At 37.3% G+C, this 57671-nt stretch carries 45 protein-coding genes (1 of these 45 running past the window's edge); 22 read left to right on the top strand and 23 right to left on the bottom strand.

Features of this window, described 5'->3' with window-relative positions; genetic code table 11:
• Both gpmI and DEU40_RS04125 read right to left on the bottom strand, forming a co-directional pair.
• On the bottom strand, nucleotides 1–1147 hold the 5' portion of the coding sequence (gpmI, locus tag DEU40_RS04130; RefSeq protein WP_110008662.1) for a 2,3-bisphosphoglycerate-independent phosphoglycerate mutase. The gene continues 395 nt to the left of window position 1, outside the view; 1147 of the gene's 1542 nt are visible here — the first part of the coding sequence; it begins with the start codon at nucleotides 1145–1147; its stop codon lies beyond the left edge, outside the window.
• Between the two features lie 183 nt (nucleotides 1148–1330).
• Nucleotides 1331–2260 (bottom strand): DUF2268 domain-containing putative Zn-dependent protease, encoded by a 930-nt coding sequence (locus tag DEU40_RS04125; RefSeq protein WP_110008661.1) that lies wholly within the window; start codon nucleotides 2258–2260, stop codon nucleotides 1331–1333.
• Between the two features lie 160 nt (nucleotides 2261–2420).
• On the opposite strand from DEU40_RS04125, the gene DEU40_RS04120 reads away from it, so the two are divergent.
• Nucleotides 2421–2744, top strand: a complete 324-nt coding sequence (locus DEU40_RS04120) for a translation initiation factor (protein WP_002979957.1) — start codon at nucleotides 2421–2423, stop codon at nucleotides 2742–2744.
• Nucleotides 2745–2746: 2 nt separating this feature from the next.
• On the opposite strand, the gene DEU40_RS04115 is transcribed toward DEU40_RS04120, so the two are convergent.
• The 3 genes from DEU40_RS04115 to DEU40_RS04105 form a co-directional block, all read right to left on the bottom strand.
• Nucleotides 2747–3646 (bottom strand): leucine-rich repeat domain-containing protein, encoded by a 900-nt coding sequence (locus DEU40_RS04115; protein ID WP_110008660.1) that lies wholly within the window; start codon nucleotides 3644–3646, stop codon nucleotides 2747–2749.
• 57 nt (nucleotides 3647–3703) lie between these two features.
• On the bottom strand, nucleotides 3704–5857 hold the full coding sequence (locus tag DEU40_RS04110) for an alkaline phosphatase PhoX (RefSeq protein ID WP_110008659.1): 2154 nt from the start codon (nucleotides 5855–5857) through the stop codon (nucleotides 3704–3706).
• Between the two features lie 389 nt (nucleotides 5858–6246).
• Nucleotides 6247–8076 (bottom strand): cytochrome-c peroxidase, encoded by a 1830-nt coding sequence (locus DEU40_RS04105; RefSeq protein ID WP_110008658.1) that lies wholly within the window; start codon nucleotides 8074–8076, stop codon nucleotides 6247–6249.
• Nucleotides 8077–8304: 228 nt separating this feature from the next.
• Here DEU40_RS04105 and DEU40_RS04100 point away from each other — a divergent pair, with 228 nt between their 5' ends.
• Nucleotides 8305–8790 (top strand): hypothetical protein, encoded by a 486-nt coding sequence (locus DEU40_RS04100; protein ID WP_110008657.1) that lies wholly within the window; start codon nucleotides 8305–8307, stop codon nucleotides 8788–8790.
• 22 nt (nucleotides 8791–8812) lie between these two features.
• Nucleotides 8813–9667: a nucleoside phosphorylase gene (locus tag DEU40_RS04095; protein ID WP_002979969.1), complete on the top strand. Its 855-nt coding sequence runs from the start codon at nucleotides 8813–8815 to the stop codon at nucleotides 9665–9667.
• Nucleotides 9668–9981: 314 nt separating this feature from the next.
• On the opposite strand, the gene DEU40_RS04090 is transcribed toward DEU40_RS04095, so the two are convergent.
• Nucleotides 9982–10743, bottom strand: a complete 762-nt coding sequence (locus tag DEU40_RS04090) for a hypothetical protein (protein ID WP_110008656.1) — start codon at nucleotides 10741–10743, stop codon at nucleotides 9982–9984.
• 146 nt (nucleotides 10744–10889) lie between these two features.
• Nucleotides 10890–11447 (bottom strand): DNA-3-methyladenine glycosylase I, encoded by a 558-nt coding sequence (locus tag DEU40_RS04085; protein WP_110008655.1) that lies wholly within the window; start codon nucleotides 11445–11447, stop codon nucleotides 10890–10892.
• Between the two features lie 138 nt (nucleotides 11448–11585).
• Here DEU40_RS04085 and DEU40_RS04080 point away from each other — a divergent pair, with 138 nt between their 5' ends.
• Together DEU40_RS04080 and DEU40_RS04075 are read left to right on the top strand one after the other, a co-directional pair.
• Complete coding sequence (locus DEU40_RS04080) at nucleotides 11586–11885, top strand: hypothetical protein (protein WP_110008654.1); 300 nt, start codon at nucleotides 11586–11588, stop codon at nucleotides 11883–11885.
• 120 nt (nucleotides 11886–12005) lie between these two features.
• Complete coding sequence (locus DEU40_RS04075) at nucleotides 12006–12818, top strand: enoyl-ACP reductase (protein ID WP_002979980.1); 813 nt, start codon at nucleotides 12006–12008, stop codon at nucleotides 12816–12818.
• A gap of 143 nt (nucleotides 12819–12961) precedes the next feature.
• Here the strand turns inward: DEU40_RS04075 and DEU40_RS22320 are convergent, their stop codons facing one another.
• From DEU40_RS22320 to DEU40_RS04040, 7 genes are all read right to left on the bottom strand, one after another.
• Nucleotides 12962–14491: a T9SS type A sorting domain-containing protein gene (locus DEU40_RS22320; protein ID WP_171006213.1), complete on the bottom strand. Its 1530-nt coding sequence runs from the start codon at nucleotides 14489–14491 to the stop codon at nucleotides 12962–12964.
• A 166-nt stretch (nucleotides 14492–14657) separates the two neighbouring features.
• A complete protein-coding gene (locus DEU40_RS04065) occupies nucleotides 14658–16097 on the bottom strand; it encodes a glycoside hydrolase family 30 protein (protein ID WP_110008653.1) in 1440 nt (479 codons plus the stop codon).
• 40 nt (nucleotides 16098–16137) lie between these two features.
• The gene (locus DEU40_RS04060) at nucleotides 16138–16947 is read right to left on the bottom strand and encodes a family 16 glycosylhydrolase (RefSeq protein ID WP_110008652.1); all 810 of its coding nucleotides are present in this window, start codon (nucleotides 16945–16947) and stop codon (nucleotides 16138–16140) included.
• 90 nt (nucleotides 16948–17037) lie between these two features.
• Nucleotides 17038–19260: a beta-glucosidase BglX gene (gene bglX / locus DEU40_RS04055; RefSeq protein ID WP_110008651.1), complete on the bottom strand. Its 2223-nt coding sequence runs from the start codon at nucleotides 19258–19260 to the stop codon at nucleotides 17038–17040.
• 9 nt (nucleotides 19261–19269) lie between these two features.
• Complete coding sequence (locus DEU40_RS04050) at nucleotides 19270–20694, bottom strand: glycoside hydrolase family 30 protein (RefSeq protein WP_110008650.1); 1425 nt, start codon at nucleotides 20692–20694, stop codon at nucleotides 19270–19272.
• Nucleotides 20695–20697: 3 nt separating this feature from the next.
• Nucleotides 20698–22257 carry a RagB/SusD family nutrient uptake outer membrane protein gene (locus tag DEU40_RS04045; RefSeq protein WP_110008900.1) on the bottom strand — a complete coding sequence of 520 codons (1560 nt, stop codon included), beginning with the start codon at nucleotides 22255–22257 and terminating at the stop codon, nucleotides 20698–20700.
• Nucleotides 22258–22268: 11 nt separating this feature from the next.
• Complete coding sequence (locus DEU40_RS04040) at nucleotides 22269–25190, bottom strand: SusC/RagA family TonB-linked outer membrane protein (protein ID WP_110008649.1); 2922 nt, start codon at nucleotides 25188–25190, stop codon at nucleotides 22269–22271.
• Between the two features lie 176 nt (nucleotides 25191–25366).
• On the opposite strand from DEU40_RS04040, the gene DEU40_RS04035 reads away from it, so the two are divergent.
• The 4 genes from DEU40_RS04035 (at nucleotide 25367) to DEU40_RS04020 (ending at nucleotide 30780) form a co-directional block, all read left to right on the top strand.
• Nucleotides 25367–26551 carry an MFS transporter gene (locus DEU40_RS04035; RefSeq protein ID WP_110008648.1) on the top strand — a complete coding sequence of 395 codons (1185 nt, stop codon included), beginning with the start codon at nucleotides 25367–25369 and terminating at the stop codon, nucleotides 26549–26551.
• Between the two features lie 16 nt (nucleotides 26552–26567).
• Nucleotides 26568–27356, top strand: coding sequence for an NUDIX hydrolase (locus tag DEU40_RS04030; protein ID WP_110008647.1), 789 nt, complete (start codon nucleotides 26568–26570; stop codon nucleotides 27354–27356).
• Between the two features lie 128 nt (nucleotides 27357–27484).
• Entirely contained in the window at nucleotides 27485–28663 is a 1179-nt protein-coding gene (locus DEU40_RS04025) for an acyl-CoA dehydrogenase family protein (RefSeq protein WP_110008646.1), read from the top strand.
• Nucleotides 28664–28824: 161 nt separating this feature from the next.
• Nucleotides 28825–30780 (top strand): T9SS type A sorting domain-containing protein, encoded by a 1956-nt coding sequence (locus DEU40_RS04020; RefSeq protein ID WP_110008645.1) that lies wholly within the window; start codon nucleotides 28825–28827, stop codon nucleotides 30778–30780.
• Between the two features lie 92 nt (nucleotides 30781–30872).
• Here the strand turns inward: DEU40_RS04020 and DEU40_RS04015 are convergent, their stop codons facing one another.
• From DEU40_RS04015 to DEU40_RS03990, 6 genes are all read right to left on the bottom strand, one after another.
• Nucleotides 30873–33236 carry a patatin-like phospholipase family protein gene (locus tag DEU40_RS04015; protein ID WP_110008644.1) on the bottom strand — a complete coding sequence of 788 codons (2364 nt, stop codon included), beginning with the start codon at nucleotides 33234–33236 and terminating at the stop codon, nucleotides 30873–30875.
• Nucleotides 33237–33403: 167 nt separating this feature from the next.
• Complete coding sequence (locus DEU40_RS04010; protein WP_110008643.1) at nucleotides 33404–36091, bottom strand: PD-(D/E)XK nuclease family protein; 2688 nt, start codon at nucleotides 36089–36091, stop codon at nucleotides 33404–33406.
• Nucleotides 36088–36624, bottom strand: a complete 537-nt coding sequence (locus DEU40_RS04005) for a DUF922 domain-containing protein (RefSeq protein ID WP_110008642.1) — start codon at nucleotides 36622–36624, stop codon at nucleotides 36088–36090. The genes DEU40_RS04010 and DEU40_RS04005 overlap by 4 nt, the downstream gene beginning before the upstream one ends.
• Nucleotides 36624–37028 (bottom strand): hypothetical protein, encoded by a 405-nt coding sequence (locus DEU40_RS04000; protein WP_110008641.1) that lies wholly within the window; start codon nucleotides 37026–37028, stop codon nucleotides 36624–36626. Before DEU40_RS04000 ends, DEU40_RS04005 begins: the two co-directional genes overlap by 1 nt.
• Nucleotides 37029–37090: 62 nt before the next feature.
• Nucleotides 37091–37726 carry a 16S rRNA (guanine(527)-N(7))-methyltransferase RsmG gene (gene rsmG / locus DEU40_RS03995; RefSeq protein WP_110008640.1) on the bottom strand — a complete coding sequence of 212 codons (636 nt, stop codon included), beginning with the start codon at nucleotides 37724–37726 and terminating at the stop codon, nucleotides 37091–37093.
• A 98-nt stretch (nucleotides 37727–37824) separates the two neighbouring features.
• A complete protein-coding gene (locus DEU40_RS03990; RefSeq protein WP_110008639.1) occupies nucleotides 37825–39162 on the bottom strand; it encodes a M20/M25/M40 family metallo-hydrolase in 1338 nt (445 codons plus the stop codon).
• A gap of 248 nt (nucleotides 39163–39410) precedes the next feature.
• Between DEU40_RS03990 and DEU40_RS03985 the strand changes: the two genes are divergently transcribed.
• The 5 genes from DEU40_RS03985 to DEU40_RS03965 all read left to right on the top strand — a co-directional run bounded on the left by DEU40_RS03985 (nucleotide 39411) and on the right by DEU40_RS03965 (nucleotide 45043).
• Nucleotides 39411–40604: a pyridoxal phosphate-dependent aminotransferase gene (locus DEU40_RS03985; RefSeq protein ID WP_110008638.1), complete on the top strand. Its 1194-nt coding sequence runs from the start codon at nucleotides 39411–39413 to the stop codon at nucleotides 40602–40604.
• A gap of 34 nt (nucleotides 40605–40638) precedes the next feature.
• On the top strand, nucleotides 40639–43578 hold the full coding sequence (locus DEU40_RS03980) for a M16 family metallopeptidase (protein WP_110008637.1): 2940 nt from the start codon (nucleotides 40639–40641) through the stop codon (nucleotides 43576–43578).
• A 149-nt stretch (nucleotides 43579–43727) separates the two neighbouring features.
• Nucleotides 43728–44360 carry a peroxiredoxin gene (locus tag DEU40_RS03975; protein ID WP_002980000.1) on the top strand — a complete coding sequence of 211 codons (633 nt, stop codon included), beginning with the start codon at nucleotides 43728–43730 and terminating at the stop codon, nucleotides 44358–44360.
• Between the two features lie 126 nt (nucleotides 44361–44486).
• Complete coding sequence (locus tag DEU40_RS03970; protein WP_062670320.1) at nucleotides 44487–44795, top strand: thioredoxin family protein; 309 nt, start codon at nucleotides 44487–44489, stop codon at nucleotides 44793–44795.
• Nucleotides 44795–45043 carry a DUF6952 family protein gene (locus tag DEU40_RS03965; RefSeq protein WP_002980002.1) on the top strand — a complete coding sequence of 83 codons (249 nt, stop codon included), beginning with the start codon at nucleotides 44795–44797 and terminating at the stop codon, nucleotides 45041–45043. The genes DEU40_RS03970 and DEU40_RS03965 overlap by 1 nt, the downstream gene beginning before the upstream one ends.
• Nucleotides 45044–45593: 550 nt before the next feature.
• Here DEU40_RS03965 and DEU40_RS03960 read toward each other — a convergent pair.
• The 3 genes from DEU40_RS03960 to DEU40_RS03950 are packed head-to-tail and all read right to left on the bottom strand — an operon-like array spanning nucleotide 45594 to nucleotide 47839.
• The gene (locus tag DEU40_RS03960; protein ID WP_110008636.1) at nucleotides 45594–46283 is read right to left on the bottom strand and encodes a Bax inhibitor-1 family protein; all 690 of its coding nucleotides are present in this window, start codon (nucleotides 46281–46283) and stop codon (nucleotides 45594–45596) included.
• Nucleotides 46284–46322: 39 nt separating this feature from the next.
• The gene (locus DEU40_RS03955) at nucleotides 46323–46757 is read right to left on the bottom strand and encodes a peptidylprolyl isomerase (RefSeq protein ID WP_228406440.1); all 435 of its coding nucleotides are present in this window, start codon (nucleotides 46755–46757) and stop codon (nucleotides 46323–46325) included.
• Between the two features lie 47 nt (nucleotides 46758–46804).
• Entirely contained in the window at nucleotides 46805–47839 is a 1035-nt protein-coding gene (locus DEU40_RS03950) for an acyl-CoA reductase (RefSeq protein WP_110008634.1), read from the bottom strand.
• 59 nt (nucleotides 47840–47898) lie between these two features.
• Between DEU40_RS03950 and DEU40_RS03945 the strand changes: the two genes are divergently transcribed.
• From DEU40_RS03945 to DEU40_RS03910, 8 genes are all read left to right on the top strand, one after another.
• Nucleotides 47899–48249 carry a 4Fe-4S binding protein gene (locus DEU40_RS03945; protein ID WP_002980006.1) on the top strand — a complete coding sequence of 117 codons (351 nt, stop codon included), beginning with the start codon at nucleotides 47899–47901 and terminating at the stop codon, nucleotides 48247–48249.
• Between the two features lie 106 nt (nucleotides 48250–48355).
• Entirely contained in the window at nucleotides 48356–49420 is a 1065-nt protein-coding gene (gene serC / locus DEU40_RS03940) for a 3-phosphoserine/phosphohydroxythreonine transaminase (protein ID WP_110008633.1), read from the top strand.
• Between the two features lie 123 nt (nucleotides 49421–49543).
• Nucleotides 49544–50509, top strand: coding sequence for a D-2-hydroxyacid dehydrogenase (locus tag DEU40_RS03935; RefSeq protein ID WP_110008632.1), 966 nt, complete (start codon nucleotides 49544–49546; stop codon nucleotides 50507–50509).
• Between the two features lie 2 nt (nucleotides 50510–50511).
• Nucleotides 50512–51756: a DUF1015 domain-containing protein gene (locus tag DEU40_RS03930; protein WP_110008631.1), complete on the top strand. Its 1245-nt coding sequence runs from the start codon at nucleotides 50512–50514 to the stop codon at nucleotides 51754–51756.
• A 54-nt stretch (nucleotides 51757–51810) separates the two neighbouring features.
• On the top strand, nucleotides 51811–53214 hold the full coding sequence (locus DEU40_RS03925) for a M28 family peptidase (RefSeq protein WP_110008630.1): 1404 nt from the start codon (nucleotides 51811–51813) through the stop codon (nucleotides 53212–53214).
• A gap of 2 nt (nucleotides 53215–53216) precedes the next feature.
• Nucleotides 53217–54575, top strand: a complete 1359-nt coding sequence (locus DEU40_RS03920) for a M20/M25/M40 family metallo-hydrolase (protein ID WP_110008629.1) — start codon at nucleotides 53217–53219, stop codon at nucleotides 54573–54575.
• A gap of 3 nt (nucleotides 54576–54578) precedes the next feature.
• On the top strand, nucleotides 54579–55937 hold the full coding sequence (locus tag DEU40_RS03915) for a M20/M25/M40 family metallo-hydrolase (protein ID WP_110008628.1): 1359 nt from the start codon (nucleotides 54579–54581) through the stop codon (nucleotides 55935–55937).
• Between the two features lie 1262 nt (nucleotides 55938–57199).
• Nucleotides 57200–57430: a hypothetical protein gene (locus DEU40_RS03910; protein WP_146207826.1), complete on the top strand. Its 231-nt coding sequence runs from the start codon at nucleotides 57200–57202 to the stop codon at nucleotides 57428–57430.
• Nucleotides 57431–57671 lie beyond the last annotated feature (241 nt).

The raw sequence follows: 57671 nt of genomic DNA, 5'->3' as shown, positions 1-57671 counted from the left end.
TGGTAATATCATAGGCCGACATTTCCGGTTTCAGATCGTAGGTAGGAACGTCTTTGGGACTTGGGCAAAGAAGCCTTCTTTCTCCTGCAAATTCCTCTTCCCTTCCTCCTGAGAAGAAGAAAGTAACGTGAGGATATTTTTCTGTTTCTGCAATTCTGATCTGGGTTTTTCCATTTTTCTCGAGAATTTCACCCATGGTTTCTGTCAGTACGTTTTCATCAAAAACAACCTGCACATTCTGGAATGTTTTATCATAGTTCGTCAATGTGATATAATAAAGGTTCAGCTTCTTCATTCCAAATTCCGGGAAATCTTTCTGGGAAAGAACTTCTGTAATTTCTCTTCCTCTGTCTGTACGGAAATTGAAGCAGATCACCACATCATCTTCAATGATTCTTGCTACCGGTACTACATTTCCTGTAGCAGTAGTATTCACTAAAATAATAGGCTTCAGGAACTCATCGGTTACATTATTATCATAATACATCTTGATTGTTGCCAAAGCATCCGTTGTCTGTTCTCCTATTCCTTCCACAAGGGCACCGTACGCTAATTTTACACGCTCCCATCTTTTATCTCTGTCCATGGCATAGTATCTTCCTACCACTGTTGCCAGCTTTCCGGTAGTTGCTTCCATATGCTTCTGAAGTTCATCGATAAATCCTAATCCGGAATGCGGATCGCAGTCTCTACCATCGGTAAATGCGTGAACAAAAACGTTCTCATTCAATCCGAACTCTTTTGCAGCGGTCAGTAATCCTTTTAAGTGATTGATATGTGAGTGTACACCTCCGTTGGAAACCAGTCCGATGAAATGTACTTTTTTATTTTCTTTTTTGGCGTATTCAAAGGCATCCTGAATCACTTTTTCCTGACCCAATGTTCCGTTTTCAACAGCCATATTCAGTTTTACCAGGTTTTGGTAAACGACTCTTCCGGCTCCCAGGTTCATGTGTCCCACTTCAGAATTTCCCATCTGTCCGGCTGGTAAACCTACCGCCAGCCCGCTTGCTTCAAGGGTGGTATGTGGAAATTTCTGGTAACAGCTGTCTATGAATGGTGTATTTGCTTTATCTATTGCAGAAACGTTAGGGTTTGTTCCCAATCCCCATCCGTCAAGAATGGCCAGTATTGCTTTTTTCGACATTTTGTAAAACTTTTGTTAGACAAATTTACCTAATTTCCTATGAATAGAAGAATTTGAAGTCTTGAATTTTATGGACTGCTGATGATTAGTCAATTAATTTTGAAATTTTAACCGTGTCAAGGTTTAAAACCTTGACACGGTTCGTATAATGATGAACTTTTAAATTGCCAGCAGTATTCCATTTTATTCTTTAAAAAAATCTTCAAAACTGCTATTATTTTGCTTCACATATTCTCTGATATACCGATCCAAAAGGCCACTCTCTTTAAGAAACAAAAGAGGATTCTGAATATTTAAAATATTGTGGATAGCCTTATGCTTGTCTGTTTGTTTCAAGAAATAAGCCTCAGAAATTTTATACCCCATCCAATATCCAAGATCATTAGGACGATCATCTTTTTTGGTGGTTCCATAAAGCCAGTCCGTAGGATCTTTCTTCTTTAATACAGTTACAAATTCTTTATACAGTTTATCAGCATGGGCCTCTCCATATTGATAAAACGGACTGTTATTGGTTTCTCCTGATACTAATTCACTGAGAAAATCAGCACTCCCTTCACTTAATGTGTATTTTAAAAGGTTATCAGTTCCTTTGATATCCTGTTGGAAATGAATCGTCTCATGAGAAACAAGTCCTGCAATGCCATCCAGATTCTGAAGAGTTTCTGTACCGATCATAATGCCGTCTTTAGAAAATGTTCCTCCTGTATTAAACCTTCCGTATACAAAATATATTGGTGGAAATTTTGCCTGTGGATACCAGTATTTTAATGCACTGTAAACAGCCCTGATTCTTTTTTCTTTTTGGTTGATTCCTGCCAGAACATGACGGCTTTTCAGATAGTCTTCTTTTCTCTTTTTTACCATGGTATACAAAGAATCAGCATTGATTATGCGGTATTCCATAAAACCTTTTACGCCTTGAGATCCGTTGCTGATATAATCTCTAAAAGGGTTTTCTTTTGAGACATCCATTTTATCGAATGCTTTCCAGAACCGGTCTGTATCTCTGGTTTCAAATACAGCGTTCAATGGATCAGTGGAGAAACGTGTCTGTGCTTTTGCAATTCCGGAAGCTAAAAGAAGACATGTAAAAATGTATCTGGTTTTCATATTAGTTTTTAAAGATATCTTATCAAACGGTTAAAAATATAAAAACTTATACAAGAATGGAAATAAAAGCTGTTAAGGTTGAAACCTGTCAGGGTTGAAAAATTGAAATTTCGTTGATTATTTCAGTTCATTAATCGGTAATTCTTTTTAATTTTGCGGTATGGATTTACGAGATCAATTGAAGAATCTTTTTCCTGATCATGAAGAGCAGGATTTTGAGATGCCTGAAGAAGAATTCAAGCAGAAAGAGCCTTTGGTATGCAAATTTGAGAAAAAAGGAAGAAACGGTAAGCCTGTAACGATTGTTGAAGGCTGGGAAGGCAGCGAGGAAGACCTGAAAAAAATCTCAAAGAAAATAAAAACCACCCTTGGTATAGGCGGCTCTGAGAAGGATGGAACGATTATCATTCAAGGAGATAACCGTGATAAAATCATGAATATCCTTAAAGAAATGGGCTATAAAACCAAACGTGTTGGCGGATAGTTCTAGAAATAGATCTGGGTTTCCGGCAGTAAGGTTTTTAAGTTTTCAATTTTAGATTTTTCTATAGGATTTCCTGTAAGAATCAACGTTTTCAGCTTTTTAAGCTGTTTGATTTCTACAGGAATATCTTTCAGATTATTATTGGCCAGATTCATGCTGACGATATTTTTCAGCCCTTTTACTTTGGGCGATATTTCTGTGATATGATTTCCGCTTACATTCAGAAATTCCAGATTCTTTGCTTTAAAAAGGTTTTCCGGAAGCCTGATAATAACATTCTGCTGCAGTTCAAGATATTTTAAATTTTCTGGAAAAGAAAGATTTCCAAGATCATTGATCTGGTTATCTGAAAGGTTGAGAAATTTCAGGTTTTTGATCCGATCCAGTTTGTCTGCAATAAAGCTTATCTGGTTTCCCTGAAGGTTGATTTCTTCCAGTGTTGGAATTTCCATAAGGGCTTCGGGAAATGTATTCAGATTATTAGCATCAAAATGTACCACTTTTAGGTTCTGAAGCTTTGCAAGATTAGGATTAATGCTTGTGAGGCTATTCAGATTCATAGAAAAAGTAGTCAGTTTCTTCAGATTACTTACCTCATCAGGAATAAATTTAATGCTGTTTTCATTCACATTTAACATTTCCAGTTCTTTTAAAGCAAAAAGTTCCTGATCCATTTTCTCAAGCTTATTCGCCATAATATTCAAAAAGAATAATGAATCCAGCTTTACAATCTGAGGAGGAATATTAAAAAGACCCTTTTCTCTGAAACTTATACTGTAAACCGCTTTTTTACTTTTTAAAGCATCTTCAATATTGGTAAATGTAGGATATTTCACCGGATCAATCTGTGCTTTGATCTGAGAAAGTGAGATGACGGAAATCAATAAGAAAAGCTTTTTCATAAAGATAAAAGGTCTGCCAGCAACCCAAGCTGCCGACAGACAAGAATTATAAATAATTTATTTCTTTACAAGTTTAACTGTTTTCTGGAATCCTCCTTCAGCTTCAATATTTAAAACTAAAACTCGTGATCCTTCCAACTGTTGTGTGAAATCAAGATCCAATGCTTTATTGGTTCCGTTGAATTTCTTCGTGTAAACGATTTTCCCGTCCATGCTGTAAGCTGTTACAGAAATATCTTTCAATCCTTTTGCTGAATTGATTTTTACCACTCCTGAAGTTGGGTTCGGTGCTACCGTTACTGTATTTTCTTCAATTTTGGTCTCAATAGTTCCTAAAGTTCCCTCAGTTCCAAGATTATTTTTAAGGGCAATAACGATTGTTGCTGATTTTCCTCTGTAATCAATCGTATTTCCTGTAGCATCTACATCTGTAGAAATTGTTGAATCCGGGTGTTGAATAGAGAAGAAACCAAATTTATGATCAGGTGTAAATGTCAATCCTGTAGGTTCCGAACCAGCCGGCATAGAAGCAAATAGTCTTACTTTCGGATTGGCCTGTGTATGATCCGGAGCAATGACCCAGATATAGTTTTTACCTCCGTCCTGAAGTACCCAAAGGTTTCCGAGTTCATCAAAAGTAAGGTTGTCATTTCCGTCTCCCCAGGCTTCAGATTTCATTCCCTGAGCTGTATTGAAAGAATATACAGAAGAACTTCCACCTACAAATGTTTCTACCTGAGAAGCCGTAGTTCCGTTATCCTGTAAACGGTATACTCTGTCTAATCCTTTGGCTGTAAAATAGATTTTACCATCCAGCGGGCTGATATCAACATCTTCTACTCCATTAAATTTTGTTCCTCCCAAAGTCAGAGCATTGGTATTGGTATTATTCTGATCTGCTTTTTCTTTATTCGGAACCTGAATCCATGTCGCTGTAGTTCCTGCCGGATCCCCTGCAGCCGTTAACCCCTGATCCAGTTTTAATACATAAAGGTTTCCTGAAGAGAGATCATTTGGAGTATCCATTACATATTTGTATACCATGTGAGTTCCACCGTCTTCACCGTAGTAAGCTATAGTTCCTGCATTATTGATCACTACGTTTTCATGGTTCATGATTCCCATCTGCCAAAGTTTTCCTTTGGAACCGTCAGTATTCTTAGAAATTACCTGTGCTGTTGCAGGATCAATTTCTACTAACCAACCGTAATCTTTGTACCCATCATTGTTCACATCATTAGAAGTAACAGATTCTTCAGCGGTCACCACAGTTCCCCAAGGCGTAATTCCTCCTGAACAGTTTCTGATGGTTTGAACCAAACTTGGATCTGAGAAACTTACGGCTCTTGATTTTGTCAGCTGCCAAAGCTTTGAAGCCGCGTTATAGTTGATTTCTGCCATGGTAACTCCACCTGGATTCGTTTCATGGTTTACAGATAGATATCCGTTGGTACTGCTTCCAGTTTTTGGAACATAAGCAGTAAAGTCATTTTGACCTCCTACTAATCCTCCGCCTTCAGTATAGCTATCCCCTTCTTTTAAAATAAGCTGGTATTTGTGTTCAGCAGGAATAATTAACTTATTGGTTTGTGCTGTAGGAACAATTGAAGTAAAACAGCTGATATGTGTTCCGTTACAAGCTACAGGAATAGTTGTATTGGTAGTCGTTTTCAGATAAGCATCAATTCTTAAGTCTGAACTGGTTGTACTTCTGTTATGTAATTCAATAGAAAATCTGTTAACACCGTTTACAAATTTTGATTTTGGAATTGAAAAAATGTTATAAACACTCTCTGCTGCCCCATCAATAGTAGTACTGGAGAAAGTATTGAATGTAACAGCACCTGCAGGCATATTATCTCTTACAACTTCTTCTCCGTTAAGGTATACAATAATACCGTCGTCTCTCATCACACCAAACTCCATAGTATCGGAAAGCGTTGAAAGATCTACCGTAAAATCTTTAGCAAAATAGGCTGTAGTAAGCCCTGAATTGATGGTAGTCGTTACAGGATCTCCATATCCTAACGGACCGTTTCCTACTGCCCATGTTGAAATATCATAGGTTTGGGCATTCCAACCGGCTGGCTGCGCCTGGTTGTTATCTTTATAGCTCCATGACGCATTCTTATTGAATATCAAGGTCTGCGCCTGAAGACCAGAACTGGCCAGTATCGCCAAAGCTCCCACTGCTAGTAGTTTTTTCTTCATTTTTTATTTGATTTATTAGACCTTGCAAAACTATTTTTTTAGCGCTTTTTCTCTGTTAATAGGATTTTAAATCTAAATCATCGAATATTAACTTATCAAAAACCTAATGTTAAGTGGGTTAATTTTCTGTTAAGTAGTGAGGAGTTCGAGGGTTGGAGAGTTTGAGTGTGGGAGAGTTTGAGAGTACAAGGTGCTAGGTGCGGGATTCGGGATTCGCACGGAAAGTATAGGATAAAAAAATACTTTAAAATAATATTTATGAATAGAAGTAATCCATCTCCAACTATCCATCATAAAGCTCGAATCACACTTGCCCTACCCGAAATCCGAATCTCTACCCCCTCACTCTCAAACTCTCCCACACTCGAACCCCGCATCCCGCATCCCGCCTATTTCGCTTTACTCACATCCGTAAGAGCATTCAGAAAGGCGATGATCTGTTTTATTTCTGTTTCGGTGAGGTTCAATTTATCGGGTGCCAGCGTCTGATTTTTCATTTTTAATCCTAAACCTTCTCCTCCGCCTTCATTATAAAAATCAAGAACTTCTTCCAAAGTATTGAAAGCTCCATTATGGAAATAGGGCTTTGTAAGTGCGATATTTCTCACTGTCACGGTTTTAAAAGAGTAATCATAAATCCATGACTTTTCTTTTTTCACCGGGCTGTTTCCTCTTCCTAAGTCCTGATCAAGTTCTACCGGAAGCTGTTTGATCGGCCTGGTAGTTACTCCCAGTACTTCGGATTCATTTTCATTAAAAAACGGCGGTACCAATCCGGAAAATGTGGGTGCAAAATGGCAGGTTGCACAATTGGCTTTTCCCATAAAGAGGTTGAATCCTTTTTTCACATCATCGGAAACATTTTTTTCATTCCTCATAAAACGGTCAAAATCGCTGTCAAATGAGTACAGGGAAGCCACATAAGAACTTAATGCTTTCGAGAAATTTTCTTTACTGATTTTTCCGTCCTTGAAGGCATTTCGGAACGCTTTTTTATACTCAGGTTTTGTTTTTAATTTCCTGATAATGCTTTCATAGCTGGTATTGAATTCCTGCTCATTATAAATAACGTGTTCTGCCTGCTGTTCAAGATAGAAAGCACGAAGATCATAGAAAAATCTCTTAGCGAAGACCGCATTGTATAAAGATGGAGAATTTCTCAACACTGTTTTCCCTTCCACATTACTTTGTGATTTTGCTTTCAGATCTGTAAAAGCATTTTCCTGAAGGTGGCAAGTCGCACAGCTCATTTTCCCGTTACCACTTAAGTTCCGATCGTAGAAAATGGATTTTCCAAGGTTACGGAGCTCCGGATTATCTTCCGAAGATTTTAATAAAGTATAAAAATAGGGATCTAAAAAATCACTGCTGAAAAAGTTCTTATTCCCTACATTCCAGCCTGAAAATTCTTTAAGGTCATCTGGTCTTCCATCCCATTTCCCAAGTTCTTCATATAAAGGCTGCACGTATTTTTTATAAAATTCAATCCTGTCAAAGTTTTCAAAGTCGGTGTTTTTTGAAAGATAGTTGATGGCTTCTGTTAAAATCTGATTGGCTTTCTGAGTATTATAATTTTTAAAATAAAGATCATCATTAATGTACTTCTGAATTCCTGCAAGTGCATGGCTTGTTTCTTCGGAAATATTCAAAGAGCCTGGTGTATCAAAACCTGAGACACCCAGTGAATAGATCCTGATCAACTCTATTCGCAAAGGCAGTGTTTTGTTATTTCCTTTGCTCAACCCATTTTTTAAAGCACTTAAATAAAACCCGGAATAGCTGTTGTACAAAAAGGTAGTAATGGTTTTGATCTTTTCTTTTTCATTCCCTGCTTCCTCTGAAAATATAAGTTCATCAAGCACCTGCAATCCTTCAGGAGGAAGTGTGTATGACGATGTCCCAGCTGCTTCGATGTGAAACAATGGCGCTGCATTAAGGTGGGTTTTGGTAAATTCAGGATAATGGTAAGCAATATAAAATTCTATTTCCTTGAATGAGTTTCTTGTACTGCTCAGCGATTTCTGCAGTTCTTCCAGAGAAATACGGTCTTCAGAGAACTTATCAACATCGGATTTCAATTGTTCAAGCTTTATTCTAAAGTCGGACAACCCTTTATTGACAAATGTATTTTCGCTTTCTTTTCCTTTATAAACAGGATTAAAGGACATTACTGCAAATCCTGTCAGAAGGATGATTATAAGCAGTGGATAAGATCTCATGAATTTTTAGCGGCAAAACTATTCATCTGATGTTATCTGAGTTTTAATAAGAGATTAAATAATGTTTATATTTCTGATATTATATTTTTCACTAATTTTAAACCCCGAAATCAAATTCATTATTCTAAAGAGAACGGTTCTTCGAAATACCGGAAAATAATGGCGGGAGATTATTGGGAGAGGATTTTTTAAATTAAATTCAACACATCAAAAAAACTAAATAGGAGTATGAAAACAAAACTATGGTTTGCTGTGGCAGCAAGTTTCCTTTCTGTGGCAGCATTTTCCCAAAAGAAAAAGCAGCAGGAAAAACAACCTGAAAAGAAACAGGAAATGGCTGTATATGCAGAGAAAAGAGGGGCTGATTATTATTTGGTCCGCCTGGAAAAAGATAAAAACATTCCCAATGTTTATGTACATTCCAATGGTATAACCAAGCCTTATAAAAATTATTCTGACCTGAAAGATATTGTTACAGAGTTCCCCGGAATGATGACTTCCAACAACTCAACAAAGGAAGAACTGATTTCTATTCTTAAAAAAGATGATCACTTCTACGAAATCACTTCACAGAGGAAAGATCCTAAAAACATTGAAAAGACGGTCATTACTGTATATGAGGTTATGAACGGACAGAAAAGGATTGTAGAAGAATACAATGACATCTACGAGGTTATGGCATCTCCTTATAAAGAAGCCATTATGATTAATTAAAAAAACAAAAAATATACATATTATGCTAAACAAACTTGCTGCCTCAGAACTTGTTCTGAATGAAGACGGAAGTGTATACCACCTGAATCTTTTACCTGAAGATATTGCTGACAAAATCATCCTTGTAGGTGATCCTGACAGAGTGGCAAAGGTCTCAAAATACTTTGATACCGTAGAAATCAAGAAAAATAAAAGAGAATTCTATACGCATACAGGAACGCTTCGTGGAGAAAGAATTACTGTAATGTCTACAGGTATCGGAACTGAAAACATCGATATCGTGATGAACGAACTGGATGCTTTGGTGAACATTGATCTTAAAAACAAAGAATTCAAGACTGAGCACAAAGCGCTTGAGCTTTTCCGTATGGGAACTTGCGGAAGTGTAAACCCGGATGTACAGGTAGACAATATGCTAGTAACGCAGAATGTTGTAGGTTTGGACGGATTGATGCACTTCTACCAGGATTACAACTTCGAAAATGAGTTTTCTAAAAGCTTCTTAGAAAAATTCCCTTACGAAAGAATCAAGCCAATGCTTTACTTCTCAGACTGGGCGGAAGAAATGGGAGAATATTATAAAGATGCCAAATACCACGGAAATACAGCAACATTTCCGGGATTCTATGCTCCACAGGGAAGACAGCTTCGTTTGAAAGCGGTAGATGATCAATTCTTAGAAACGCTGAATGATCTTGGAATTACCAATTTTGAGATGGAAACTTCTGCGATCTATGCTCTTTCAAAATTATTAGGACACAAAGCCATTACCGTGAATAACGTTATTGCCAATAGAAGACGCGGTGAGTTCTCTGCAGATCACCATGCATCTGAGAAAAACCTTATTGAATGGGTGTTGGAAAGAATTATCAAGTAATTTTTATTTGATAAAAACTAAAACCTCAGGAAACTGTTTCCGGAGGTTTTTTTATTAGGTTTCGGCTAAAGCCAATGGAATTTTTATCTATTTTTTAACGGGCTAAAGCCCGTTGCTATTGAATTGTATCTTGCTGAAAATATTGATTCTTTCACGATGAATAAAACTACCCATCCGGTTTGTCATTCCGTACGAATCTCTATGTTATTTAAAAAAAACTGTATTTAGATTCCTTCGGAATGACATAGTCGTCAAAAGAAATGTTGTAAGTAAAATAGGTTAAAAGCCAATAATCAATGATACAAATACCATGGTTACAAATGAAATGTTCTCGGATCCGGATGCTGAAATACATAATTCAGTTCTGAAACCAGCTTTGATGACAGAACCTTTTTTCCTTTCACTTCAAACTCTTCTTCATCAAGTAGATTTTTCTGTGCGTTAATCACCTGACTTTTCGCAGGATGTACAGGAGCCGTAACATTATAAAGTTTTGATTCACTTTTCTGTTCAATCATTTCTGAGATAATCCTGCTGATATCAGCATAATGAATATGATTTACCGCATGGTCCGGATTACCTACATTATAATTTTTTAAAAGTCTGTTATCTCCCATCAACCCTCCAAGTCTTAGAATATTCAGTTGGGGATATTTATTTCTCAACATTCTTTCGCCTGATATTTTCTCAAAAGGAACATCTTCTTCTGTAAATTCTTTAGCAATATCGGGATAAACACCTGTAGAACTCATCAGAAACATCTGCCCTTTAAAGTCTCCTATAAAAGCTGACAAATTCTGAATCCTGTTATACAAAGAGCTTACACAACAACTTTTTTCAGAAACAGGAATTGTAATAATCAAAACATCCATATTTTTAATTTCCTGCCATTGGAAAAGAGGTTCTGTCAACTGATAGTCCGGGAAAGAAGCCATTACAGCATGAATTCCTTTATTATTTAGTAGATTTACTTTACTTTCTGTTGTAGTTGTAGTTGCCAGTGTATATTTTCCGGATAAGGAAGATGCGAGTCTTTCTCCCAGCCAGCCATAGCCTATAATTCCTATTTTCTTCATATTTCAACAGAGGTTTTCATTTTTAATCCTACAAAAATATCAATAAGTTATGAGACAGGGTATTGATAAACCTTTCAGAATTTATATTTTGCAATTATTTTAAAGGGTATTTTGTGTAATACGTTATTAAAGTTAACATCCTACATTTATTTCCTTGTAAAGCAATCCCTTACGTGATCATTGACCATTCCGGTGGCCTGCATATGGGCATAAACTACTGTAGATCCGACAAATTTGAATCCTCTCTTTTTAAGGTCTTTAGAAATACGGTCAGAAATCTCTGTCGTGGCAGGAACTTCAGACAATTTCTCCGGATTGTTATCGATTGGCTTTCCATCTACAAAACCCCAGATATAGTTGGAAAAGCTTCCAAACTCTTTCTGAACTTCCATAAATCTTTGAGCATTGGTAACCGCTGCAAGAATTTTAAGTCTGTTTCTTATAATTCCTGGGTTGTTCATTAATTCTTCAATCTTTTTATCAGAATAGGCAGCTACTTTTTTATAATCAAAATGATCAAAAGCTTTTCTGAAATTTTCCCTTTTAGATAAAATAGTATACCAGCTTAAACCAGCCTGGAAGCTTTCAAGAATTAAAAATTCAAATATGGTTTCATCATCATAGGTGGGCCTTCCCCACTCATCATCATGATATTTCCTGTAGAGATCATCTTTTTCGCACCAACCACAACGTATTTTTTCCATAATTATCAAATTTTACACCCTAAGTTACTACTGATTTAGGAAAACATAACAAAAGATTATGAAAAATTTAACAGAGAAGCCGTGTTTTAGGAATGGTTATTGTTAAATTATTATTATAACACCAAAATTTATATCATTATGAACAATTCAGAGTATAACAAAGCGGAAAATGCAGTAAGTAATGTAGAAAACTCTTTACAGAATGCAGCGGACAAAACTAAATGGAAAATCAATGAATTGGCAGACAAGGCTAAAGACTATATCAATGAGAAGAGGAATAATGATGAGGAGGCCAGCCAGGAAGACTGGCTAGACAGGGTAAAAGCTAATGTATCCGATGCCTGGGAAGATATTAAGGATAAAGCAGATGAGGCATGGGAAAAAACCAAAGATGCGGCGGAAGATGTAAAGGCAGAATGGAATAAGAAAACCAATTAGTATTTCAGTCATATAAATATTTTCAATAAAATGGAGTCTTAAATTGATAAGGCTCCATTTTTTATTATGCCATAAGCACAATTATTGTTACATTTGTATTATAATAAACATTAAAAAATTATGTCATACGGTTTACTTAAAGGCAAAAAGGGAATTATTTTTGGAGCCCTTAATGAACAATCTATCGCATGGAAAGTTGCTGAAAGATGCCATGAGGAAGGTGCTGAATTTATCTTATCTAATGCTCCTATAGCATTAAGAATGGGAGAACTTAATGGTTTAGCAGAAAAGACAGGTTCTGAAGTAATAGGTGCTGATGCTACTTCTGTAGAAGATCTTGAAAAACTTTTTGATGCCGCTGTTGCAAAATTTGGAAAAATCGACTTTATCCTTCACTCTATCGGTATGTCTATCAACGTAAGAAAAGGAAAACACTATACAGAAATGAATTACGACTGGTTGGAAAAAGGCTGGGATATTTCCGCTGTTTCTTTCCACAAAGTAATGCGTGTAGCATGGGAGAAAGACTGTATGAACGAATGGGGAAGCATTTTGGCGCTTACTTATATTGCAGCTCAGAGAACATTCCCGGATTACAACGATATGTCTGATAACAAAGCGTACCTTGAAAGTATTGCAAGAACTTTCGGAAACTACTGGGGAGAAAGAAAAGTACGTGTAAATACAGTTTCTCAGTCTCCTACAATGACTACTGCAGGTAGTGGTGTTAAAGGTTTCGGAGGATTCCTTGGATATGCAGAAGATATGTCTCCACTAGGAAATGCTACTGCTCTTGAATGTGCAGACTACTGTGTAACTTTATTCTCTGATCTTACGAAGAAAGTAACGATGCAGAACCTGTTCCATGACGGAGGTTTCAGCAGTTCAGGAGTTACTCAGAAAGTGATCAGTAAATATGATACTGAAAAATAATAACCTATCTAAGGTCATCAACAAAATCGCATTATACTTAGTATTTAATGCGATTTTTTTATTAATCAGAATAAAGGAGCTGTTTTATTTCATAAAACAGCTCCTTTGATAAAAACAAACTATCTGGTTTTTACAGCAACCTTTTATTTTTTTAATACTTTAATTTTCTCAGAAGTATTTTGAAGAGTTACAAAATAAACACCCGGCATAAACTCTGATAAAGATAAAGAATCACTGATATTTGCTTTTAAAACGGTTCTTCCCATACTATCATAAATAGTCACGATATTATTACTGTTTCTATTTTTTATTATGATATTTTCGCTTTTAAAATCATAAAACAATGTTATTTTCTTGTATGCATTCTCATTTGTTCCCAGATTTGTAGTTGCTTCATAGGCCCCAAGATCAACGGCAGTGCCAAAAATCCTGTTATTTCCCAATAAATCTTGTGTCTGGGTAACAAAACTGTTATTGCCTGCATTGATTGCTGCAGAAGAACTATCCAATTGATAATTATAAGATGTACAGTCAAACGGTGCGGCACTTAAAGTATTTGAGTTTGTAAATACAGGATTAACATTTAAAACGTTGGTTCCTCCTGTATAACCGTTCTCTACAATAGAATGTGATACAATATTACCAGCATCAACCTGATCATTATTGGATGAATTTGTATTTCCGTAAACAATAGAATTATACAGATTAAATTTACCATTAGCACTATAAACAGCTGTTTCAAATGTATTTGTAAGGAATATTTTTTTATTATGAACAACAGTCACATTCTCTAAGATCTGAGGAATTCCATTACTGCTGTACAGAGCCAGTGCACATTCATGATAGGAATTTCCTGCAAGGATTGTATTGCTGATCTTCGCTGAATTATTAGCATCAATATAAAAAAGACTTGATTGATTAGAGGTATTATTTGTAACGACACATCTGTCCATCACAAAATTAGCTCCCAAAAATCTCAATACAGCATTCCCTCCAGCTACAGAACCCTTGAATTTACAATTACTTATGGTAAGGTTATTATTGTTTGAGTCATCAGAAAAAACAGCTCCGTATACAGATATATTACTAATAAAATCACAATTGATAACATTTACAGTGTAATTTCCCTGGTAAGCCTGAAAAATAGCTCCGGCGGCAGACCCTTGATTATCATAGAAATAGCAATTTTTAATATTAATAATACCAGTATTGTTGTTCAAAGAAATTCCTCCTGCTCCACCTGCTCTCCCAGAAATAAATCTAAAGCCATCTACCGTCAAACCTGATGTAGTATTGATAACTTTAAGGATCGTATTGGTATTATCCGAGCTATCTCCAATAGCACCGATATCTCCTGAAAGTGTTGTAGGATTCTGGCTGATGTTTCTTTGCCCTATTGAAGTTTCTGTTCCACTAAATCCCCCATATAAGCTGACTCCATTTTTCATGTTGAATGAGATGGTTCTATCGGTGGTAGAAGTTGCTTTGTACACTCCCGCTGCTACCCAGATTTCATCTCCATATACGGCATTACTCATCGCTGTCTGTAAATCTGTATAAGCATTGGCCCACGAAAGACCATTGTTTGACCCTGTGGCAGATGAATTAACATATAGTGTTGCGGCATTCATACTTGAAAATGCCAATAAAGAAAACAATAGATATTTTTTCATGGTTAAAAATTTCGCCAAAAATACTAAAAAAGTAAATACATTAATTCGAAATAATATTATGATAAATAATGATGAAAAATTTTTCAGTATTTCCTCATGATAAAACCCGGCGGCCTCTTTGAGGCCGCCGGGTCTGTCAAAAATAATATTAATATGTAATATGAAACTATAAAATTACGGTCTGTATAGAGTGTGCCGGAGCATTCAGTTTGGCAGCCATCCCTTCTATCCATAGATTCGTTTCAATATCATTGTCCGAATCATTCATGATAACAGTTACCAGCTGGCCGTTTTCGTTCATAAACGCAGAAGACGTCAACGCAGCTCTGTTGGAAGAGCTTCCGATTCTGTGGGCATTCGGTTTGATATATTTTGAAACGTGGCCTATATAATAGTATTCATACGTATAGAACACCTCTCCTGTTTTGGTATCAGCAATAATCGGAGCAAAGCAGAAATTTCCTTTGTGATTGGGCCCTCCGGTTTCATCCAATAGAATATTCCAGTCAGTCCATAAAGCATTTCCTTTGTTGAAATCGTTCAGCATATTTTTACTGTACAATTCCCCCAGACTTACATCATAAATTTTATCCATATTGAACTGTTCTTTGCATCCTTCTGTAAAGGCCAGGAATTTATCAGGAAATGCTCTGTGTGTTTCTGCCAGATTGTCAAAAAGCTGCGTTTTATTGTTCCATGTTTCATACCAGTGATAACCGATACCATGAGCGTATTTTGAGGTTTCAGGATCACTTAATGTAGTGGTTGCTCTTTGATAGATAAGGTCTCTGTTGTGATCCCAGATCATAACTTTTTTATCTTTGTATCCGTTTTTCCAAAGGGTTGGTCCCAGGTTCTTTTTCAGGAACTCTCCTTCTTCTTCAGCAGTATAGATGCATGATTCCCAGCTTTGAGTAGCCATTGGTTCGTTCTGAACGGTCAACCCCCAGATGTTGATTCCTCTCTTTTCGTATTCTTTGATGAATTTGATATAATAATCTGCCCATGTCTGGTAGTATTGATTTTCCAATCTTCCTCCTTTGTACAAACTTTTGTTGGATTTCATCCAGGCTGGCGGGCTCCATGGAGAGAAATAGAATGTGAAGTTATTACCGATGGCTTTCTGAGCTTCTTTGATCATTGGAATCTTATACTTCTCATCATGTGCAATATTGAACGTTTTCAGAGAATTATCATTGTCTTCTACATAAGTATAGGAATCGCTGGAGAAATCACAGGAATTCATATTGGTACGAACGACAGTGTATCCCAATCCGTTTTTTCCGAAATAAGCATCCAGAATTTCTTTCTGCTTATTCTTTGGCATTTTATAAAAAGTCTCTGCTGAAGCGTCTGTAATAGCACCTCCGATTCCTATCAGTTTCTGATATTTAAAGTTGGGAGCCACAAAAATACAGGCCTCAGTTTCTTTAGGTTGTCCGAACTGTTCAAATGTAACGGTTCCTTTATCCGCCATCTTCTCATTCACTTTCGAGTTGGTAAGGATTACTTTAGCTGTTTTTCCTGCATTCTTCTTCCAGTAATTCTGAGCATTGACATTGATGACAACGCCTACTACAAAACAACTTACAATTAATTTTCTCATGATTTTTTCTGTTTCCGGACCCTTCTGGTCCTCATTTTCATTATTTATTTTGATAGACTCTTACGTAGTCTATATAATACTTCTGTGGAAATACCGTATCATCAATGCCTTCTTTCCCACCCCAAAATCCACCTACTGCCAGATTTAAAATGATAAAGTAAGGTCTGTCAAAAGGCCATGCTTCCTTATTTTTCTCTTTATTCATATAGGTGAAAAATTTCTTATCATCTACATAAACATCAATGTTTTCGGGAGTCCAGTCTGCCTTATAGACATGGAATTTTTCGCTGGCATCTTTTACAGACAAGGTATCTGTCTTCTGTGTTCCCTGGATATGGTTGTATTTTTTGGTGTGGACAGAAGCATGTATAAATCCCTGATTGTATCCTACATGTTCCATAATATCCAGTTCACCGTCATCCGGCCATTTCTTCATATTTTCACTCATCATCCAGATGGCAGGCCAGGTTCCACGTCCTTTGGGAAGCTTTGCTCTTACTTCTACTGTTCCATACTGAAAGGCGAATTTTCCTTTGGTTAAAAGCCTGGCAGAAGTGTATTTATTATTTTCCCAATTTTCTTTTCTGGCTTCAATGATAAGGTTTCCCTTTTCCATTCTGGCATTCTCAGGTCTGTTTTTGGTATAAAACTGAGCTTCTTCATTTCCAAAACCGCTTCCCCCGGTATCATAATTCCATTTTAATGAATCCGGAAGCCCTTTACCGTTAAACTCATCATTCCAGATCAGTGTTCTGCGGGCTTCAGGTTTGTGCGAGGCACAGTTCAAAACAGTAAGGAAAAAAATTCCTGCTGCGCATATTTTGATGATATTTTTAGCTTTGAGATTCATGCATAAGTAGATTTAAGTTTTGGCTAAAGCCATTTTTTTCTGACTTTTGATTAAGCGGGCTAAAGCCCGCTCCTATTGAATTGAATCAACTTATTTTGTCCAGCTAATTCTTTTGGTCTGTACATGTTGAGAATCAGCTCCGATCATAATATCAAACTCTCCGCCTTCCCAGTCAAAATTCAAGTTATCATCAAAGAATTTCAGATCTTCGGGAGTCAGTTTAAAATCGATCTTTTTGCTTTCTCCTTTTTTGATGAATACTTTCTGAAAGCCTTTCAATTCTTTTACCGGTCTTACCACTTTTCCGAAAAGATCCCTGATATAAAGCTGTACTACCTCCTCACCATCATATTTTCCTGTATTGGAAACCGTAACACTAATATTCAGTGTCTGATTTCCTGTAAGATTTGTGGAACTTAATATCATATCAGAGTATTTAAAATTCGTGTAACTTAAACCATATCCAAATGGATATTTCGGATCATTATCAAGATCTATATATGCTGAAACATAGTTTCTGTCTGTATTATTTTTTGCAGGTCTTCCTGTATTGTAATGATTATAGTACACAGGAATCTGCCCTTCTGTTCTTGGGAAAGTCATTGGAAGCTTTCCACCGGGATTCACTGTCCCGAACAAAACATCTGCAATAGAGTTTCCTGCTTCTGTTCCCAGCCACCATGTGTACATAATGGCAGGAATATTGTCTGATGCCCAGTTGAAAATCAGAGGTCTTCCGGCATTGATCATCAGGATGATTGGTTTACCTGTTTTGGCAATTTCTTTCAATAAATCTTCCTGAACACCTGTAAAACCAATAGTACTTCTGCTTTTTGCTTCTCCACTCATCGCATGGCCTTCACCCAGCGTCATGATGACAACATCTGCTTTTTCCGCCGTTTCTACTGCTTCGGCAAACTGGCTCTTATCCTGATCGTCAACATTGCAGCCTTTTGCATATAATAAAGTAGCGTTTTTATCCAGCTGGTTTTTAATTCCGTCAAATTGAGAAACTATTCTTTGATTATCATCTTTGAAAGCAACAGACCAGAAACCGTGATTCGCTACCGTTTCTTTCCCGAAAGGACCAATCAGAGCAACAGTTTTTGTACTTTTTGAAAGCGGAAGAATATTTCCCTGGTTTTTAAGAAGAACAATACTTTTAGAACCGAATTCTCTTCCAAATTTTCTGTTTTCCTGATTATCGGTCTGTTCTTTTTGTCTTTTTTCATTGCTGAATCTGTAAGGATCATCGAAAAGTCCCATTTCGAATTTCTTGGTTAAAATTCTACCCGCTGCATCATCTACCAGTTTTGCATCTACTTTTCCTTCTTTCACCAGTTTTGGAAGCTCTGCCATATACACACGGCTTTCCATATCCATATCACTTCCACCCTGTATTGCTCTTTCAGCAGCTTCAGCTCCATCTTTGGCATAACCGTGAGGAACCATTTCCCCGATACTTCCCCAGTCTGACACCACAAAACCTTTATAATTCCATTTTCCTTTTAAGAGGTTTCTCTGTATATATTGGTTGGCCGTTGCGGGAATTCCGTTAATATCATTGAAGGAGTTCATAAAAGTGGCTACTCCTGCCTCCGCAGCGGCTTTGAAAGGAGGAAGATAAGTTTCATTCAATTGTCTGAGACTCATATCTACAGAATTGTAATCTCTTCCGCCTACAGCAGCTCCGTAGGCTGCAAAGTGTTTTGCACATGCCATTACGGCATCAAGACTTCCCAAGCCTCTACCCTGAAATCCTTTAATTCTTGCCAGCCCTATTTTTGTTCCAAGATAAGTATCTTCTCCTGAGCCTTCCATTACTCTTCCCCATCTCGGATCTCTGGCAATATCCACCATTGGAGCAAATGTCCAGTGAATACCGTAAGCGGCAGCTTCTGTTGCAGCAATTCTTTCTGATTTTTCAATCATGGCCAGATCCCAACTTGCAGCCTGTCCAAGATTGACAGGGAATGTGGTACGATAACCATGAATAACATCCTGCCCGAACAGTAAAGGAATTTTCAGCCTTGACTGCATCGCCAGTTTCTGAAAAGCTCTGGTTTCCTCTGATCCTGCAACATTCAGCATAGAACCTACTTTCCCCTTCCTGATTTCTTCCAAAACAGCTGCCGAATTGGATTGCTGGGGTCCTGTAGCATATTCAAACCCACTATATTGCACCATCTGCCCTACCTTTTCTTCCAGGGTCATTTTAGACAGCAGCTCTGCTACTTTCTGATCAATGGTCTTCTGTCCGTAAGCATTCAATCCCAATGCAGAAAATGCCAATAAGAAATAAACTCTTTTCATAGTATCAAATTAAAAAATATAGGTTGCTGTAGAACGTCCCGAAATTGTTACAGCAGCGGTTTTCCCGGCAAATTTAATATTAAAATTTTCATCTGCCTGATTATCGTTCTGCACAATTAAAACTATTTTCCCAAATTGAGTCTTAAAGGCAGCCGTTGAAAGCTTATCCGTCTGAGTGGAAGCGATACGCTGAGATCCTGCCGGAATAAATTTTGAAGCGTGGGCAATGATATAGTAAGAAACATTTCTGGTGAAATTCTCACTGTCAGAAATGGTAATCGCTCCTTTACATTCTGTACATCCTCCATCTGTATGCGGAGCATATTTCGGATCGTTGGCAAGATTCCATTCCAGAGCTATCTTGCTCCAGTTTCTCATAGAGCCTATGATTACATTTTTCGTATGCCAGTTCAGGTCTTCGGAAAAAGTACCTTTTGAACCTGTCCATTGTTCAGTAAAGTATAAATTCTTATCCGGAAAGGCATTATGTACCGTACTTAATGCAGAAATATCGCCTTCGTACAGATGAAAAGCAGATCCGTCTATATATTTGCCAGCTTCAGAATCTTTTAAAATATCAAGAGCATATTCAGGTTTGTTGCAATTGTGATCATAAACAACAATTTTGGTAGTGATGCCATTTGTTTTAAAAACAGGTCCCAGATGGTTCTTAATAAAATCTCTCTGCTGCTCAGACGGCATATACAAACTTGGATTATTTCCCGGATGTAAAGGTTCATTCTGAGGAGTTACAGCATCAATGGTGATCCCTTCTTTTTTCATTCCCTGGATGTATTTTACAAAATATTGAGCATACGTTCCATAGAATTCAGGTTTTAAACTTCCTCCTTTTGACTTTCCATTATCCTTCATCCAAACCGGAGGAGACCACGGGGCAGCAATGATTTTAATGGAAGGATTAATTGCTAAAATTTCCTTCAACATCCCAATCAAAGCTTTGTCTTTTGCCAGACTGAATTTTGAAAGCGAAGGATCAGTCTGCCCCTCAGGAAGATCATCGTAGGAGAATACTTCTCCATCAAGATCGGAAGCGCCAATACTCAGTCTTAAATAGCTGATGGATATTGAATTTTTATCATTTCCAAAAAGTTCGTTAAGCAGTGCTTTTCTTTTGGAAGGCGACAACCGGTTGATTACCTCAACACTTCCTCCTGTTAATGTATAGCCAAAGCCATCAATATATTGAAACTTTTGAGTATCATCAATTTCAATATTCTGAAAGCTGTTGGAGCTGTTTACAAATTTAACGGAAGTCTGCTGTTGTAATTTTACACTTTCATCCCCTTTGGTAAGCCAGTACTGCACTTCATTTTTTTTATTGGAAGCCACTGAGGTACAAGATAAAGAAAAAAGGGCCACACCACTAAGCAGTGCGGCACCTCTAAAGAAACTATATAAGTTGTGAAACTTCATATTTTAGTAACCAGGATTTTGTTTTAAAGCTGTATTCGGCAATTCATTGAAAGGAATTGGAAGAATTTCATTTTTATTGGCTTTAAATCCTTTAAATGCAAGTATTGATGGTGCATCTCCCCATCTTACAAGGTCAAACCATCTGTGTCCTTCGCCGGCAAGCTCTCTTCTTCTTTCATCTTTAATAGCCTGTAAAGAAACAGGAACTGATGATAACCCAACTCTTGCTCTTACCGCATCTAATAAAGCTTGAGCTCTTGCTCCTGAAGCTCCTAATGCTTCTGCCTCCATCAGATAAGTATCCGCCAATCTTATAGCAATATAATTCTGACGGAAATTCAATTCAGGAGGTCCCGGAAGCGATGTTTTTAAAGCATTTGTAGGTAAATACTTATTAAGGAAGTATCCGGTATCTGCAAAAGCAGGCGTATAAGTAATCTTACCCTCTGTCACCAGTTTTTTTGCATTGAAAACGGTAACGTCCAGTCTTGGATCTCCCTGCATAAAAGTAACAAAGTTCTCTGTTACAGTATTAAATGCCCAACCTGAATAAATATCCGGAGCATTGTTATTCGGGATATCTTTTAAGAAATAAGAACGAGGTCCTACCATCACATTGATAGAGTTTCCTTCGTCTTTTCCCTGTCCCCAGAATCCCCAGTCAGAGCTTCCTTTATTGGTATGCATTACTTCAAGGATAGATTCTGATAAGAATTTGTATTTATTGGGATCCTGATCAGTTTCCAAGGCAACTTTAAATAAATCTGCATAATCTGCCACAAGTTTGTAGCCATACTGACTGGTTCCTCCTGGCGTACCATTTACTTCAGCAAACTGTGCGGCTGCCTGAGGCATTTTTTTATCATAAAGATAAATTTTACCTAATATAGCTCTGGCCGTTCCCTGCGTGATTCGTCCCTTATCACTGATACTTGGCGTCATCATAAGGTCGGGAATAGCAGCAACGATATCGCTTTCTATCTGTGCATACACATCTTCCGGCTTGGCCTGTGGAACGTTCCAGTAATCATCATCAAACTTTATGGTATTAAGAATCAAAGGAATATTTCCAAACATTCTTAGTAATTCAAAATAATATAAAGAACGAAGAACTTTAGCTTCTGCAATATATCTTTTTTTAAGATCCTCATTCATATTTGCCCCCGGAACTCTTTCTATTAAAAGATTAGCACGGGCAACTCCCTGATAGTAATCTCTCCAATAGCTGGCTGGCATTGTATTGGGATTGATCATGTAATTGTTCATTCCCTGAATACCCGCTCCGTCATTGGAATTTCCCCCACCGGAATAAAAATCATCAGATCCTGCATTAAAGAATGTTACGGTATTTTCAAATCCAGCCGAATACTTTCTTAAAGGATCATATACGGAGATCAATGCACTGAAAGACTGCTGCTCATTCTGAAAATATAAATCTGTATTAAAAGATCCTGAATTCTTTACATCATCCAGATAGGAATCACTACAACCGATATTGGTAAAACTCAGACCTGTCAGAAACGCTACGGCAAGTCCTTTATATATTAAATTCTTATTTTTCATTTTGTTGGTCATTAAAATTGAATATTAGCTCCTATAAGGAATGTTCTGGCTTGTGGATAGTAAGCTCTGTCTACACCGATAATATCCTGCTCAGAATTATTTCTTCCCGCAATTTCAGGGTCATATCCTGTATATTTTGTAAAAGTAACCAGGTTCTCTCCTGTGATGTACAGTCTTACCTTGCTCATTCCAAAACGTTGGGTAACATCCTGAGGAATAGTATATCCTAGCTGAACAATTTTCAGACGCACATAATCTCCTTTCTGAAGGTAATAGTTAGACATCCATGAATAGTTGTGGTTAGAATCAGTGCGGGTAAGTCTCGGATTATCATTGGTAGATCCCTCACCTGTCCATCTGTCTAAGATTCTTGTCTGGTAGTTGGCATCAGGCAAATCCAATCTTCTTAACCCCTGGAAAATCTTGTTACCAGCCTGTCCTTGCGCAAACATCATCAGATCAAAATTCTTATAGCTCATATTCACGGTAAGTCCGAAAGTATATTTTGGGATAGAGCTTCCTAAGTTTACTTTATCATTGTCATCAATTTTACCATCTCCATTATTATCCTGCCAGATAAAGTCCCCAGGTTTTGCATCGGGTAATAATTTTACACCATTGGCATTTACATAATTGTCAATTTGTGCCTGATTCTGGAAAACCCCACTATATGTTTGTCCGTAAAATGATCCGTAGGGCTGCCCTACTGCTACTCTGGATACCGCTCCCATGGTCTGGAAAGAAGCCAGGTTGAAGTATTCAATATCATCCTCCAGTCTAAGAACTTTATTTTTTATGGTTGCGAAGTTACCATTAACCGAAATGCTGAAATCTTCCCAATTTTTCTTGTAGCCTAATTCAAGTTCAACCCCTGAGTTTTCCATATCTCCTACATTTGCCCAAGGTGAAACCGGAACTCCTACATAACCCGGGATATTGATTTGTCTGAGAATATCAGTAGTCTTCTTTTTGTACCAATCTGCTGTTAAGGTAAAGTTGTTGAATAATTTCAGATCTGCAGCAATATTCAGCTGGCTGGTCTGTTCCCATTTCAGATTAGGGTTTTCCAAAGTACTTTTCGCATAACCAATGATGATATTATTACTGGAGTTGGTATAATTACTACCGGAAACCATGAAACTTGCAAATCTGAAGTTATCCATTTCGTCATTCCCTAACACTCCGTAACCTCCTCTTAATTTTAAATTATTAACAACTTTGTTCTCCGGCCAGAAGTTTTCTTTATGAACGTTCCATCCCAGTGACATAGATGGGAAAGTTCCCCAGTGCTGGTTGGTAGCAAATTTTGAAGAACCATCTCTACGGATTGTTCCTGTAAATAAATATTTATCTGCATAATCATAAATGATTCTACCAAAATAAGATGCTTTACGGGTCTCGATTCCGTCCCATCCTTTTGCTGTGATATTTTCTCTGGGAATATCAAAATTGAAGGAAGCATCCTGCCAGTTATCAATAGGAAGGTTACTGTAAGTCAAACTGGCACCGCCCGCAATGTTGTATCGGTAAACACCCTGCCCAACCATGATATTGATGTTGTGATCACCAAACTTGTTCTGATAGGTCAATGTATTTTCCATGCTCCATTCGAACTTATTTTCGTCCACTTTATTCAGACTGTTAAAACCGGTATTATTAAAATTTGGACTTAAATAATATTTCGGTGTAAAAGAGCGGCTTCCCCAATAAGATTTCTTACCATTTAAACTTGTTTTGAATGTAAAGTGATCTAGAAACTTGAGTTCTGCAAAAACGTTCCCCACAAAATCATCAGACCAGTTATAATTACCTTGTTGTATATGACGGAAAGCCTGCGGATTGGTCATCTCGTTATTTACATATGGGGAAATTCCGTAAGGACGTCCCTCCGAATCACGGATGATATAAGGACTTTTATAACCATCCGAATCTACCATTGACCAATCTGTCACGACAACCGGAGTGATAGGATCCAGGTTTACTGCTGAAGCCAACGGTCCTCCAAATTCTTCGTTTGCACTTACTCCCTGAGACTTCACGTGTGTGTACGCAAAGGTTTGCCCTATGGTCAGGTAATCTGTCACTTTATGGGTTGAGTTAAATCTTGCATTGATTCTTTTGTAATAAGAAATATCACTCATTACAATACCAGTCTGATCAAAATATCCAAAAGAGGTATAGTAGGTGGATTTTTCATTCCCTCCGGTAATGCTTACTTCGTGAGATGATTTTTCACCGGTTCCGAAAATAGCATCCTGCCAGTTGGTACCTTTCCCAAATGATTCAGGATTAGAAAATCTGGGTGCGTGCCCATCATTAACAAAACCTTCATTAATAACTTTAGCATATTGTGTAGCATCTAGGAGATCCAGTTTTTTGGATGCATTTGAGAAACCATAAAACCCGTTATAAGAAAGACTAAGTTTTCCTCTCTTCCCTTTTTTGGTTGTCACCAGAATTACTCCTTTTGCTGCAGAGACTCCATAGATTGCAGACGATGCTCCGTCCTTTAATACTTCTATACTTTCTATATCCGACTGGTTAAGCCATCCGATATTGTCTACCACAATACCATCTACTACCCACAATGGGCTGTTGCTTCCAGCTCCAAAACTGGTAATCCCTCTTACACGTACAGTAGCAGCAGCACCAGGCTGTCCCGAATTCGTAACAACAGAAACCCCTGCAGCTCTACCCTGCAATACCTGTTCAGGCTTACCTGCCGGTATGTTTTCAATGTCGCTGGCTTTAATACTCGCAATAGCTCCCGTTACATTACTCTTTTTCTGAGTACCGTAACCGATGACTACCACTTCGTCTATTTTGTTTTCTTTCGCAATTGTGTCCTTCGACTTGGTGGTCTGGGCACTGAAGTTGGCCGTAAAATAGAGGACGGCAACCACTCCTACGCTTCTTGATATTCTTACATTCATATACAGTTATTGTTTAATTCTCAAATTGAGACAATAAAAATATATTTTTTTTCAATTAATTAACATTCTATTCATAAAAATTTTAATTTTTCTTTTATTTTTCAGGGTTAGAAGCCCTATCTTCGCATCAATATTTCATAAAATATCATAAAAAATTAATAAATTCATCTCCCAAAATGACCACCAAGCCATCCAAAATTTCTCTTCCCTTAAAACTTACCTTTCTCATTTTTTCAATGGTTTTAAACTGTATGGGGTTGGTGATTCTGCAGCTGTCTGAAGAGAAAATCACCTACGGAGAACTGGGGCTTTTAGAATCTTTTAAAGATCTGCCCATTGCTTTTATCTCGCTTTTTGCAGTGAGCTTTATCAACAAAACCGGTCCAAAGAAAGCATTGATTCTGGCCTTGGCTATTGTCGGATTCTGTTCCTGTCTTCTTCCTTTTGTAAAGGTTTTCTGGTTTTATAAATTGTGGTTTGCGATTATAGGAGCCTGTTTCGCTATTGGTAAAATCTGTGTTTTTGGAATTATCAGAAATAATATTTCGGATGAAAAATCCCTGGCAAAGACCATGAATAACGTAGAAGCTTCTTTTATGATCGGAATTTTCGTGGTTAATACCGGTTTTGGGTGGATAATTTCCAGCCAGTACTCGGAATTTTGGAAGTTTGGTTTCCTGATGATTGCTTTATTATCAGCATTTACCATTTTTCTGCTGTCAAAGATAGAAGTAGCAGATTCCAGGCCTATGGAAAACAAAAGCATTCTCTCAGAACTTTCCGGGTTTACCACACCTACGGTAGCTTTATTTTTAGGAGTAATCTTTTTTATCGTCTTTGTAGAGCAGGGATTCAATTCATGGCTTCCTTCTTTTTACAAAAACCATTTGAAAGTCAATTCTTTTTTTGCGCTTCAGGCCACTTCTTTTCTATCCGTCTTTTCTTATGCCGGACGAACGGTTACTGCCAATATCATCAAAAGGTTTTCATTGCCCAGATATTATATTACATGTATGGCTCTTATTATCACCTTACTGATTATTATACTGGGGATACAGTATTTTGATTCGGAGGATTCCAGCTATTTACTTTTTTTATTTCCGGTTATTGGTTTGTTTCTTTCCCCCCTCTACCCTGTAATCAACTCAAAAATGATTGCACAGGTGGATAAAGACAAGATTAATCTTTTCACCTCGCTTATTGTTATTTTTTCTTCTCTGGGCAGCTCTGTAAGCTCTATCATTATGGCTGTTTTATTTGAAAAACAGCTGTTGAATTATTATCCATTATACATCTTATCTTCTGTAATTCTGCTTTTTGTGATTAGTTTTATATATTTTACTGTCACAAATAGAAAATAGTTTTATTTTTACTGCCATGAAAATTAAAGACACAAAAAGTAAAGAAACGCTACAGGAACTCATTGACACGAAAGATTTCGTAGCGCATATTTCAGTTGACTGCACCATATTCGGCTTTCATAATAATATTCTGAAAGTTTTGCTTTTAAAATATCACGATCTGGATCTATGGTCACTTCCGGGTGGTTTTGTTTTTAATGATGAGGACCTGAGAGAAGCTGCTGAAAGGGTTTTGTTTGAAAGAACCCATCTTAAAGGATTATTTTTGAAACAGTTCCACACCTTTGGAAGAATAGACCGTACGGAGAATAATGTACATCAGATCCTTCTTAAAAATAAAGGAATAACCGTTCCTGAAGATCACTGGATATTCCAGCGTTTTGTTACAGTAGGTTACTGCAGCCTCATTGATTTTTCGCTGGCTGATACTTTCCCTGATGCTTTCAATGAAAGCTGTGAATGGTTTGAAGTCAACAACCTTCCTAAAATGGCATTCGACCACGACAGAATTATAGAGACAGGTCTTGAATACCTGAGAATGAATATCAATACAGAGGTTGCGGCAAGTAACCTGCTTCCTGAAAAATTTACAATGAAAGATCTTCAGGCTCTGTATGAAACTATTTTAGGACAAAAATTCAGAAGAAATAATTTTCAGCGAAAAATTTTAAGTTTAAATATTCTGGACAGAATGGAAAAACTCTATGACGGCTCGGCCAATAAAGCTCCTTATCTGTATAAATTTAAAACTAAAGTTCATAATTCTACCAATCAGTATCCCATCTCTAATGATGAGGAATCATAAAAATATAAATTTAACTCAAATTATCAACAAAGTAGCAGTAGCCCCCTGAAAATCAATAGTAAAACAAGTTTTTAAAAAAATTTTCAGAACATCACGAAAAATGTTACTTTTAACCAAATCAAAAAATCATGTCATATTATCCTCTTACAAGCATCCCTGATTATTATGGAATTGATGCTTTACTTACTGAAGAACATAAACTAATCCGCCAATCTGTGAGAGACTGGGTTGAAAGTTTTGTAATGCCGCAGATAGATCAGGCCGCTCAAAATCATACAGATCTTCCTAATCTTATGAGAGAATTGGGGAAAATCGGAGCATTGGGGCCTTATATCCCGGTTGAGTATGGTGGTTCAGGATTAGATCAGATTTCTTATGGTCTGATTATGCAGGAGCTGGAAAGAGGAGATTCTGCGGTACGTTCTGCTGCTTCGGTACAAAGTTCATTGGTGATGTTCCCTATTAACGAATTCGGTTCTGAGGAGCAGAAGAAGAAATATCTTCCAAAACTTGCTGCCGGAGAAATGATCGGATCTTTTGGATTGACTGAGCCTAACCACGGTTCTGATCCTGGTTCTATGGAAACTTATTTTAAAGATATGGGAGATCATTATCTTTTAAATGGGGCAAAAATGTGGATCACCAACTCTCCTTTATGCGACATCGCTGTAGTATGGGCAAAAAATGAGGAAGGCAAAGTACAGGGATTGATCGTTGAAAGAGGTATGGAAGGTTTTACCACTCCTGAAACTCACAATAAATGGAGCTTAAGAGCTTCCAAAACCGGAGAACTGGTATTTAACAACGTAAAAGTTCCGAAAGAAAACCTGCTTCCGGGAGTAACAGGACTGAAAGGACCTTTATCTTGTCTGAATTCTGCAAGATATGGAATTTCCTGGGGAGTAATAGGTGCTGCGATTGACTGTTACTGTACCGCCGTTCAGTATTCCAAAGAAAGAAAACAGTTTGGAAAACCAATCGGTTCTTACCAGCTTCAGCAGAAAAAATTAGCTGAATTCTTAACAGAGATTACAAAAGCCCAGTTATTGTGTCTTCAGCTAGGAAACCTTAAAAACGACCATAAGGCAACTCCGGCCCAGATTTCAATGGCTAAACGTAATAACGTGAAAATGGCGATTGACATTGCAAGAGAATCAAGACAAATCCTAGGAGGTATGGGAATTATGGGTGAATTCCCGATGATGAGACATGCCGCAAACCTGGAATCTGTAATTACTTATGAAGGAACACATGACGTTCATTTACTGATTACCGGATTGGACATCACAGGAATTAACGCTTTCTAAAAAATATACAATTATAAATAATAAAGAGTCTGGCCAATGGTCGGACTCTTTTGTTTACTCACTTTGCAGGGATTTTATATTCAATGAATAATTATTGATCTTATAAAGTTTTTGTTGTTTTATTAAATTTATTACTTTAATACCAGACAAAAACAAACAATATGAAAAAAATCACAACTTTTTTACTAAGTCTTACAGCTCCATTTTACTTTGCCCAGCAGGCAGGTGATGTTGTAAGTGCCGAACAGAAACTGGATTTAACACCACAGGGAGTCATCAATTTTATAGCCAATAATCTTGGCGATCAGAATGCTCCTGAGTTTACCAACTACCTGAACAGCTTCAATATCGGGCTGAAAGGATACAAAATCACTTATTATACCAAAAACGAGAACAATGTTCTTGTAAAAGCTACCGGATTACTCATGTATCCTAATGTACCTTTTAAACTCTCAACAGTGGTATCTGACCATGGAACTACAGACAGCAGGCACAATGTTCCGTCTAATTTCAAAGGAGCTTTAACCGCTGGATTTGTTGTTGAACTATCTTATGTACTCAATGGGTATATTCTGATGGCCCCTGATTACGTAGGGATGGGAACCGGGGACGGAACTCACCCATATGTAGATTATGCCACAGAAGCCGGAGCAACCATAGATTTTATCACCGCTGCCAATAAAGTACTGGCACAACTCAATATTAAACGTTATGACGAATATTTCTTAGCCGGATATTCTCAGGGCGCCCATGCTGCGATGTCTACATTAAAAAGATTAAGCATTTCAAATCCCAATAATATAAAATTCAAATATGCCTACATGGGTGACGGACCGTATGATTTCTCAGGAGTAACTTTAAATAAGGGAGTCCTTGAAAAAGATATTTATCCGTTCACCTCATTCCTGGCGAATGTACTTCATACCTGTAACAATACAGGTTATAAAACCTATAATAATGACATTTCAGAAGTTATTTCTGCAGAATACCTCGATAAATACAACTATCATGTTGTTCAGGATAACGGCGGACTTTTGTGGGGCCCTGTTATATGGAGAAAGCTCTTTACCACCAGTTTCGTCAATGATGTCACCAGCAATCCCAATAACAAGCTAAAGCTATGTATGAAACCTAAGGATGTATACGACTGGTATAATAAAACGCCTATGACATTGGGTCATTCAACTGTCGATCTAGCGATTCCGCCTGAAAACACTTCTAAAACTATTGAGGTTCAGCGTGGTTATTATCCATGGTGGGATCTGAATAAGTATAAACTGGATTCCTTTTATTGGGGCCCATTAGGACATGTAGGAGGAATTCTGCCCTTCACTTTAGCTTCCAATGCGAAATTCAATACTCTGAGAAGCGGCGGCCTTCTTAATGAATGGGCGATTGCAGGTTCAATTTTCGGTAAGCAACCAGAGAAAACTTCTGAAAAACCTTCCTTACTATCTTCACAGATAAAACCGGACCTAGGCAGTATGCAGCTGGTTGAAATTACAGATTTCAATAAAGAAAAAGCCCAGAGCAGAACAGCCGATGATCAAAATTTATCAACTTTAAAAGATGGAGTTTATTTATTGAAAGTATCAGAAAACAATGAAAATAAAATAATTCCATACATCAAAAACACACCTCAGGAAGTTACCGAAAACGAAATTGTACAATCTGTGAATGCATCCCTTTTGCAATTAAAAGTAGATCAGGAGGAACTTACTGCTGTACATATTTTTGATGAAAATAAAACCCTGATCAAAAGTATTTCCAAAAAACAGTATCGGGAAACCGGAGGAATCAATATTCAGAATCTTGAAAGCAAAAACTATACGTTTGAAGTTGTTACTCCATACTATAACCTTCAGTTCAGTAAATCGGTGGGAGGAACAATATCATCGGAAAACAGTACTAATATTTATACTCAGAGACAACAAATTGTAGCTGCATCCACCAATGATATTAAAAATATTACTATTTACAGTATATCTGGCTCTCTGATCGTTCAGCAGAACGTTAATAAACCAGTGTTTGAATCCAGAAACTTAGAATCAGGAGTATATCTTGTACAAGTCACTCTTTCTAATGGAAGAATCATCAGTAAAAAAGTAAAACTATAAATCAATCACTCCTCTATATCTTTATTTCAAGTTAATTTTTGGCACTTCAGCAATGAAGTGCCTTTTTGAAATATTATAAATGGAGCATATCCTTAAAACTTAAATCCGACACTAAAATATATTCTTGAAAAATCAAGTTGACTGTTTCTGGAAATATTCAAACCAATAGGGCCTATAAGCGATTCGTAGCCAAGATTTACTCCGTAGCCGAACATATCAAAACTGTCATTAAAAGGAGAAAACTCTTCACTCACCTTTCCATAACTGAATGACGGGGTAAGATAGAGTTTTTTCATAATTCTGTATTGAAATGATATGGCCGCCTTAGCTACCGAAGTCATCGGAAGCTCTTTCTGACGTAGACCATTGAATTCAGGGCTTAATAGGTCATAATTATATTCGCTGCCTCCCAGATTATACTTTTGGTTCAGGAAAAGATACGGAACCTGATCTTCTTTTTTGGCACCAAAGCTCGTACCGAGAAACACGTTTGCTTTTACGGTCAGTCTTCTTGTAATCGGGTAGAAAAAGTTCTCATTCAGTGTAAATGAAACGAGATTTTTAGGCTCAAAATAGTAAGACTCTTTCGGATTAAGAATCAGATAAAGGAGAGGCTGTACTGTATTCAGATCATAAAGTTCATACTGATCTCCATAGTAAAATCTTGTGCTCACCTGAAGATGATTCCCCCTGGTTGTAAAATACCTTTTATTAAGATTATTCTGTTCAAATTTCAGGAAAGTATTGAAATTGCTGTGATTATAGAGCTTTTTGCTGTAATTATCTACTTTTGACTGATCTACTTTATCCAGTAAGCTGTACATTCTTTCCGTACTGAATTCCGTTCCCAGAGACAGGTAAGAATTGGGATTGATATTATAATTCAGTGCAATTTTTCCGGTTATGTTACGGTACATATGGTTCGGAAAACGGTCGCCTCCATCTTCACTGATATCATATAGCCTGAAGTTCAGGTCATTACTTTTAAGATGAACCATTTTAGCTTCCAGATCCAGCCATAAACGTTCACCACTGTCCAGGAACTGCTGGTAAGCAACTTTAGCTTTAAAACGTTCGGAAATATCTACTGTTGCCAGAAACCTGGATCTGTTCAGGAGAATATTTCTGTACGTATAATTGACAATAATTCCTACGGACTGTTCCGTATCATAGTGCAATGCCAGTTTAAATGCTCCCTTTTTTGCTCTTTTCACAAAAACATTCATCACAAGACCGTCGTTTACTTTCGTGTAGGTATAATACACCTTTACATACTGCCGCATTCCGAAGACCCTGTCTATAGCCTCATTAACGGTTTTTACATCGTAATACTTCCCTTCCGTAAGCCCCATCTGCTTTTTCAGCACTTCAATTTCTGCAGCATCTGTAATGGGTGTTCCGTCTTCTTCGTTAAAAGTAAATTTTGTTGTAGGCAGTTTCACTTCTTCAATCATTGTATGCTCATACGTAATTCCGGCTTTGCACTGAGCTTCTGCCAGGGCGACAAACTCAGGAAGATGCTTTCTCGCCTCCATCTCTCCTATTTTTATGATCCTTCTGAATTTGGCAAAATCTTTCGTTGTAATTTCTCCCAGTGGATCTACAAAGTCGACCAGAATATTTGATAATTCTTTCTGATGTTTAAAATCTTCTACAGAGCGGATGGCATGAGTCTGATAGATCATCTTCATCGGATTTTCAATCTCTTTTTTCGTAAAAAGTCTGAATCCGGTGTAGCCTCCGATCACAAAACCGGCACCCATCTCACGAACTTCATTGGCCGGATAATTACGGTCCAGGCCGCCATCCACCAAAAGTTTTCCATCAATATAAACAGGAGCAAACGCTGCAGGAATGGCCAATGTAGATCGAATAGCCAACGGTAGCGATCCTTCTTTCTGCATCACCAGACCTCCGTTTTCGATATCGGAGGAAGTAAGCTGCACGGGAATCCTCAGTTTACTGAAATCGTTGATATGCTTGGCGTTGAAAGTAAGCGTATTAAGAACTTCTCCCATGTACTGCCCTTCAATATAAGAGCTTGGAAGTGTGGGAAATCCTTTGACTACTGGAAATTCAAGGATATACTTATCATATTCGTCTTTTTCACTGATATTGACTTTATTGTAAGGAATTTTATTACTCAGAATTCTGTTCCAGTCCATTTTATAGATCGTATGTTTCAACTGGTCAGCATTATATCCCATTGCATATAAGCCTCCCAGAATCCCTCCCATACTGGTTCCTGTGATATAATCTACTTTGATTCCCAATGAATCGATCATTTTTAAAATCCCGATGTGTGCAAATCCCTTTGCCCCGCCGCCACTGAGTGCAAGACCAAACTTAGTATCTTTGGTTACATTCTGAAGCGCAATATTCAGGGAATCATTTTTTTGCTGAGATTTGATAATAAGAGAAAAAGCAATAGCTAAAAATATCAGGATCTTTTTCATTGATGGTGCTTAATGTATCTGATTTAAACTTTATAAGTTTTTAATAAGTAGTAAAGATACACAAAAAGTTACCTGCTTTAACACAACATTTCGTGAAGTAAACGATTCTAAGCCAGCTTATTTATTGAGAATACACATAGAAAAAAACATAGTAATACTAAAAATTTTCAATACGTTTTTATCGTTTCTACGAAATTTATATCTGGATTTAGAATTTCAAGGATAAGGCTCTTCACAGATTTCATGGCATCATCAATATTTCCTTTATCAAACTGCAGGGCAACCATTCCCTTTTTAGCATCTGCAAAACTCCAGATTCCGGTTTCAATCGGGAAACCCCAAAACTCAGGAAGGTGCTGTACCACGTAATGATAAATACAAAGCTGAAGGGCCTGCTTCCTGTCGCTGTTATGGAAATATTCATCTACGTTATCCTGATCGATCTTTACAGTAAGATTTTTAGTCCTGGCGGTTTTATAATCAATAATTCTCAGAGTACCGTTCAGTTTATCAATCCGGTCAATGAATCCGAAGAAAGAAATTTTATCATTTCCATCAAGAGGAAAATCGATGTTTTCAAACCTCCTTTCGATATCAATAATCTCCAGCTTATTGCCTTGCTTTATGAGTTCAAGATCATGATTCAGCACATTCTCAATGACCTTTTTAGCAATGGCTTTATGGATATAATTCATTCCTTTTTCGTAGAATTCCGGCTGGTGCTTCAGCTTTTCAATAGCGATATTTATATATTCATCTACTGCTTTAACTGAATTTCTTAAATCGTTTTCTTTTAAAACCTTACCCTTCAACACCTCATACACTTCTTGAAGTGAATAATGAACCAGATTTCCGTAATTTTTGATCGACAGTTCTTCTTCAATTTCATCCGTTTCCGAAGTGTTTAAAATCTTGGAAAGGTAGAAATCAATCGGGTTGTAAAGATAACTCGTCAGGTGGGAAGCAGATACTTTTTCCTTCCATTTCTGAAGACGTTCCTGTACAATTGGTGTCTTGGAAATTTCTATCGGTTTGGTGGCAATAGGTTCAGAAGAATTTTCAATAATGACATGTTCAATATCATGAGAACTCTCCATTTCGATCTGCGTAATAAAGCGGCTCTTCTCTCCGGTATTCACTCCGGAGCTTAAAGCATTATACAGCAAATGGACATTCTTCGCATCCTGAATCAGCCTGTAAAAGTGATAGGCATAAATGCTGTCATTTTCAAGAAAAGTATGGAGATCAAAGAATCTTCGGATATCAAAAGGAATATAAGTATTCTGTGAGTTTCCAAGCGGGAGTTTCCCTTCGTTCACAGAAAGCAGAATAACGTTTTCAAAGTTCAGGAGACGCGTTTCCAGCAATCCCATGATCTGAAGTCCCCTCAGAGGTTCTCCCTGAAAGTCAATACTCTCAGAGTTGATATGCTGGTTGATAAGAATTTCCAGCGTTTCCATTTTGATCTCAATATTGTAGGGAGTCAGCTGGTTTTTGATGATTCTGAATGCATTTTCAAAGTGAGAGACATTCTCATACTGAATATCATCTATTTCAAGCCATTTAACCTGCTGGCAGAACTCAATAAGCATATCCAGATAACCGTTGGTTCCTGTTGCTTTCTGAAGAAGGCCATAATAAGACAGGCCGCCCAGCAGTTCATGTAAAAGTTTTCTGGAAATATAAACGATATTCCGCTCTTCTACTTTAGCTTTAAACTCATTGATAATCTGTTCATCTTCTGCTGATTTCGGCAGCTCTTCCAAAATGGGGAAAACATCTCTGTAATAGTAAGACAGTTTGTTTTTTTCCAATTGTTTCTGCAGGTAGAAAAGACGTTTCACGGCATTGGAGAAAGACAAGTTTTTCAACGGAAATCCCATTGTAATATTCAAATTATCAACACCATGCATCACATCAAGACTGGCTGGAAGAAGGTTTTCATCCAGCAGCACCACTGCAGTATTGGAATAGGTTTTATTATTGATCTCTTTAAAGATTTCGGGCAGAACTTTGGTCTGGGTTACATTCCCGGACACTTCGTATACCTTAATTTTTTTAGGTTGATTAAAATCGTCTTCTATCCATTGAAAAGCTCTGTTATCATCAAATTCTTTCCATGTTTTATGATTTCTAAGAAATTTTCCGGCTTCCTGTCTTTCATCATTAAAATAATAACGGTCTGCCTGAAAGAAACACTGCGCTTTATTCCACTGCAAAAGGCTTCTTACAAGCTTTTCTTCTACCGGAGTAAAGGCATTGAACCCACAAAAAACGAATTCTTCTCTGGTGTTTTTTGCAAAATCAACAATCCTGGCTTTAGCCGCCTCGTGAATCATTCCGGAAGTAGCCCAGTTTCTCTCCTGCAGTCTCTCCTTGAGCACAGGGAGAAAAACGTTCATATTCTGCCAGAAATTAAGAAACTTTTTTCTTGGGACATCATCGTCTTCCCCAAGGTCCTGAGCCCATTCTTTGATTCTTTCTTCATCAAACATATATTGCAAAACCGCCTGATCGCTATCTGAGAATTTCAGAATATCATCCCAGTCCTTCTGCAGTGTAGGAAACCATTTCAGAAAATCTGAAAAATCATCCCTCGGAATAAGATTCAGACTTCTGTAGACATCAAAAGAGAAAAGCCACAGCGGAATTCCCTGAATCGTCTGTTGATCGGCAATTTTATTGATGAGTTCCTCTATCGTAAAAAAATTGGGAAGAAATCCTGAGTAATTATTTTCTTCCAGGATCTGTCTGATAAACACAATGGGACGTTTTCCGGGCAGAATGATATTAAACGCCGAAAGATCCGGGTTTTGTGCTAACAGTTCGTGGATGATCTTATTGAGGAATTTCAAAGGGCTTGGTAGCTTTTTAAGTTGTCGAGTTGTTCAGAAATCGGCTGATTATATTCGGTTTGTTTTTCTTTATCGAGTCCATGACGGGTTTCTCTGTCGTAAGCCATCTGGAAGTTTTTGTAATCAACGGATATCCCATCGTAAATTGCTCTGAAATATTTGTTGTAGTCTCCTGAATTCTTTATTTTTTCAGCAACAGCTTTTCTGAATTTTCTTACAAATAATTCTGCAATATCAAAATGCTTCTGCTCATGAAGCAGAATATAATCATTCATTCTTTTGGCATCTTTCCATGATTTATCTTCATGAAACAGTGTTTTGATAGTAATAGCAACCGGTGCTTTTGGATCGGAAGATTTTTCAGCATAAAATTCCCAGCCACAATGGGTGTATGCTGCTACATCAGGATTCTTTTTCTTGTTAACCGGACTTTTAAAATTATCCCAGGTTAGCTTTTTGCCTTCCTCCCAGAAAATTTTCTGCCCGTACACCACCTGCGCTGCCAGTAAACACAATACAAAAGTCAATCTCATTATTCTACTACAATGGTTTTTGTAATCCAGTTGTTTCCTCCATTCCAGAATTTAAAAGTATAGGTTCCTTTGCTTTGCGGGCTGAAGTTAATCTGATTTGCTCCCACATATTTCCCTTGTGTACAAGGGCCGTTGGTAATATATTTATAGGAAGTAACTGTTCTTTCCAGGTTATTATTGTAAACATAATCATATCCGTAAAATCCTTCGCAATGAGACGGATAGGTGGAATACGTTTTTATGCTCTGTATCGCGTAAACGTCCATGGTATCATTAACAATTTTTACGCTGTCTATCTTGATTTTATCAATAGATTCGATGGTATGGTAATCATCATCATTACACGAAACCAGAAGCACGCCCAACACGAATACTGAAGATCCAATATTTAAAAGTTTTTTCATAACCTTTACTTTTCTGATTATTAACAAATATTAGCAAAAATTATTCCTTATTTACATAAAAATCAGGAATTAAAATTACCTTTTGATACATAAACTACTTTCTTGGTATCAAAAAATTCTTCATCAAAATAGTGTTTAAGATTGAATATTTCACATTTAATTCCGGCAAGCTCTTCAGCAAGATCACCGCCTTTTAAATATAAAATTCCGTTGTGTTTAGGATTAAACTGTTCTTTTTCAAATTTCCCTTTCAGCCATCTTAAAAATTCCGGCATCTGGGTTACTGCTCTGCTGACTACAAAATGGAATTTTTCTTTCAGCTTCTCTGCTCTTCCATGAATAGCGGTAACATTAGTTAATCCAACTCCGTCTGCCACAGCCTGTACTACACTGATTTTCTTCCCAATAGAATCAATCAGGGTAAATTCTACTTCAGGAAAAAGGATCGCCAGAGGAATCCCCGGAAAACCACCTCCGGTTCCGATATCCAAAACTTTGGTTCCCGGTGCGAATTCCATCACTTTTGCAATTCCCAAAGAGTGCAGAATGTGCTTTTCATACAGTGATTCCATATCTTTTCTGGAAATTACATTGATCTTTTCATTCCATTCATTGTACAAATTTTCCAATTTGGAGAACTGTTCTTTCTGTTTTTCAGTAAGATCCGGGAAATATTTTAATAGTAACGATGCAGACATGTGAATTATTATAAACCGCAAAAATAAGTTTTATTTCTCTTGTATTCAAATCAACTTTTCCTGGTCCTGATGTAAATTCTGGTTTTCAGCACAATCCATCACTTTGCAATTCCTGGTATAACAGGGACACTCAGGTTTCCTGACGGGCTCACGCTCTGTACAGCGAAAATATAATTGTCTTTAGAAAGCGGAATCTTCATAGAAAGTCCTGTGGTGAAGATCTTTTTCTGCCACAACGCACTGTCTGTTTCCCTTGCCAGCACATAATATCCTGCAGGGATTCCGGATTTTGGCGTTTCCCAATGTAAAGTGGTGGAATTCGTCAGCTCTTTTACATCCATTTCAACTTTCTCCGGTTTTGAAGGAGATTTTGCAAGATTGGCAAGAACAGCAATATTGGCTGCTACATTCTTTTTCAGATATTTAAAATCGATAAATTCAGGAAGATCACCGTACTGCTTATTGTTTTCAACTCTAATATCCTGATGCTGATGGTCGTAATTTTCATAATACTCGGTCAGTCTTACAGAAGGAAATCCATTATTCACAAAACTGGTGTGATCTCCTCCGCGCAGAAACCTGTCATTTCTGTAGATCAGTTTGATCTCCAGCCCTTTCACATATTCTTCCGTAACTTCTTTGATATAACGGGCCAGCTGTCTGGATTCACTGTCGTTTTCAAAACCAAGATTTCTGATCGTCATCGCTTTTTTATCCAGATCTTTGTAAGGCAGGCCTTCACTGAATACACGAAGAATACGGGTATTGATCTCTCCTGTTTCTCCTGCTTTTGGATTGCCGATCATATCATTATTAAGAACCGCTTCCAGCTGCAGATTTTCTCTTTTCATTTTTTCAGCCAACTGTTTAGATCCCAACAACGACTGTTCTTCACCGGAAAATGCTACAAAAATAATTGAAGCCGGAAACGAAGACTGACTCAGTATTCTGGCCGATTCTATGACAGCACTTACTCCGCTGCCGTCATCATTGGCTCCCGGTGCTGCGGAAGTTCTGTTCATCACATCAGTCACTCTTGAATCAAGATGTCCTCCGATCAGGAAAATTCTTTTGTCATTCGGATCTGTTCCTTTCAGAAAAGCAACAGCGTTTCCGAGATTTACTATTTTATCAATTCGCTTTCCATCCGGCTGAATGTCTTCCTGCTGTAGATACACTTCCATTCTTCCACCCGAATTTTTAGCATAATCATTGAATTTTCTGATCACCCAGTTCCTTGCCACACCTATTCCACGCTTTGGGTCATCTGTTGAACTTAAGGTATGCCGGGTTCCAAAGCTTACCAACTTTCCGATATATGATTTTAATGAATCTTCATTCACCTGCGAGACATATTTTTTCACTTCATTATCTTTTGAATGTTTTTGAGAGAAAAGAGAACATGAAACGAGTAATAAAAAAACAGAATATTTCATAGAAGCGGTCTTAGATGGTTTAAAGATACAAAACCTACGCTGCAAAATTATTCCCTACAATAATTTATTTTGAATTACTGTTTTTTGGCTAAAATAAGATTGAAATCAATCTCTTACTTCAAAATAAAACATTTTTATAACCCAAAAGACAATTTGACAAAAACCTGATAAAAATCTTTAAAACACCCTTATTTTTATTACCTCCACACCACGTTTTTATTATATATTTGTTAAAATTCAAAAAATAGATGGATAAACTTTCAGATAGAGTAAAAAGATTAGGATACTCACAGACATTTGTCATGTCAAACAAAGCCAGAGAAATGAAAGCCAGCGGAATAGATGTGATCAGTTTAACTCTTGGCGAGCCGGATTTCGATGTTCCAGACAATATCAAACAGGCAGCATTCGATGCCATTAATCAAAACTACAGCCACTATTCTCCGGTTCCTGGATTTCTGGAACTGCGTGAGGCTATTGCTTATAAATTAAAAAGGGATAATAATCTGGAATACAAACCTTCCCAGATCTGTGTTTCCAACGGAGCTAAGCAGGCTATTATCAATGTTTTGGCTGCTATCATCAATGATGGTGACGAAGTTCTGCTTCCTGCACCTTACTGGGTAAGCTATGATGAAATGGTCAAAATGATGGGCGGAACTTCTGTAATACTTCCTACCTCGTATGTTACCGATTTCAAAGTGACTGCTGAACAGCTTGAAGAAGCTATTACAGAAAAAACCAAAGCGGTACTTTTCAGCTCGCCATGTAATCCGTCAGGAGGATATTATACGTATGATGAATTAAAATCGATCGCCAAAGTAATTGCCAAATACCCTCAGATAACGATAATTTCTGATGAGATTTATGAATACATCAATTATGAAACCAATACCACTTCGATTGCCCAGTTTCCTGAAGTCTATGAACAGACAGCCGTAATCAACGGAATGTCAAAGGCTTTCGCTATGACAGGATGGAGAATCGGGTATTCAGCATGTCCTGAATGGCTGGCAAAAGCTTGTGAAAAAGTACAGGGACAGATGACCAGCGGGGCCAATACGGTAGCCCAGAGAGCGTCTATCGTTGCCCTGAAAGCAGATCCTTCCGAATACAGATACATGATTGATGCCTTCAAAAAAAGAAGAGATCTTGTCTATGAACTGATCAAAGAAATCCCGGGATTCAAAGTGGTCCTTCCAAAGGCAGCCTTCTATTTCTTCCCTGATATTTCGTATTATATCGGAAAAACCCTAGATGGAACAGAAATTAAAAATTCTGACGACTTTGCCATGTTCCTTCTGGAAAATGCCCATGTTGGATGTGTAGGCGGATTCTCTTTCGGAAGTCCGGAATGTATCAGATTCTCTTATGCCGCTTCTGAGGAAGAGCTGAGAGAGGCTATGAAACGAATTAAAGACTTGTTAGAGAAATTCAATTAACAAAAAACTAATAACCCCAAATAAAACGACAGCAATGAATCTGTTAAAAAAACTAACCATCGCTACAAGTATTGCCGCTGCAAGTTTTGCCGGATATGCTTTTGGCCAGGATTTCCAGTGGAAAGAAGCTACCTCGAACGGCTACAAGTACAGGTACGTAACCAATGACCCTACTTCTGCAAGGTATTACACTTTGAAAAACGGATTAACGGTTATTTTAAGTCCTACCAACAAGGATCCGAGAATCCAGACGTATATTGCCACAAAAGCAGGAAGTAAAACAGATCCTGCAGACCACACCGGTCTTGCCCATTATCTGGAGCATATGCTTTTCAAAGGAACGAATCAGTTCGGATCTAAAGACTGGGCAAAAGAAAAGCCTCTTTTAGATCAGATTGATGCTCTTTACGAAAAGTATAACCAGACTAAGGACGAAGCCAAAAGAAAAGAAATCTACAAAGAAATTGACAGGGTTTCAGGAGAAGCAGCAAAATTTGCAATCGCCAATGAATATGATAAAATGATGGCCGGTATGGGAGCTGATGGCACCAATGCCTTCACTTCTTTTGAACAAACGGTGTACACGGAAGATGTACCTGCGAATGTTCTTGACAAATTCCTTGCGGTACAGGCTGAACGATTCAGGGAACCGGTTCTGAGACTTTTCCACACAGAGCTTGAGGCCGTATACGAAGAAAAAAACAGATCTCTTGATGATGACGGAGATAAGGTTTTCGATACGATGTTTGCCAACCTTTTCCCTAACAACAATTATGGAAAGCAAACGACCATCGGAACGATTGAACACCTGAAAAACCCTTCTCTGCATGCTATCAGAGAATATTATAACAATTATTATGTTCCCAATAACATGGGAATCATCATGTCCGGAGATTTTAATCCGGATGAAGTGATTGCAAAAATTGACAAGGCTTTCTCTTATATGAAGCCTAAAGCAATCCCTGAATATAAAGTTGGACAGGAAAAACCGATCACTGCTCCGATTGTAAAAGAAGTGGTAGGACCGAATCCTGAAAACGTAATGCTTGGTTTCAGATTTCCGGGAGCTTCTACAAAAGACGCCAGAATGCTGAACCTTATTGGAAATATGCTTACCAACGGACAGGCAGGGCTGATCGATCTTGATCTGGTAAAAAAACAGAAATTACTGGGTGCATACGCTGGTTCTTATGCATTGAAAGATTATTCCGTTTTACTTTTACAGGGTAAACCCACTGAAGGGCAGTCTCTGGATGAAGTAAAGAATCTTCTTCTTCAGGAAATTGACAAACTGAGAAAGGGCGAGTTTTCGGACGACCTGATTCAGTCTATCGTTAACAATGAGAAGAAAGGGATCATTCAGAAAGATGAAAAATACTCAACCAGAGCAAGCATTCTGATGGATGAGTTTACTTCGGACGTTGACCACAAAACATCGCTGGAATATGTGGACGAAATTTCAAAACTGACGAAAAAAGATATCATGGATTTCGTATCCAAGTATCTTCAGAACAATAACTACGTTGCAGTTTACAAAAGAAAAGGCGAAGACAAGAGCATTGTAAAAGTTGACAAACCAACGATTACTCCGGTTTCCGTTAACAGAGAAGACCAGTCTCCTTTCCTTAAAAAAATCGACGAGATGCCTGAAAACCCTATCGCTCCGGTATGGTTGAATTATGACAAAGACATCGCTAAAAACAAATTAGCTGATGTAGAGGTACTTTCTGTAAAAAATACTGATAATGCTTTATTCAGAATGTATTACCACTTTGATTCAGGAAAATGGAACAATAAAATTCTTCCATTGGCAGCAGAATATCTTCAGTACCTGGGAACGAAAGACAAATCTTCGGAGATCATCAGTAAGGAATTCTATAAACTTGCCTCAAGCTTCAATGTAAGTGCAGGAAACGAAGAAACTTACGTATCACTGGAAGGTCTGAATGAAAACTTTGATAAAACCATTTCTTTATTTGAAGATTTAATCAAAAACTGTCAGGCAGATCAGGCAGCTCTTGATGCTTACAAAGTTAGGCTGAAGAAAGCCAGAGCGAACGCAAAACAGAATAAAGGAGTAATTATGGCCGGATTGAGAAGTTATGCCCAATACGGTCCTCAAAACCCTTTCAACAATGTACTGAGCGATGCTGAGCTTGATGCATTGAAAGCAGAAGACTTAATTAATGTTCTTCATGATCTGTTCAATTTCAAACACAAAGTACTGTATTACGGACCCAAATCAGGAAATGAAGTGGTAGCAGCTTTGAAACCTGTCCACAAACTTCCTGCAACCCTGAAAGATCTGCCTAAGTCTAAAACTTTTGCACAGATCCCGACAGACAAGAACAAAGTATTGTTTGCCCATTATGACATGGTGCAGGCTGAAATCTTCTGGGTAAGAAATTCTGACCAATACAATCCATCTGCTACTCCAACGGTAAGTTTATTCAACAACTATTTCGGAGGAGGAATGGGATCTATTGTTTTCCAGACCATCAGAGAATCTAAGGCGCTTGCCTACTCCACTTATTCTTACTTTGCCCTTCCAAGCAAGAAAACAGACAAAGATATGATCATGGCCTATGTAGGAACACAGGCAGACAAATTCAATGAGTCTACAACAGCCATGAATGAGCTCCTGACTACCCTTCCGAAATCTGAGCAGTTATTCGAAACAGCGAAAAGCGGATTGAAAAAATCTATTGCCTCTGAAAGAATCACACAGGACGGAATCATCTTCTCTTATCTGAAATCTCAAAAGCTTGGAAACAACTTTGATATGAGAAAGAATGTTTATGAGCAGGCTCCAAAACTATCTTTCACAGATATCAATTCTTTCCACGATAAAGAGATGAAGAATAAAAACTACACCTACTGTCTTGTCGCTTCTCAGGACAAAGTGAATGAGGCTGATATGCAGAAATTAGGCGAAGTAAAAAAACTTAATTTAACTGAAATATTTGGTTATTAAAATAAACAAAAAGTCCTGTTAAACAGGGCTTTTTTATTTAACAACACGCCAAAAACAATTATAGATTTTATTTATCAACTTTCGTTTGTTCGATAGATGAATCTTTCATATATTTGCATAAGAAATTTAAATATAAAAACAGAAAAATTATGTCTTTAGTAGGAAAAAAATTCCCAAACTTAACAATTGACGCAATGTCTGAGATGGGTGACGATTTAAGAATCAACATCCTTGATGAAGCAGTAAACAACCAGCAAAAAGTTCTTTTATTCTGGTACCCTAAAGATTTCACTTTCGTATGCCCTACTGAGCTTCACGCTTTTCAGGAGGCTTTAGGTGAGTTCGAAAAAAGAAACACTAAAGTAATCGGTGCATCTTGTGATACCAACGAAGTACACTTCGCTTGGTTGAACACTCCAAAAGATAACGGAGGAATTGAAGGAGTAACTTATCCGCTTTTAGCTGATACTCACAGACAATTGGCTAACACTTTGGGAATTGTTGATCAGGATTTTGAATATGATGAAGATGGAAACGAAGTTTTCACAGGTTCTAACGTAACTTACAGAGCAACTTACCTTATCGACGAAACCGGAAAAATTTTCCACGAAGCGGTAAACGATATGCCTTTGGGAAGAAACGTAAAAGAATTCTTAAGATTAATCGACGCTTACACTCACGTACAGAAACATGGTGAAGTATGTCCTGCAAACTGGGAAGAAGGAAAAGAAGCAATGAAAGCTGACAGAACTTCTACAGCAGAATACTTAGCAAAAAATTAATATCTTAATTTAAATATAACAATGTAACAATCTAACAGTATAACAATTTGAAAAGTCATTTCTTGAATTGTTAGATTGGTCAATTTTTTAGATTGTTACATTGTTTATTTTTTTAAAAATAAACTTATGTACACAGAATTAACCGAAGATACATTACAGAATATAGTGAACGAAAACGAAAAAGTAGTCGTTCAATATGGCGCAACATGGTGCGGAAACTGCAGAATCATGAAGCCGAAATTCAAAAAATTAGCCTCTGAAAATGATTCTATTCCATTTTTATATGTAGATGCAGAAAAGCTTCCTGAAAGCAGAAAATTAGCAAAAGTAGATAACTTACCTACTTTCGCCATCTTTAAAAACGGAGAACTGGTGAACCAGGTTCAGTCTAACCAGGCAGAAAGTTTAATTAACCTTTTTAACGAATTAGCATAATGAAATTACCCGTAATCAGACAGTTTTATCAGAATCAGACTCCTGAAAATCTTGAAAAAACACTAGAAGTACTGGAAAGTTTCTGCGAATTCAGAGGAACAAGCGAGGAAGATCTGAATGTTGCAGGAGAATTGATCACCAACATTTGTGGAGCTTTAGAAGTTCACGCGAATGTGCAAAACGGAATGAGCGAAAAAGATGCTTTAAACTCTTTTGCTCAGAAGGTTTTAGGATCAATTGACAAATAACATCTTTCGGTTATTTTTAACCAAAAGAATGTAAAAACACAAACTACACAATACCTGAGGTTTTCCTCATTACTATACTTTTTCTATTCTTTAAGAATCTTTTTACTTCAACTTAAAATGTACTTCAAAGGACTTTAACCGGTCACATGAAGCTGGAAGTTGTATGAAAAATTGTAAAGAATAACCCATTAAAATCCCGGTGATATTTTCATCAGGATTTTTTTGGTTTTTGGTTTACAACACGAATAACACGAGCGATTTCACGAATAACACAAATAGAGATACGCAAGCATCCGTGTTAATCTGTGGAATCTGTGGGCAAAATATATTTAAATATTATTAGAAGTTTCGGCTGAAGCCGTTGGAAAAGATTTATTTAAAGTAAAACGGGCTAAAGCCCGTTCCTATTGATATTAGTAAATTGTGTTTATTCGTGAAAACATTTGTGAACTTTGTGTTTAAATTTTGTGTTTAAATTTTGTGTTTAAATAAAAAAAGAAATCCCGATGAAAAATCACCGGGACTATATTTTAAAGCTAAGATCTATTAATTAGTTTCTTCTGCTCATCAGAATACTTAGAATATACCAGAATAACAGCATAATCGAAGCAAAAAGCTGCAATGCTGCTCCTACGTATTGGTTGGTTCCAAATGAATCCTTTAATTTGCTTGTCTGATATAGAATAGTAGCTGAAGCCAAAATTACCATTCCTACCGAAAACCACAGTCCAAGGTTAAAACCAAAGATCATTCCTCCTACAATCAGTCCGATGGAAATAAATCCACCGATTACAATGATATTTCTTAAGAAAGAAAAATCTCTTTTAGAAGTGAATGCCACTGCAGAAATACCTGCAAACATAGCAACAGTTAACGTAGCAGCCTGGAAGATCACATTCGCTCCACCTTCAATATTTGTTGCAATAAATAGCAGAGGCATAAAGATAATGGCTTCCAGCAGAATATAAAATCCTAGTCCTAAATATTGGGTAGATTTGCTTTGTGAAAGCGACCATTTAGAAGCCAAAACAGAAGCCAGCCAGAAAACCCCGATAATCAATAGCCAGATATATCTCTGACCAAACATCATCGCAATCAATTCTACCGGAACCGTTTTTAATAATATCGTTTCCACTCCAATAAATGCAAGAATCGATAAAGCAACATGCAAATAGGTCTTCTTGTAAAAATTCGCCTTCTCCACGTCCGAAGAATGAGCGACTAAAACATCTGTCATCATAGTTAATATTTTTTTGTTAATCGAAAATAAAATTAAGTCTTATTTCGAGGGCAATACCCCAAGAATTTTTCCGTCATCCTCAAATACAGCGGTAATAACTTCTCTGGAAGATTCTTCTGCATATTTGTATTTAATACTCGGATGATTGATTCCGTCCATTGTTTTATAATATCCGGCCTTTAAGACTTCAAGTTTTTTGTTGGGATCAATATCATCTTTGACCTTCTTAAGAACATCATCCGTCACGATTTCCTTTACCTTCTCAGAAATCAATCCATCAATAGCCTTCCGGTCTGAAGCCTGCAAAGCTACAACGAACTTCTGGAAATTATCATTATATAAACTGATCTTTTCCTTACTTATGGAAGCCTGCTGTTCTTTTTTGGGACTGTTTTCAACCTTTGCACCTGTTACTTTCTGCGCAAAAACCAGCTGTGCCCCCACAAGAGCAAGTCCCAGCAATAATTTTTTCATAGTATTCATTTTTGTTCTGGTGAAATAAGTGATGGAAGATACGAAAATCAGACCAGTTCTAAAAATTTCATTGTATCTACATTATCAGCATAAGTATCAAGTCCCGGATTTTGCGCTTCACCAAAAGGAATCGCATTCATTTCCAACTCTTCTTTTGCCACAACGCACTGAATATTTTCTTCATTTTCTGCAATAAAGCTTTTCACATCATCCAATGATTCATACCTGCTGAAATTGATTACAGAAAGCGGGCTGAACAGTTTATCATCCTCTTTAAGCATCACAAAATTATTATCCCAGAATTTATCCTGATTTAAAAGATAAACCGCTCTGTTATAATCATAATTGTTGGCATATTTGTTATGATTGATAATATCCTGAAAGCCTAAGAAGTTTTCAAACAGCCTGTCAATCACAAAATCCTGCGGAATAAAAATCCTCGTTACATTTCTGCATCCCAATCCGAAATACTGGAAAATATCTTTTGCTAAAAGCTGCAGTTCTTCATTTGTCTCATCACCCTTCAAAACAGCAATTGAAGTCCTGTTTTTACGGATGATACTCAAATGATTCTTGAAATAATATTCCAGATATCTCGCTGTATTATTACTTCCTGTTGCAATAACAGCATCAAAATTCTCTAATTTTTCAACAAACTCAAAAGCTACATTTTCATTGGAAAACTCATTCCATTTCTTCAATAAAAACGGAATCATATACTTATCTTTTGAAGACAGCTTAATGACAGGAATATGGTTGGCCAGAATTACAGAAATTACATCATGAAACCCTACTAAAGGAATATTTCCGGCTAAAATAAGTCCAACTCTTTTTGAAATTTTAGAGATTGAATAATTTCCAAGCCAGTTTTTGATGTTTTCTTCAGTCAGAAGATCTGTCCATTGCTGTAAAGCAAATTTCTGATTATCAATAGTAAACCACGGGTTCTCTATTTCAGACCTTTTCAACAATAATTCAATATCAGAATCATCTTCATTGTGATCTTCTGGTTTCTTCGCTAAAAACGCTTTTATATAATCACTTAATTTAATAAGTCCTAAAACTTGATTTTCGGTATTCATAATTACTTTAAAATTGGGTAAAATTTTGTAATTTTGTGCAAATTTAAAAAAAATTAGCGATGGCTATTAAAATAACTGATGAATGCATTAACTGTGGGGCTTGTGAACCTGAATGCCCAAACAATGCAATATATGAAGGAGCTGTAGATTGGAAAGCTTCTGACGGTACGGCTCTTCAAGGTACAATTACTCTGCCGTCCGGACTTACTGTAGATGCCAATGCACCACAGGAACCTGTAAGTGATGATGTCTATTTCATTGTAACAGATAAATGTACAGAATGTAAAGGATTCCACGAAGAACCTCAGTGTGCAGCTGTATGTCCGGTAGACTGCTGTGTGCCAGACGAAGATCATGTAGAATCTGAAGAAGCTCTTCTTAATAAAAAAGCATTCTTACACGGCGAATAAAAAATTCCGTCTCATTTCCGTGAGGCGGTTTTTTTGACCCAAAATCCAATAAATCAAAATAAAGCTGAAGGATATTGAAATCCCAAAGCACCCAAAAAATAAAAATATGAACAAAAAGCACAACTTCAGCGCAGGACCATGTATTTTACCACAGGAGGTATTTGAAAAATCAGCACAGGCTATCCTTGACTTTAACGGCATCGGATTGTCTCTTCTTGAAATTTCTCACAGAAGCAAGGATTTCGTTGCGGTAATGGACGAAGCGCGTGCCATTGTAAAAAGATTGATGAATCTTGGTGATGATTATGAGGTACTTTATTTAGGAGGCGGAGCTAGCCTGCAGTTTGCAATGGTTCCTTACAACCTGATGAAAGTAGGTGGAAAAGCCGCTTACCTGGATACAGGAACATGGGCAGCAGGAGCCATCAAAGAAGCTAAAAAAGTAGGAACGGTAGATGTGGTAGGTTCTTCAAAAGAAGAAAATTATTCTTTTATTCCTAAAGACTATACTGTTGGTTCAGAATACGATTATTTTCACTGTACTTCCAACAATACCATCTACGGAACTCAAATGAAATCTTTCCCTGAAGTGGATACGCTGATGGTATGTGATATGAGTTCTGATATTTTCTCAAGACAGCTGGATTTTTCAAAATTTGATCTGATCTATGCCGGTGCTCAGAAGAATATGGGACCTGCAGGAGTTACTTTAGTGGTTATTAAAAAAGAAATTCTTGGTAAAACAGGAAGAGAAAATATGTTCTCTATTCTGGATTATTCCCAGCACATTGCTAAGGAATCCATGTACAATACGCCACCGGTATTTCCTGTATATGCCTCTTTGCTTACCCTTCAGTATCTTGAAAGAAACGGAGGAATCGCTGCTGCAGAACAAAGAAATGAAGCTAAAGCTAAGCTTTTATATGATGAAATCGACAGCAACCCGTTATTTGAAACTTTCTGCGTAAAAGAAGACCGTTCGCTAATGAATGTTTCTTTCAAAATTACAGATGAAAGCAAGAAAGAAGAATTTGACAATGCATGGAAAGCAGCAGGGATCAGCGGCTTAAACGGACACAGAAGTCTTGGCGGTTACAGAGCAAGTTTATACAACGCTCTGCCTATTGAAAGCGTACAGGTTTTGGTAGATGTAATGAAGTCTTTCAAATAAATTAAATAGTAAAAAATTCAAAGATTGAAAGAATTAAAGGCAGTTCATTAAAATTTATTAATTTGCGCCCCAGTTTTAAAATGTTGAAATGGCAATTCTTTCAATCTTTAAATCAAATAATTCATGAAAGTTTTAGCAAACGACGGAATTTCAAAAGCAGGAGAACACACTTTAAAAGAAGCCGGAATTGAAATTCTGGACAATAGAGTGGCTCAGGATCACGTTATTAATTTTATCAACGATAATAATGTGGATGTTCTTCTGGTAAGAAGTGCAACGAAAGTGAGACAGGATCTGATTGATGCGTGCCCCGGCCTTAAAATCATTGGAAGAGGCGGTATCGGAATGGATAATATTGATGTGGAATATGCCAGAAGTAAAGGCATTAAAGTAATCAACACCCCCACAGCATCCTCAAAATCAGTGGCAGAACTTGTTTTTGGCCACTTTATTTCACTGGCAAGATTCCTTCACGAATCCAACAGACTGATGCCTCTGGAAGGAGAAACTCATTTCAACGCCATGAAAAAGTCTTTCAGTAATGCGTATGAACTTTCAGGAAAAACATTAGGAGTAATCGGCTTTGGAAGTATTGGCCAGGAAGTTGTAAAAATAGGAATCGCTTTAGGAATGAAAGTAACTGTTCTGACCAGAAGCCCGAAAACAGAAGTTCTTACATTGAACTTCTTCAACGGACAGTCTGTGAACTTTGAAATCACTTCCACCAATGATATAGATGCATTCCTTAAAGATGCAGACTTTATCAGTATCAATACGCCGAAAACGAATGAGTATATTATAGACACCCCTCAGTTTGAAAAAATGAAAGATGGAGTCTATATTGTAAATACTGCAAGAGGCGGTGTCATCAATGAAGTGGCACTTATCGATTTTATCGAGTCGGGAAAAGTAGCCGGAGCGGCACTGGATGTTTTTGAAAACGAACCCAATCCGGAACTGCCTTTACTGATGAATCCTGCATTATCACTTTCCCCTCATGTAGGAGGCAATACAGTGGATGCGCAAGAGAAAATCGGTATCGAACTTGCAGAACAAATTATTAAGCTACAAAAAGAAACTATAAGATAAATATGCCTGTTTTTAAACCTTTCCGTGGAATAAGACCTCATAGAGACTTTGAGAGTACTTTCCCTACCCATCCACTGGATAATTTCACCCAGGAAGAGATTGCGGAGAAAGCTCAAGTTGAAAATACTTACATCAATATGATTAAACCCTATGTTGTAAGTAAATCTAAAGATATTGACCGGAACCTGCGAAAGATCCGTTCTACATTTGAAGAACTTCTGGAAGAAAAGAAATTGGTCCAGGACAATTCATCCTACTATCTTTATGAGCAGATCTATCCCAACAAACAGATGTTCAGAGGACTTCTGGGATTGGCAAGTATCGAAGATTTCTGGAATGGAAAAATCAAAAGACATGAAAGTACCATCCCGCAGAAAAAAGAAAAACTGGCTCACTACCTTGAAAAAGTAAATCTGCAGGCAGAACCTGTACTTCTTACCTACCCTGCCAATTCAAAAATTGAATTGCTGATGAATCATGAAGAAAAAAATGTTCCTATCTTCAACCATGTGGATTCTATGGGTATCAGACATAAAATCTGGAGAATAGACAATCGTCTGAAGCTACAACAATTTAAAGAAGTGATTGATCAGATAGATTCGTTCTACATTGCCGATGGGCACCACAGAATTGGTTCTACAGCAATGAACGCCAAATACCATAAGGAGAAAAACAAGAAACATAATGGTACAGAGCATTACAACTTTGTATATAGTTTCATTGTTTCCAACCAGTCGATAAAGATTCATGATTACAATAGAATCTTACATGACCTGAATGGTATTTCTCCGGAAGATTTCCTGAAGGAACTTGAAAAATATTTCCTGATTCACGAAAAAGGAGAAACATCGTACTACCCTTCTCAGAAATTCCATATCTCAATGTATATGGATGGGAAATTCTACTCTCTTCACGTAAAGCACGATCTCCGTTCGAAAGAAATGTCTCTGGATAACCTGGATCACCACCTTTTGGACAAATATATTTTCAAAAATATCCTTAAAATTGAAGATCCGGACAGCTCTGAACTTATTTCATATGTAAAAGGAACTTCCAACATCAACGGAATCAATCTTTTGAAAGAAAAAGTAGACAATGGTGAAGGTAAAGTTGGCTTTGGAATTTATCCTGTAAGTTTTAATGATATGATTAAAATTTCAGACCTGAAATTAAGTATGCCTCCAAAATGTACATTTATTGAGCCAAAATTAATTACAGCCTTGTTAATGTACGACATGAAACCTTAATAAATTACTATTTTTTTCCTACTTTTATCAATGGAAAAGATAAGTAAATAATAAATGAAAAAAATATTCATTATACTTCCACTCTTTTTGAGTGGATTTTTATTTTCTCAAAAAAAACCACAAAAAGGCCCGGCAAAAAAAGGTACTGTTGCCAGATTTAATTATCACGATGAGTTCAGAAAAATTTCAGATGAAATTATGACCAACGGTACCGCTTATGATAATCTCGGAGAACTTACCAAAAGAATCGGTCCCCGCTTCAGCGCCACTCCCGGGTATGCAAAAGCTGTAGAATGGGCTGAAAAAAAGTTCAAAGAAATTGGTATTAATATGATCTGGAGACAGGAAGCTAAAGCACCGGTCTGGATCAGAGGAAAAGAATCTTTACAGATCAAAGCCGGAAATGGAGATTGGAAAAATATCAGAATGCTTTCTTTCGGAAACTCTGAAGGAACAGGAGGAAAAGATCTGACAGGTGAAGTTGTTTTAATCAATTCCACATCAGAACTTAATGCCATGTCGCTGGGACAGTTAAAAGACAAAATAGTTTTTGTAAATGTTCCTATGGACCCAAGAGTTATCAATACAAGCGATTCTTATTTACAGGCAGCAAAATCAAAATTAATTTCCGCTTCAGTAATTGCCAAGACAGGTGCAAAAGCCTTAATTATAAGGTCACTGACAACAGCCAATGATGACACTCCTCATGCCAAAATGATCTATTACGAACCAGATGATAAAGTTAAAATTCCAGCTTTATCAATTGGTGTAAGATCTGCAGACGAATTGGAGAAAACCTTAAAGAAACAAAAAGTCACAGCTAAAATCAATATGACCGCCGAATCAAAAGGTGACACTACAAATCCCAATATCATTGCTGAAATTGGAGGTAAAAAAGATTCTAAAGTAATTGTTTTAGGTGCTCAGCTGGATTCGTGGGATATTGGTGAAGGTGCAGTAGATGATGGAACTGGCGTTGTGCAGTGCATCGAAGTGTTAAGAACACTCAAAGCACTTGGATATGAAAACAACCACACCATCCGTGTAGTTTTGTATGCCAACAGTGAAAACGGAGGGCAAGGTCGTGAGATGTATGCAGCATATGTAAAAAAGAAAGACGAAAAACACGTATTTGCCTTAGGAACTGATGCCGGAGGATATTCTCCCCGTGGGTTTTCATTAGATATGTCCCCGCAGAGAAGAAGACTGGTTTATCCCTGGAAAGAATATTTTCTGCCTTATGGCGTCTATGATTTTGACCAGACAGAAGCCATTCAGGATATTTCGCCTTTGAAAAAACTGGATATTCCTTTAGCAGAGCTTGTGGTAGACACCCAGAGATATTTTGATTATCACCACTCCGAACAGGATACTTTTGACAAAGTAAATAAAAGAGAGCTTCTTCTTGGAGCTGTCGCCATAACACAGATGATTTTTATGGTTGATAAAAACTGGTAACCATGAAAAAGATAACAGGAACTTTATTACTTCTTTTTGGAATGGCCGCATTTGGTCAGTCTAAAGAAGATTCTGTCCAGTTCAGAAAAATCTCCACAGAAATTCTGAACAACGGAAAAGGATACAATGAACTGAGAGAACTTACCAAAACTATAGGAAACCGTCTCAGCGGGTCAGAAGCGTATGAAAAATCAGTTCAGTGGGCGGCACAGAAACTTCGTGATGCCGGAGCTGATAAAGTATGGCTTCAGGAAGTGATGATTCCGGTTTGGGTAAGAGGAAAAGAATCATTACAGATTAAAACTTCTAATGGAAAATGGAAAAGTGTAAAAATGCTTTCCCTTGGAAATTCTGAAGGAACCGGAGGAAAAGATCTTTCCGGAGAAATCATCATGGTAAAATCACTGGAAGAATATGACAGACTTCCTGCTGAAAAAGTGAAAGATAAAATTGTGTTTTTCAACTATTCTTTTAGTCAGGAAAATGTACAGACATTCATTTCTTATCGTGATGCAAACCCCTACAGAAGAACTGCCGCTTCATTAACGGCTAAAAAAGGAGGAAAATTTGCCATCGTCAGGTCTCTTTCCTCTGCTTTTGATGATATTCCGCACACAGGAAACATGCGTTATGACGAAAATATTTCCAAAATACCAGCCATAACAATCGGAAATACCTCAGCTGATGAACTTGAGGCATTATTAAAGCATCATCAGGTTACGGCTAAACTCAATTCCAACTGTGGTATGAAAGGAGAAAAGCTTTCCCACTCTGTTATTGGTGAAATTACAGGTAAAAAAGACCAAAATATTATTGTTGTCGGCGGACATCTTGATTCCTGGGATGTAGGCGAAGGAGCCCATGATGACGGGGCCGGAATTGTGCAGAGCATTGAGGTATTAAGAACATTTAAAAAATTAGGGATTCAGAATAATCATACGATCCGCGCCGTTTGTTTTGCCAACGAAGAAAATGGAACAAAAGGCGGAAAACAATATGGTAAGACAGTCAAAGAAAACAACGAGAAACATATTTTCGCCATTGAATCTGATGCCGGAGGTTTTTCACCACGCGGAATTTCCCTCGAAATGGATGAACCTCAAAGAAACCAGATCAAAAGCTGGGTGAATCTGTTTTTGCCTTATGGCGTTTACAACTTTGAAGGAAAATATTCAGGGTCGGATATTGCCCCCCTTCACGAAATGGGAGTTCCTACAGCTGAACTCGTTCCTGATCCGCAACGTTATTTTGATATTCACCATACCGAAGAAGACACATTTGAAAAAATCAACCGAAGAGAATTATTATTGGGTTCTACGGTAATGACACAACTTATTTATATGATTGACAAAAATTGGTAAACAATGAAAAAGATATTAGGAACTTCATTATTACTTTTTGGAATGGCTGCATTTGGCCAGTCTAAAGAAGATTCAGTCCAGTTCAGAAAAATCTCTACAGAAATCCTGAACAACGGAAAAGGATATACAGAGCTTAGAGAGCTTACAAAAAATATAGGCCACCGCTTAAGCGGATCCGAAGCCTATGAAAAGTCTGTAAAATGGGCAGAACAGAAACTTCGTGATGCCGGAGCTGACAAAGTATGGCTTCAGGAAGTCATGATCCCGGTTTGGGTAAGAGGAAAAGAATCTCTGAACATCCAGACTCCCAACGGAAAATGGAAAAGCCTTAAAATGCTTTCCCTTGGGAATTCTGAAGGAACAGGAGGAAAAGATGTTTCGGGAGAAATCATCATGGTAAAATCTATGGAAGAATATGACAGACTTCCTGCTGAAAAAGTGAAAGATAAAATCGTGTTCTTCAACTACCCTTTCAGCCAGTCATTTGTAGAGACTTTCAAAGCCTATGGTGATGCTGCCAAATACAGAACTACCGCCGCTTCTTTAACCGCTAAAAAAGGAGGCAAATTTGCCATCGTAAGATCACTGTCCTCTGCTTTTGATGATGTGCCTCACACCGGAGCAATGCGTTATGAAGACAAAGTTTCCAAAATCCCTGCGGTAGCCATCGGAAGCACAACTGCAGATGAACTGGAAGGTTTACTGAAAAAACAGAAAGTTAATGCAAAACTAAACTCCAACTGCGGAATGAAAGGAGAAAAGCTCTCCCACTCTGTTATTGGAGAAATCACAGGTAAAAAAGACCAGAGTGTTATTGTTGTCGGCGGACACCTTGATTCCTGGGATGTAGGTGAAGGAGCCCATGATGACGGAGCCGGAATTGTACAAAGTATTGAGGTTTTAAGAACCTTTAAAAAGCTGGGTATTCAGAATAACCACACCATCAGGGTTGTCTGTTTCGCCAATGAAGAAAACGGGGTAAAAGGCGGAATCCAGTATGGTAAAACGGTAAAAGAGAAAAACGAAAAACATCTTTTTGCTATTGAATCCGATGCCGGAGGCTTTGCCCCAAGAGGTATTGCCCTGGATATGGATGATGCGAAAAGAAATCAGATTAAAAGCTGGTCGAATCTTTTTCTTCCTTACGGAGTTTATAATTTTGAAGAGCGGTTTTCAGGAACAGACCTTTATCCGCTTCACGACATGGGAATTCCCGCCGCTGAGCTGATGCCGGATTCGCAGCGATATTTCGATATTCACCACACAGAAGAAGATACTTTTGAAAAGGTGAACCGAAGAGAGCTTTTATTGGGAGCCACTGCTTTGACTCAGATTATTTATATGATTGATAAAAACTGGTAAAATATGAAACCGTCTTTCTAAAGGCGGTTTTTTATTTTAATAGTAATGCATAATAAATTTCACAGTATTCCATTAGTGAAATTTGTGAAAAATATTGGTGGTATTTATGATTCTTACAATTAAACACAAATGACACGAATGATTTTACAAATAACACAAATTCAAAAGGAATGGGGCTTAACCTAAACTTAAGATTTTTATAACCACTGATTTCACAGATTGACACGGATGATTGCGTGTAATTTATTTGTATTATTTGTGAAGGAATATTTGTGTTACTTGTGGTTCTTACAATTAAACACAAATGACACGAATGATTTCACGAATAACACGAACTCACTAACATCAATAGGAATGGCAGTAATCCAGAGCGTAGACGAAGGAAGCCTGTTTTATATTTTATGGATACCTTTAAAACGGCTTTAGCTGGAAATTATAAGTATCCCTTTGATTCCACAGATTGACACGGATGCTTATATATATTTATCTGTTTTATTTGTGAAAGAATATTTGTGTTACTTGTGGTTTTTAAAATTAAACACAAATGTCACAAATGTTTTCACGAATAACACGAACTGAATAATTGATATTACAGGATGCGAATGATCTTAGCCAATTTTTTTTTAACTGTCTGTTGTATTTGTGAAATTTGTGCAAAAAACATTTGCGTTATTCGTGATTTATTTTAAATACATAAAAACACTTCTCGTCCGTAATATTTTCTTCGTTCATTAGCATTAGCTTTAAAAAATAGAAAATTTTTCTATGTTTAAGGAAATAACAGAAGAAAAAACGCTTCACCACTGCTCTCATCAATCCTGTGAAACAAAGTGTTAATCGCAAATTCCGAACTTTGGCATGATATTAGCATGTTATTTCTTGAGAAAAAATTAAAAAAACACTAAGGATGAGAAAAAAGGTTTTCTGTGGATTTTCAGTTTTTCCACTGATTCAAGTTCATATCTAGTATATGAATCCTTTTTTTTCTACGATGCCGTAAAAGATACGGGCTCGTGATTAATTAACCCCCGTTAGTTTTTCACAGCAGTTTTGCACCCGTATCTGACTGGTATCACAATAACCAGGAATCATTGATTGATTCAAAAAAAACAAAAATATCCCGGACTTTCAGCCCGGTATTGCGATATAAATAAATGGCAAAGTCATCGTGAACCTTAGCCCAGTAAAGGAATATATTCTTTTTACCGTGATGAGTGCGCCTTTATGCTATAAATTAATGTATAACCCTTAAAATGTTAGTAATGATGAGAGCCTTTTTTGAAATGATTTTTAAGAGAAATGAAGATGCTGCAAAATTGCATATATGGAGCCTAATGCTGGTGTTAAGTTTTGCTGCATTTTCAGTGTTGGTATACGCCTTAAAACCTAGCTTTAACAGCTTAATTATATACCTGACGGCATTTGCCGCTTATATCGGGTTTGGCCTTGTATTCATCAGTTCCCTGGCCGGAACCAAGATCAAGAAAAGATAACAGAACATATAACTTTTCAATTTATTTTACTGAGAAAACCGCCCTGTTTGGGGGCGGTTTTTGTTTACGATGTCTCGTCCTGAAAAAGGTTGACTAAAAAACCATAAAATTAGTCATCCTTATGAATCTAAAAAAAACATCGTCCCCTGTCCAAGAATACAGTGAGGCATTCAAACGACAAGTTGTCTCTGAATATGAACGGGGATTATATACAAAATCCCAATTGCAAACTCGATACAAT

Source organism: Chryseobacterium sp. AG844, from assembly GCF_003182335.1.
GTDB lineage: Bacteria > Bacteroidota > Bacteroidia > Flavobacteriales > Weeksellaceae > Chryseobacterium > Chryseobacterium cupriresistens.
The sequence above is the reverse complement of the archived record's forward strand: the minus strand, read 5'-3'. Positions and strand labels throughout refer to the sequence as shown.

What these genes read in the sequence shown, in the direction of transcription:
- DEU40_RS04100 (WP_110008657.1), top strand. Translation starts at nt 8,305, where the DNA reads ATGAAAACAAAACTATGGTTTGCTGTGGCAGCAAGTTTCCTTTCTGTG.
- DEU40_RS03975 (WP_002980000.1), top strand. Translation starts at nt 43,728, where the DNA reads ATGTCTTTAGTAGGAAAAAAATTCCCAAACTTAACAATTGACGCAATG.
- DEU40_RS04060 (WP_110008652.1), bottom strand. Translation starts at nt 16,947, where the DNA reads ATGAATCTCAAAGCTAAAAATATCATCAAAATATGCGCAGCAGGAATT.
- DEU40_RS03970 (WP_062670320.1), top strand. Translation starts at nt 44,487, where the DNA reads ATGTACACAGAATTAACCGAAGATACATTACAGAATATAGTGAACGAA.
- DEU40_RS22320 (WP_171006213.1), bottom strand. Translation starts at nt 14,491, where the DNA reads ATGAAAAAATATCTATTGTTTTCTTTATTGGCATTTTCAAGTATGAAT.
- bglX (WP_110008651.1), bottom strand. Translation starts at nt 19,260, where the DNA reads ATGAAAAGAGTTTATTTCTTATTGGCATTTTCTGCATTGGGATTGAAT.
- DEU40_RS03985 (WP_110008638.1), top strand. Translation starts at nt 39,411, where the DNA reads ATGGATAAACTTTCAGATAGAGTAAAAAGATTAGGATACTCACAGACA.
- DEU40_RS04120 (WP_002979957.1), top strand. Translation starts at nt 2,421, where the DNA reads ATGGATTTACGAGATCAATTGAAGAATCTTTTTCCTGATCATGAAGAG.
- DEU40_RS04105 (WP_110008658.1), bottom strand. Translation starts at nt 8,076, where the DNA reads ATGAGATCTTATCCACTGCTTATAATCATCCTTCTGACAGGATTTGCA.
- DEU40_RS04090 (WP_110008656.1), bottom strand. Translation starts at nt 10,743, where the DNA reads ATGAAGAAAATAGGAATTATAGGCTATGGCTGGCTGGGAGAAAGACTC.
- DEU40_RS04110 (WP_110008659.1), bottom strand. Translation starts at nt 5,857, where the DNA reads ATGAAGAAAAAACTACTAGCAGTGGGAGCTTTGGCGATACTGGCCAGT.
- DEU40_RS03925 (WP_110008630.1), top strand. Translation starts at nt 51,811, where the DNA reads ATGAAAAAAATATTCATTATACTTCCACTCTTTTTGAGTGGATTTTTA.
- DEU40_RS04115 (WP_110008660.1), bottom strand. Translation starts at nt 3,646, where the DNA reads ATGAAAAAGCTTTTCTTATTGATTTCCGTCATCTCACTTTCTCAGATC.
- DEU40_RS03950 (WP_110008634.1), bottom strand. Translation starts at nt 47,839, where the DNA reads ATGAATACCGAAAATCAAGTTTTAGGACTTATTAAATTAAGTGATTAT.
- DEU40_RS04125 (WP_110008661.1), bottom strand. Translation starts at nt 2,260, where the DNA reads ATGAAAACCAGATACATTTTTACATGTCTTCTTTTAGCTTCCGGAATT.
- DEU40_RS03960 (WP_110008636.1), bottom strand. Translation starts at nt 46,283, where the DNA reads ATGATGACAGATGTTTTAGTCGCTCATTCTTCGGACGTGGAGAAGGCG.
- DEU40_RS03965 (WP_002980002.1), top strand. Translation starts at nt 44,795, where the DNA reads ATGAAATTACCCGTAATCAGACAGTTTTATCAGAATCAGACTCCTGAA.
- DEU40_RS04085 (WP_110008655.1), bottom strand. Translation starts at nt 11,447, where the DNA reads ATGGAAAAAATACGTTGTGGTTGGTGCGAAAAAGATGATCTCTACAGG.
- DEU40_RS03920 (WP_110008629.1), top strand. Translation starts at nt 53,217, where the DNA reads ATGAAAAAGATAACAGGAACTTTATTACTTCTTTTTGGAATGGCCGCA.
- DEU40_RS04050 (WP_110008650.1), bottom strand. Translation starts at nt 20,694, where the DNA reads ATGAAGTTTCACAACTTATATAGTTTCTTTAGAGGTGCCGCACTGCTT.
- DEU40_RS03910 (WP_146207826.1), top strand. Translation starts at nt 57,200, where the DNA reads ATGATGAGAGCCTTTTTTGAAATGATTTTTAAGAGAAATGAAGATGCT.
- DEU40_RS03955 (WP_228406440.1), bottom strand. Translation starts at nt 46,757, where the DNA reads ATGAAAAAATTATTGCTGGGACTTGCTCTTGTGGGGGCACAGCTGGTT.
- DEU40_RS04035 (WP_110008648.1), top strand. Translation starts at nt 25,367, where the DNA reads ATGACCACCAAGCCATCCAAAATTTCTCTTCCCTTAAAACTTACCTTT.
- serC (WP_110008633.1), top strand. Translation starts at nt 48,356, where the DNA reads ATGAACAAAAAGCACAACTTCAGCGCAGGACCATGTATTTTACCACAG.
- DEU40_RS04075 (WP_002979980.1), top strand. Translation starts at nt 12,006, where the DNA reads ATGTCATACGGTTTACTTAAAGGCAAAAAGGGAATTATTTTTGGAGCC.
- DEU40_RS04015 (WP_110008644.1), bottom strand. Translation starts at nt 33,236, where the DNA reads ATGAAAAAGATCCTGATATTTTTAGCTATTGCTTTTTCTCTTATTATC.
- DEU40_RS03980 (WP_110008637.1), top strand. Translation starts at nt 40,639, where the DNA reads ATGAATCTGTTAAAAAAACTAACCATCGCTACAAGTATTGCCGCTGCA.
- DEU40_RS04045 (WP_110008900.1), bottom strand. Translation starts at nt 22,257, where the DNA reads ATGAAAAATAAGAATTTAATATATAAAGGACTTGCCGTAGCGTTTCTG.
- DEU40_RS04080 (WP_110008654.1), top strand. Translation starts at nt 11,586, where the DNA reads ATGAACAATTCAGAGTATAACAAAGCGGAAAATGCAGTAAGTAATGTA.
- DEU40_RS03935 (WP_110008632.1), top strand. Translation starts at nt 49,544, where the DNA reads ATGAAAGTTTTAGCAAACGACGGAATTTCAAAAGCAGGAGAACACACT.
- DEU40_RS04030 (WP_110008647.1), top strand. Translation starts at nt 26,568, where the DNA reads ATGAAAATTAAAGACACAAAAAGTAAAGAAACGCTACAGGAACTCATT.
- DEU40_RS04020 (WP_110008645.1), top strand. Translation starts at nt 28,825, where the DNA reads ATGAAAAAAATCACAACTTTTTTACTAAGTCTTACAGCTCCATTTTAC.
- DEU40_RS04065 (WP_110008653.1), bottom strand. Translation starts at nt 16,097, where the DNA reads ATGAGAAAATTAATTGTAAGTTGTTTTGTAGTAGGCGTTGTCATCAAT.
- DEU40_RS04040 (WP_110008649.1), bottom strand. Translation starts at nt 25,190, where the DNA reads ATGAATGTAAGAATATCAAGAAGCGTAGGAGTGGTTGCCGTCCTCTAT.
- DEU40_RS03930 (WP_110008631.1), top strand. Translation starts at nt 50,512, where the DNA reads ATGCCTGTTTTTAAACCTTTCCGTGGAATAAGACCTCATAGAGACTTT.
- DEU40_RS03915 (WP_110008628.1), top strand. Translation starts at nt 54,579, where the DNA reads ATGAAAAAGATATTAGGAACTTCATTATTACTTTTTGGAATGGCTGCA.
- DEU40_RS04005 (WP_110008642.1), bottom strand. Translation starts at nt 36,624, where the DNA reads ATGAGATTGACTTTTGTATTGTGTTTACTGGCAGCGCAGGTGGTGTAC.
- DEU40_RS04000 (WP_110008641.1), bottom strand. Translation starts at nt 37,028, where the DNA reads ATGAAAAAACTTTTAAATATTGGATCTTCAGTATTCGTGTTGGGCGTG.
- DEU40_RS04025 (WP_110008646.1), top strand. Translation starts at nt 27,485, where the DNA reads ATGTCATATTATCCTCTTACAAGCATCCCTGATTATTATGGAATTGAT.
- DEU40_RS03990 (WP_110008639.1), bottom strand. Translation starts at nt 39,162, where the DNA reads ATGAAATATTCTGTTTTTTTATTACTCGTTTCATGTTCTCTTTTCTCT.
- DEU40_RS03945 (WP_002980006.1), top strand. Translation starts at nt 47,899, where the DNA reads ATGGCTATTAAAATAACTGATGAATGCATTAACTGTGGGGCTTGTGAA.
- rsmG (WP_110008640.1), bottom strand. Translation starts at nt 37,726, where the DNA reads ATGTCTGCATCGTTACTATTAAAATATTTCCCGGATCTTACTGAAAAA.
- DEU40_RS04095 (WP_002979969.1), top strand. Translation starts at nt 8,813, where the DNA reads ATGCTAAACAAACTTGCTGCCTCAGAACTTGTTCTGAATGAAGACGGA.